Consider the following 57,671-nt stretch of genomic DNA (forward strand, 5'->3'; position numbering starts at 1 on the left):
CCGCTGGCGTCCCGGCCCTGGGCGGTGATTCTGAGCTTGGCCGCGGGCATGTTGGACTGGCTCAGTTGGCCGTAGCCGCCGCCCTGTTCCAGGGGCGGCGGCACGTCCATTACCTGGACGATGCGGCAGGCCTTGTTGTCGGCGAGATTGTTTTCAACGGTTTCACACAGATCCGCTTCCGGGGTCCAGGTGGCCGGCTCGTAATAATTCGGGGATGTGCCCTCACCGTAGAGTCCGGGATGGGCGGCCTCGGCATCGAGCACGCCGCTGACGTCCACATTCCAATCGTAATCGCGTACTTCGGATTCGCTTTGGGCCAGTTTGAGTTCGGCGTTCTGAAAGGCAAGTTTTTGATTGCGGTCATTGGCGGCCATCTTTTCCTCCAGTGTGGAGGTGCTCATGGCGGTGATGCCCAGCATGGTCATCACCAACAGGATCAGCAGGGCAAGGATGAGGGCCGAGCCGCGTTGTCTATTCATCATGTGCCGATGCCTTGGTTGCGGAGTTGAATGGTGGTGGTGAAGCTGCGGAACAGGCGCCGGTCACCGGCCGCGGCCGTTTGCAGGTCATCCATGAACCAGTATTGCTGCGGCTGGGGCTGTTGCGGTGCCAGGTTGTCTTCCGTGGTGGCGAGCAGCAGATGGATGCGTACGCTGATGATATCGCTCATGTCAGCCACAGGATTGGTGGGATCAACATTGTCGGCGTCTACGTAGCGGATATTGCTGCCGTCACCGTTGATATCCTGGCCGTATAGGATTTGGAAATCCTCCACCCCGGCCAGCAAGGCCTCGGTTCTGATGCCGGGGTTGTTATTCAGGTTGTTGACGTAGGAACGATAGAGATTGCGTACCCCGTCGGCGTCCGCGCGCAGGTAATACGCGGTGTAGTCGAGTTTGGCGATTTCCGCATTGTCGGAGTAGGTCTTGCTCAAGGTCGCGCCCTTGACGGGGAGGATGTTGCTGTTTGGCTCACGCGCGCCGGCAATGAACAGGTCGGCGGTCTCACAATCGCTGACGATGGCCGGATCGCCCTCATCAATGTCGGCGATGGGCGCGATGCTGCCGGCAGTGACCGCCGCCGTCGTGCTGGTGGCCGAAACGGCGTTGGCGCCGGCGGCGATCACCATTATGACGTCAGTGCCGTCGATCACATTGTTGAGGCTGCCATCGGCGGTCAGCTTGATGTCGTCGGTGCCCGCATAGTCATACCCGCGGATGCCGTGGCTGAAAGGGCCAAGGCTGCCGTTGCTGCTGTCGTTGACATGCACATTGCTGTTGCATCCCAACTGGCCGGCCATACGGATGTCGCTGCTGAGCAGGTCCAAGGCGAAACGGGCGTTCTCCTGCAGCCGCGCCAGTTCATTCTGCACCCGGCTGGTCTGTTTGCTGGAACTGAAGATCTGGATGATGCCCAGGCTGAGAATCAGGCTGAGGGTGATGGCGATCATCAGTTCCACCAGCGACATGCCGGATTGCGTACGCGGCAGCTTCATCATGGCAGGAACCTCATCTGAAAGCAGGCGAATTCGGGGTCCTGGTCGGCGATGCATTGGGTACGGGTCATGTCCGCGTCAAAGGCCGGTTCACGCCAGAGCAGGGTGACGACGTACCGGCCGTTGTCTGTTCCGATCATGCCGCGGCCGTCGGGCAGGGCGGGTTTGGTGGTTTCGGTGACGGTGGTACCGTTGGTGCCGAGGATGGGGATGCTCCACTGACGCATGTCGAAGTCGGCCAGCTGCTCGGCCGTGCAACCGGTGCCGATACAGCCGGGATCTGCCGGGACGTTGGTGCCCGTGTCGAAGCCGACGTATTCGGCCCGGGCACCGGGATTGGCGCGAATACGATCGGCCATATCCATGGCCAGATTGGCGGCCTGGGTCTTGGTATAGGCGGCGTGGTTGTTGCGCAGGCTGGAGGCCTGCATGCCGGCGATGCCGAGCAAGCCGATCGACAGAATGACGATCGTGACCAATATTTCGATCAATGTGAAACCCGCCTGGCGGGTCGAGACAGCCCCAATCATTGTCCGCGCATCCCTTCTCGCTTTTTTTGCACGCTAGCACAAAGGGCGGCGGAAATGATTGGGTTTTGGACGGCGGCGTGCCGAAAGGCGGCGGGTGGCCGATGAGCGGTTTATTAGGATTTTCTAATTTATTTCGGCCGTTTACGTCATCGGGATCGGCCTGGCGTCATGGCGATTTACCAGCAGTTGTCCACGGTGCCGCTGCCGGTTATACCTTTGGTCGCCAGCGAATTGTACGTCAGGTTTTCGCATAGCGCGTCGTCGAATTGCGGGTCGGCGGTGATAATCACGCAGGATGAAATGGAGCCGTTACACTCCGCCGCGGACAGTTTGTAGTGGTCTTCGGGCGAATCAACATTGGCATCGGCCTCAAAGCCGAGATCGGTGAGGGCCGTGGTGTAGCTGTTATTGTCGGTGTAAAAACGCTCCTGTTTCGCCATCATGTCCAATAAGGCGGCCTGGCCTTCGGCGCGCTTGCCTTTGCGTACTTGGTCCTGATACGCCGGGTAGGCGATGGCGGCGAGGATGCCGATGATGGCGACGACAATCATCAATTCAATCAGTGTGAAGCCGGTGGCTTGTCTATGTCTCATGATTCAGTTCTCTTGATTCAGTTCTGTGTGGCCAATGCGCTGGGTTTCGCTGAGCGGGCGGGTTGGGCGGATCGCTTATACGAAGTCTACACGTTCCGCTCTATTCGTCACCGCCCAGGGGGTAGTTGCCGGGCAGGATCCAGATATCGGTAAGGTTCTTGCTGCGGTTTTCCCGCCGATAACTATAGCCGACCTTCATGCCCTTGCGCAGCTCGCTGACCAGTCCGACTTGACGGCTTGGGCTGTGCACCGCTACGCCTGCGGGGAGTCGCATCAGGGTGTCGTATATCACGATTCTACTTTGGCGCGCGTCGATATCGTCGATGATGCCGACGTTATCGAAGTGGTCCGGGTAATGGCTTGGTAATTGAGCCGCCAACAAGCCGACTGGCAAGATGAGCGGCAAAAACAAGGCTGCTAAACTGAGACTGCGTTTCTTCATAATTGAATTCCGTCATTAAGAGTGTCAGATTAAAGTCGGTCCTATTGGGCGAAAAGTTCCTGCCAGGAAAGCCGCCCCGAATCGCCGCTGATACCGACGTCGACCCGGCGGGCGTCAATGTTGCCTTCGTCGTCGGGGGTATACATCATATCGCCGAGGAAGTTCGAGCCGGCCGGAATATCGGTCAGTTGGACGCCGGCGGCCTGGGCGTCGTCGCCGTCGACGTCGCCGTCGCCATCGGTGTCAAACAGGGCGGTGTCCGACATGGTGCCGTCGACCTGTTTGACCGCCATCAGCCAGCCGTAGCCATCCGGTTGACAGAGTTGGGTGCCTGGAATCAAGGTGTTGTAGAAGACGAATTCGCCGCGGATTTTTGGATTGACCACCACCCGTTCGCCGCTGGTAGGTAGATCATGGAACCAGCCGTGGTTGCTGTTGCTGTACGCCACTACGTTATCCGACGTGGTGCGCACGGACCCTGATGCAGTCAGGGTTTGCTGCGTCAGGTCTGAGCGGGTCAGCTCTTTCGTGCCGCTGTCCCATACGCCGTAGAAGCTCTGGGTGTCGCTGGTGGTTTTGTCGCCGTCGACGATAAATTGTCCGGTACCGAAGAATACCATCAGGCTAGGGTCCGGATTGCCGCTGACGGACGCCGTTTGCGTGGCGACAATGGGCTTGGTTGTGATTGCTTGCGCAGTGCCACCGCTGTTCGCCGCGATAAATAGAGGTTTTGGTGTATTGCCCTGTTTATAGGCAACCCCCCATTGACTGGGATTGCTGCCGCTGATATCGAAGGCCCATAGATTACCTTCCAAGTCACCGGCATAGACACGGTCGGCGCGACCATCGCCGTCGGCGTCGACCACGGCGGATGACGAGAGTCCGTTCTTGTCGGCCAGCGTGCCAACCCCGGTCTTGATCTCGATGTAATCGCCATTGGACCACTCGCCATCCATGCCGTCCTCCAGATACAAGATAAACAGGCTGGCCTGGCCGTCCCCGGTGCTGTTATAGCCGTTGCCGAAGATGGCTGCCCATTTGCCGTTTTCGAGCAGGGTGATGGTGGGTTGACTAAAGGTATAGCCGAGATCCGCATCATCACTGCTATCGAACTCCCACATCACGATGTCGCCGGCATTGGCATCCGCGAATGAGCTGGGGTCGGTAATGTCTAACGCGAAGATGCCGCGGCCGCCGGCGCGCAGGCCCCCGACCAGCACGGTTTTCCAGGCACCGTCGATGTACACGTCCTGAACGGTCGGGCTCAGGTCGACATAGTATCTATGCGAATAGGAAGGGTCAGTGAGGTAATGCAACCCTTCGCCTGCGGATGATGAAAACAAGGCGTTGGGGATGAAGGCCATGGCCTCGCTGCCGTCGTCTTCGTTGAAGCCGTGCAACATGCCGTCATTGGCGCCGACATAAATAATTCCTCCGCGGTCTTCGTTGGCGGCCACGAAATCTGAGTAAACGCCGTCGCCGAAGGTGGCGGTATTGGGATAGCCGGACTGGGGTTTGCCCACATACACGGGATTCGAATGGACGATGTCGCCCAGTACATTTGTCCTGTCACGGAAAAACAGGTCCTGGGATTCGTCGGAGGTGTCGCCACGCAGATAATCGATACGCGCCTGTCCTTCTCCGTCCGCGCCGGACGGTCCCATATTGAGGTCGTCCTGTTGGCTTGAGGCCAGGTTGGCAAGCGTCTTGAAGGCAATGCCGGTGGAATTGCCGGGCGTCCCGGTATCTCTCTTGTAGGTCAATATAACCCGGGATGCGTGTGATTGGGTGTTTAGCACATTGCCGGCATTCCAAGTGGGTGACTCGGCAATGCTGCCGTCGCCGGCAAGATCGCTAGAGATAAGCTCACCCTTCCAGTTTTCGGACGGGTTGAATTTGGCTTGATAAACCACCGAGCCGGTATCTAGGGTGGTGGTATTGAAGGCCACCGCCGCCGCCGTGCTGGTGCCCTTGGAGGCGGTGTTGACGGCGGCTTGGATGGCGGTGACCAGCGAATCGGGATTTTGGGCGCTGAAGAAATCGCCGCGGCCGTTATAGGCGGCGTGCCAAAGGTCGTCGATCTTTTCGTCATTGCCGTCGTCGGGATCGGGCCAACTAAAACCGCCTGCTGTCGGATCATCCGTTGCCGGATTCAGTGTACCGCTGACGCCGAATGCGACCGTGATTGTGTTCATGTGCTGATGGGATGCGCTATCGCTCGCGGACGTGGGGACCTCGTTGGAAAGCGCGGACAGATCATTTTCATAGTAGTGCATGGCGACGTCGGCGAGGGTGTTGGAATACGTATCGCTATAGGCGCCGCCATCAAATGCCGTGTCGCCGTCGCCGTCGGCATTGCCTATACTGGGGCTGGAGCCGGTATAGAAACCATCGGTCATCAATATGCTGACGTTCTTCTGGCACATACCGTATTCACCGGCCGGAAGAATGGGATTGGTGTAGTCGCCGGTGTCGCCAAAAAAGCTGTTGTTGACATAGTCGAAATATCTCCCCACATTTCTCAGGTTCTGTCGTAACGGCGTCCCGCCCGATGAGTTCGTGGAGTAGAGCTTGTCGAACAGCGCCTTTTTATTCCCGACGTCGGGCTCCAAGTTCAATGACGCGACCTCGATCTTGACGTTGTTATTGTTATTGATGCTGCCGTAGCCGACGCGTGCGCCGGTAAGGTCCACAATGGCCTTACTGAGGGCGTACTTGGCGACAAATTCGCGTTTGCGGTGATAGCCGAACCAGTTGGCGAAATTCTGTTTTACATCGGCGGCGGTTTTGCCTTCTCCCAGCCAGGTAACCGCTTGGGCGTCGGTAATGTCGCGGATCTTGTATTCAGTCTCTTCGCCGTTTTCAAAGATTCCGTCACCATCATCAGTCCAGGTATAGAAATAGAATCCATCCGGGTTGCCGTCGCCATCGCGATCGCTCGTAAGTCGGGCAAGCCCGGCACCCGCCCAGTTAGAGTTGTCTGTCAGGAGGTTAATGGTTTCCTGGGGATTGTAGGGATCGTCGGGGGCATTGGTAATATCAATATTGTCGAAGGGATTTCCATTGATGTCTTTGCCGTCCCAGGGTTCATAGGTCTTGGTTGGGTCGAAATAGAGCGGATTGAAGTCGCTGTTGCGGATGCGCCAGGCCTGGTCGTCCGCGGTATAGCAGTCGTTACCGTTATCACTGTAGGCGTTGCTGCCCCACTCCACGATATAGATATAGCCGTCAGAAGAGTAGCTGTCGGAGAAACTGCAATTGGCTGACCCATCGTCATTGCTGTCGCGGTGCTTGACGTCACCTGCGCCGACCGGATTGCTGCCGTCAGGCTGGCTGCCGGTAAAGCGGCCGCCATTGTCAGTGTCTGTAGTCATAACCTCCCAGTCCATACTGCCCGAGTCGTCGCTAAGCATGAAAATGTTAGACTCAACGGCGGGGCCTACATACAAGGGCTGATCGGATAGTGAGCCCGGCGCACCAAGCGCCCGGGATTGAAATAAGGTGGCGGAAATCACGCAAACTGTCACGGCCAAAACGTGTTGGTACGAGTGCTTACGATGTTTCATGATGTTTCTCCCGTCATCGGCCTGTGATGCTGATTAAAAACGTTTGGCGTAATAGCTTTGTAGTAAGGTGACCGTCGTGTCTGAACCGCCGGTTCCTCGCGCTGTGATAAGAAAGCTGTTGAGCGTGCCCTGGCCGGATGTCTCGCCATAGCCACCGATATTAACGTCGCTGGTGCCGGTGCCTATTTCTCCGACAAACTCGATAATGTACCGGGGTCTGGTTCCGATATTCTCGATGTCCGCCCCGTATTCCAAGGAGTTGTCCGCCGTCCAGGTGGCATCCGAGAATACGTTGACATCACTGCCTTCCGGGTAATGCCCGCCTGTCTCACCGTTAAATGCGGCGGCCGGTGAGACGATTCCTTCAATGGTGGCTTCGCCGGCACGTAGCGCTGCTTCAGCCGCCTGTAAAGACAGTGAAATATCGCGATCATTGCCGGCCATTTTCTCTTCTAGAATATTGGTTTGCATGGCGGTGACGCCGATGATTGTCATGACCAGCAGGAGCAGAAGACTGACAATGAGGGCGGCGCCGCCTTGACCGTTTTGAAGTGATGTGTCTTGTTTTCTCATCGCTGTAACCATAGGGATTAAGAAACCCGGTTTCGAATAGTGATGGTGGAGCTGAAGGTGCGGCGGATGCGGTTGTCGCCGCCGCCGGCGGTCAGGGAGACATTGTCGTCGAGCGTGCGCAGGGTCAGCGTGAGACGCACGCTGACGACATCGACCATGTTCGTGACGCTGGCTGCGGAGATATAGGTGTCCGCCGTTTGGTCGCCATTCGTATCCTCGCCGTATAGTATTTCCATGTCTTCCACGCCTTCGATAAGCTCTTCTGTGACCACATTGACGTTGCTGAGTCTCTTGCGGTAGAGCGAAGGCCCGCCCGAGGCGTTGATGCCGATGTAATAGACGAAGCTTTCCATCTTCATGACAGACGCGTCGGCGCCGTAGGCCTTTGACAGCTTGTTGTTTATGTTGACGGAATTGGAGTGGGCGATAGTGATCTTGCCGCTGCCTGATGAGACGTTGTTGGCGGCAAAGACGTCGGTGTCTTCGCAATCGGATATAACCAAAATGTCATCTGGCGCAAAGAGCCCGGCGGCGGTAACGGCGTCCAGCTGGATGTTGGCGTTATCCGCGGTCATGTTGCCGACCAGGCGTACGCCGGTGTCACTGCCTCGTTTTATAAGAATGACGTCGGTGCCGTCATAGACATCAGCTGCGGTGAGCTGGACTGTATCGGTGATGGCGACAGGCAGGCCGGCTTCTTCTCGCCCATCGATACCGGCAGTCGAAACGTCACCCGCTTGATCAGGTACTCCGTCCCCATCGACATCGGCAATGTTGGTGGCTACACCGATATCACCACAGCCGGCGAACCCCGCCATGCGTATATCCTTGGTCAACAGGTTCACGGCGAAGCGCCCGTTCTCCTGTAACCGTGACAGTGCTTCCTGTACCCGATAGGTCTGCTTGTTATTGGCGAAGATCTGAATAGTGCCGGTCATTAACAGGAGGCTGACGACGATTGCCACCATGAGTTCCACCATGGAGAAGCCGCGTTGCTGTGACACGTGATTTGTGCGGTCTGTCATAACTCCAACTCCACCTGGAAGCATTTAAGGTCGTCGGCATCATCGGGGTCGCAGTCGGTGCCGCTGGCGCCGCTGCGCTCGTGATCCCACATCACCGAGAGGGTGGAGATGCCGCCTGACGTCGTTACCGTTCCCTGTCCGGAGGGGAGCTTGTCCGCCAGCGCGGTGTTCCATTGATAAGTGTCGAACACCGCCATTTGTGCCGGCGTGCACGCGTTGGACTCGCAATCGGTGTAGGACTGCGGAATGCCTGAAATATTGTTGTAATTACCGGCGCTGACACCGGCCATATTGGCGCGCATGCGATCGCTCATGTCATAGGCTAATAAAGTGGCCTGGCTGCGCATATAGGCTTCGTGGTTGCTCTTTAGCCCGGTGGCCTGCATGCCGGCCAAGCCCAGCAGTCCCAGCGATAGAATAATGAGCGTGATCAGCACTTCTATCATGGTAAAACCGGCGTTGTGTTTTTTTCGATACATTCTTATTACGCCTCCTAGCTGTCGCAGGTATAGTTGCTGACGCTGGGTCGCCCGGTCAGAGAGATACTGATTGTCCGGCCGGTTTCGCCGCTGCGGTCGTCGCATAGTGTGAAGGTGATCGCGGAGCTGCCGCTCAAAAACCCGGTGCTCCTGTAGCTCAAGCTGCTGACGCTGGAGGCGGCAACGAGTGTGCTGCTGCCCTCGAAAGCCTGGTGGTTACGCAGGATATTGTTGCTGCTGTCTTTCACGACCCAGCCGTTGTGCCAGTTGGCTGAAGCATCGTTGCTGTCGACAGAGACATTGGCGCCGCGCCGAATGGCTTCGCTACGGGCATAATTGAGCGTAGCGATGAGATCGTTGGCCTGTGTGGTAAGGCGGTTGTTTTTGATGGTGCTGGTGAAACTCGGGACGGCCAGGCTCATCAGGATAGCGGCGACGGCCAAGGTGATCATCAGCTCCACCAAGGTAAAACCGCGTTGGGCGCTGTTGCTGTCGGCTTTTCGGGTTCCTGCTATCACGTAATTCACCATGGTTTTCAAAGTATCTGCACTTCCTTATCGGGCCGGCTGGGGTAATGTTGAGTCAGTAGTGCTCGGCAAAGGATCGAGTGGTGCGACTGACGCGATGAACGGTTCCGGCGGCCGTCGCGGCGCGTGAAAATGTGAAATAATTCACACCATGAAAAGCACTGTGATTATCGGCGCCGGGCTGACCGGCTTGTTGCTGGCGCGCGAGTTGGCATTGGCGGGCACCAAGGTCACCGTGGTGGAGCGCGGCAGGGCGGGCCGTGAGTCGTCCTGGGCCGGCGGCGGTATTCTCTCGCCCCTTTATCCCTGGCGTTATCCCGAGGCGGTGACGGCGTTGGCGGCGTGGAGTCAGCGTCATTACCCTGAGCTCGTGAGCCGGATTCAAGCCGAATCCGGACTGGATCCGGAATACCTGCAAAGCGGTTTATTGATTCTGGCGCCGGACGATCGCGGCGCGGCCTTGGCCTGGGGGCGGGAGCACCAGGTCGAACTGGAGGAAGTGTCTGCGGCGCAAGCCGCTGCGATCGAGCCGCGCCTGGGTGAGGCGAAGCCGGGGGTGTGGCTGCCGCATATCGCTCAACTGCGTAATCCGCGCATGATGCAGGCGCTGGCCAAGAGCTGTGCCGCACTGGGGGTGCACGTGCTCGAACAGTGTCCGGCCGAGCGGCTGTTGATCGAGCAGGGCCGGGTTCGGGGCGTCAGGACCGCCACCCGGGACTGTCATGCCGAGGCGGTGGTGGTTGCCGGCGGCGCCTGGAGCCGGCCGCTGCTGGAGGGCCTGGGGGTCGAGTTGCAGGTCGAGCCGGTCAAGGGACAGATGCTGCTCTACCGCGCCGCGCCGGATCTGGTTCGGCGTATCGTGCTAGCCGGCGGCCATTACGTGATCCCGCGCCGCGATGGCCATATCCTGGCCGGCAGCACTCTGGAGCATGTCGGTTTCGACAAGACGCCGACCGCGGACGCGCGCCGCGAGTTGCAGGCGGCAGCCGAGGCCCTCATCCCGGCCCTGCGCGATTATCCCCTGGTGAACCATTGGGCGGGACTCAGGCCCGGTTCACCGCAGGGCATCCCCTATATCGGCCCCCACCCCAAGGTGGCGAATCTTTACCTCAGCGCCGGTCATTTCCGCAACGGGGTGGCCATCGGGCCCGCCTCGGCGCGCCTGTTGGCGGATTTGATGCTGGCGCGAACGCCGATCCTGGCGCCCTCGGCTTATGTGCCGGGGCCTTGATGCCGATACTGAAGTTGACATAATTGTTTGATGTCGTAAGCTAATTACCTACCGGTTTAGACTGAGTCAAAAGGCCTATGATGGATAAATACCCGCGCTCACGCGCCGAAGTGATTGACCTGATGCGCCACAAGGGGGTCAATCCGACCCAGCAACGCGTTGAAATTGCACAGGTTTTGTTTGCCGAGCCGCAACATGTCTCGGCCGACCAGGTGCTTGTCATGGTGAATAAAAAGCGCTCCATCGTCTCCAAAGCGACTGTTTACAACACCCTGGGCCTATTCGCCAAGAAGGGGCTGGTGCGCGAGGTGATCGTCGATCCGAGCCGGGTGTTTTACGATCCCACCACCACGCCGCATCATCATTTCTACAATGTGGATACCGGCGAGTTGATGGACATGGCGCCGGATTCGCTGTCCTTGGGTGAGCTGCCGCCACTGCCGTCCGGGACCGAGGCGGAGGGGGTCGATGTCGTGATCCGGGTCCGGAATAGTGCCGTAAGCTGTTGAGTCAGCTTAAAAATATGAATTAAGAACAAAGCCCGCCGCGAGCGGGCTTTGTGTTTTACGCCGACCGTTCTGGGTGGGCGCGGCCGGGGCCTGCTTTGCAGCGGCGATTTTTCCGCTAGACTGGCATCTTTTACAGGTGCTACAAACAGTTACCATGACCATGATAGAGCGGGGATGGTTGCGGCAGGCGCGGCGACTGACATCGCCCAACTGCGACGCGCGGCCGGCTGGGGAGGCTATTTCGTTGCTGGTGGTGCACGGCATCAGTCTGCCGCCGCGCCAGTACGGCGGGTGTTATATCGAGGACTTGTTCTGTAATCGGCTCGATCCCGCTGCCCATCCCTATTTCGCCGAGATCGCCGAATTGCGGGTCTCCGCCCATGTGTTGATCCGGCGTGACGGTGAGTTGCTGCAGTTCGTGCCGTTTGCTAAACGCGCCTGGCACGCCGGCGTCTCCTGTTTTCAGGGACGTGAACGTTGCAATGATTTTTCCATCGGCGTCGAGTTGGAGGGCTGTGACGACGAGCCCTATGAGCCGATCCAGTACCGGCGCTTGGCGCAGGTAACGCGCGGATTGATGGCGGCCTATCCGGGTATCACGCCGGAGCGCATTGTGGGACATTGCGATATCGCGCCGGGGCGCAAGAGCGATCCCGGTGCCGCCTTTGATTGGGGGGAATTTCGGCGTTTGTTAGCGGGAGATCAGTCATGACTATGCGCATTGGTATTGACCTGGGGGGCACCAAGACGGAAGTGATCGCCTTGGCGGAAGACGACCGCGAGCTGTTCCGCCATCGCGTGCTCACGCCGCGCGGCAATTATCACGAGAGCATCGCCTTGATCACCTCCCTGGTGGAGGAGGCGGAACAATACGCCGGCCGTAAGGGCACAGTGGGCATCGGTACCCCGGGGGCGATCTCGCCTGCCAACGGGCATATAAAAAACGCCAATTCCACCTGGCTCAACGGCAAGCCCCTGGAACAGGATCTGGTCGCGGCCTTGGAACGGCCGGTGCGCCTGGCTAACGATGCCGATTGCTTCACACTCTCAGAGGCGATCGATGGCGCGGCCGAAGGCGCGGGCACGGTGTTCGGCGTGATCATCGGCACCGGCACCGGTGGGGGCATCGTGGTCAACGGGCGGGTATTAAAAGGGCCTAACGCCATCGCCGGCGAGTGGGGCCACAATCCCCTCCCCTGGCCGCGCTGGGACGAACGCCGCGGTCCGCCCTGTTACTGCGGCAAACGCGGCTGCATCGAGACCTATCTGAGCGGCGCCGGCCTGAGTCGCGACCACTACGACCTGACCCGCCAACGCCTCAGCGCCAATGAGATCGCCCTGCGCTGTCAAAAGGGGGATCACCTGGCCGAGCAGACCATGGCGCGTTACGAAGACCGCCTGGCGCGCGCCCTCGCCGGGGTGATCAATATCCTCGACCCGGAGGTGATTGTGGTGGGTGGCGGTGTGTCCAACATCTGCAGTCTTTATCACCGCGTCCCCAAGTTATGGGCGCAGTGGGTATTCTCCGATACCGTGGCCACCCACTTACTGCCGGCCAAACACGGCGATTCCAGCGGGGTGCGCGGCGCGGCCAGGCTGTGGCCGGTGGATTACGGCGCGTAAGCCTTCCATTGTTTGACGTGGCGGCGGCGGTAGCCATAGCCCGTCAGCAACAGCAAAACGCCGGTGAACGCCCAACCGGGATACATTACGGTATACACCAGGGGCGCCAGTACCAGGCGCGCCAGCCAGCGTAGGGTCTCGTCCTCGGCGATGCGCGCGGCGATCGGTGGCGAGTGTTCATAATAAAAATCCACGAACCAACGTCCCAGGCGGTTGCTGAGCAGGTAATCATCACGAAAGGCGCGCAGCTCGGTGACATACGGATGCAGGAATGAGCCGTAGGCGGCGGTGGCGATGAAACACTCATCGATGGTGATGGTGCGGTTCTCGCCGACCGTGTTATTACTGAAGTCGGGATCGTGCTCGTTGGCCTTGACGCGGGCGATATTGCGTATCTGGAGTTCGGTCTGCTGCGGTTCCAGCGAGATGGAGACATTGACGCTGTCGCCTACGTCCATAACGCCGATGTTGCAACGCAATAGCGGCGGCTCGGCGCTTGTTGCGGCGCTGCAGACTCCCTGGCTGGCGGCCGAATGCCGGTACAGCACGTTGGGCGGCAGCCAGTCAGTGAACTGCACGTCGTTGGCGGCGTCCGGGCCGTTGTTGGTGATGGTGATTTCGAAGGTCATGGGGATGTTGGCCTTGAGCGTCTCCGGGGTGCTGGTCATGGTGAGCGCCACATCGGCGCTGGCGGTGCCCAGCACCGGCGTGAGCAGGTAGCCGTGCGACGTGCCGTTGAGCAGCCCCGTGCCGACGATGCGGCCCATGTTGTCGATGGCGGTGGCGTCCTGCAGTTGCCATTCCGGCCGTTCGACTTGGGTGTCCAGCGCCACCATCTTGTTGGTCAGCGATTCCAGTCCATTGCTCATCAAGCTCCAGCTGGCGCCGTCATCGGTGGATTTATAGACCCCGTCGGTATCGACGCCGGCGAACAGCTCGGTGCTTGCGTCCGGATTGTAGGCCACTGAGTAGACGCTCAGGCCGTCGATACCGCTGTTGATGGCCGCCCAACTCCAGGCGCCGAAGGCGTCGCTGATGCGATGCACCCCGTTTTTGGCGGCGACCAAGAACGTGCCGGGCGTGCCGGGATGCTGCGCGATGTCAAAGATGTCGTTATCACTGACTGTGCTGTTAGTGTTCAGTGACGTCCAGCTCAGGCCCTGGTCGAGGCTGCGGTACAAACCTTCAGAGGCGCTGGCGGCGATGATCTGGTCATCGTTGTTCGGGTTGATGGCCAGGTCGACGATGTCGACATCGTCAGGCAGGCCGATACTCACCGGCACCCAATTGCGTCCTTGGTCGCTGCTGCGGTAGACGCCGTCGGCGGTGCCGGCATAGAGGATTTTGGGGGTGGCGGCGATGTCCAGCGCCAGGCTGTAGACCGACAGATTGGTCAGGCCGTTGTTCAGCGCCGCCCAGTTGCTGCCGGCATCGGTGCTGACATAGACCCCGCCCAGGGTGGCGGCGTAGACGATGGGGGGGAAGGTGGTGGTGTCCACCGCCAGGGCCTGGATATTGTAGTTGTCCAGGCCGGTGTTGCTCCTGATCCAGTTCTGGCCGTCGTCCACCGAGACGTAGAGGCCCTGGTCGGTGGAGCCCGCCCACAGGCGCGGTGGATCGTAGTTGTCGCCGTCGACGGCGATGCTGGTGATCTTGAAGCCCGAGGTGCCGCTGTCGGCGATGGACCAGAGCGCATCGGCCACCGCGTCGTTGGCGCGGGTGGAATAAATGCCGTTGGCGGTGCCGGCGAAGATGCGGCTCTGGGTCGGCGTGACCAGGTCGCGGATCACCTGGAAGGTGTAGACGTCACTGGAGCTGATGCCCGGGGTCACCGAGGCCCAGCTGGCGCCGCCGTTTTCAGAGCGAAAGATGCTGCCGGGGGTGGTGATATAAAGCGTCTTGGTGGCGCCGCCCTCGTCGGCCAAAGCGCTGGAGAAGGTGGCGCCGTCGCGCAGTTTTTCCCAGTCGCTGACCAGGTCGGTGCTGCGGCGGTAAAAGCCGTCGTTGGTGGCGGTGTAGAGAATACTGGGGTTGCTGTCGGTGTCGATGATCAAGTCGTTGATGACGACATTCAACAGGCCGTCGTTGATGGGTTCGAACTGAATATCCTGGGTGATCTGGGTGGCTTTGTAGATACCGCCGCCGCGTGTTCCCACATAGAGAACACCGGGCTCGTTTTCATCCAGCAACACCATGGTGAGAAAGCGGGTGAACAGGCGCGTTTCATCCTGTCCGTTGGCCTGGCTCCAGCTGGCACCACCGTTGATGGAGCGATACAGGCCGCTGGAGGTGGCGGCGTAAACCAGCTCGTTGTCCGGGTCGGGGTCGCTGGCAAATACGAAGGAGCCGAAGTTGGAGGTCTCCGGGGCCAGGTCCCAAGTATCGCCGTTGTCATGACTGTAGAAGATGCCGCGCGCCGTGCCCGCATACATGCGCCGTTCCTCGTCCTCGTCCTCGCGAACGGCGTTATCCACATGCAGTGCATAGGTGGTAAAGCCGCTGAGGTCTTGGTGCAGGCTGAACCAGTTGCTGCCACTGTTGTTGCTGACAAAAATACCGCCGTTGGTGGCGGCATAGATGCGGGCGCTAGTGTCGGGGTCGATGGAGAGGCCGTTGATGGTGCGGTTGACCAGTCCCAAATTGACATTGAGCCAGTCTTCACCGCTGTTGAAACTGCGCGCCACGCCGTTGCCGTTGCTGCTGCCGGTGTAGACCGTCCCGGTTCCTTGGGGGTCGGTGATGATCAACAGCGTGTCATTGGCCGAGGTGTCAAAACTAAAGGCGCGTTTGTCGCCGTTGAAGCGCACGGACTGGCCGACAATGAAGCCGTCGTTGTTAATGCCTCGGGCAATGCTGTCCACATCGTGATTGAGGGCGCCGAGATTGAAAATACCGCTGTTCACCGGCGCGTAAAAGGCGCGGCGGCCGCCGAACAGGACATTGCGGTTGTAGGCCAAGCCGACAACGTCATGGTTTTCGTTGATATCCAGGCCTTCGCTTTGGCGATAGCCGTCAAAAGTATCCAGGTTGATCAGGGTTTCAGTGTCGTAACGGAAGGCCAGCATGTTGTCGTCGACATCGGCGGAAGCGCCGGTGATGTGACCGCGATCATTGATGGCGTTGGCATGGGCGTTGCCGCCGCCCAGGGTGCCCAGGGTGGTGAGGGTGCCGCTGTAGATGTCGTAACTGAAACCGCGCTCGAAGCCGTCGGTGATCTGCCGGACGCCGATCACTTCGTCGAAACTGCTGATGTCGCGCGCCTCCAGCAGACTGCTGAACGGACTCAGTTCCGACGCTAGCTGGGTATCGCTCCAGAGCAGGGCGGTATTGTCCGGGCTGTTGTCCTGGTAGCCCACCACCAGTTGGTTTTCGTTGGCGGCGAGGGCATAGCTCTGGTTTTGCAGCGGGATCAAAATGCCGTCGCGATACAGCACCGCCGTGGGGGTGGCCGCGCTGCTGTCGACGCCGCTGATCAGGCCGCTCTCATTGAGGCCCAGGGGTTGGAAATTGGCCCCCAAATCGGTGATGTCATACACTTGGGCCGCCACTGCGGCGCTGCCGCTTAGCACCGCTGCCAGCGCCGGCCCGAGGAGTATAGCGCTCGTCGTTACGCGACGCCGTGTCATGTGCTCATCAACCTGTCTTTGCCAAATTCGGATCGACCGTTATACATTCGGGGTCTTTGTTAGACAAGCGGCAGCAAGGCGTGGTTCTGTAGCGGTTTTGCGGTCACAGTGTTGTGCCAAGCTGGCGCAGTGTGGGGACCTGCAGCCCGGCCGCGTCGGCCTGCGCCAAGGCACGCTTGAGACGGGCCGGCGCCGAGCGCCCCGTGCACTTATGCTCGGGATCGCCGTCGAAGGCCTCCAACATCCCTTCCAGTAGGCGGGCGTGCGGCAAGGGGTGATCCACCAGGGTGGCTTGAACCTGCATCACTTCGTCGGCTACGGCGCGCGCCAGCGCCTCATGGTCGCGCCACAATTCGTTGACGGTGCCGCCGCTTTCCAGGCCGGCGATGTTGGTAGTCAGGATATAGACATTCTTGCGCAGCAGCTCGTACTCCATCGCGGCGTCCGAATCGACCACGCGGCAGGGAATGTCGAGTTGGCCGAGGGCCTCTTGGATGGCCTGCGCATGAGGACCGTGGACCGGCGAAGGCAATAGTACCTTGGTGTCCTGGCCGCGCTTTTTTTCGAACCAAACGGAAATGACGGTGGGATCGGTGAAGGGGTAGTCGCGCCAGTCGCGCGGCAGCAGCTCGTTTTGCAGCAGCACCAGACGATCACGCCATGCCGGGGGGATGTTGGCCAGGGTGGCATGCAGATCCTGTTCCGCCACTGCCACCAGCACGAATTCGGGTTTGGGGACGGCCGCGGCCACGGTCATTGGGTCCATTGCGCGGGTAACAGGGTAGAGCGGATAGCCGCTGCGCAATATGCCGCGGGCGAATACCCCGCCCATTTCGCCCACGCCAATGATGACCACCGGTTTATACATAGCAATCCCTTATGCTTTTGCCTTGAATAAACAAATCATTATAACCGTTTAGGGCAAGCGATTCATGGTCGCGGGTGTGGCCGTGTGCCCGGCAGGCAAACCGATAATGATCTGGAAATTGATTAGCGTTAACAGGCCCTAGTTGTCCTCGGCCTTGGCGGGTCGCCACAATACCTCGCTGCCGCCGTTTTCGCGTGCCAGCAGGCGGGCCATGACGAACAACAGGTCGGAGAGGCGATTGAGATAGGACAGGGCCTGCTGGTTGACCGCCTCCTGGCGCAGCAGGCTGGCGACGCGGCGCTCGGCGCGCCGACAGACCGCGCGGGCGATGTGGCAGCTGGCGGCCGCGGCATTGCCGCCGGGCAGAATGAATTCCTTGAGCGGCGGCAGTTCGGCGTTGAATTCATCGAGCCATTGTTCCAGCTGTTGGATATGGGCGCTGCGCAGCACGCTGTATTCATCCCCCGGCATGGACAGCTCGCCGCCCAGGTCAAACAAGCGGTGCTGGATCTGGGTGAGGCAATCGCGTAGGGCGTCTGGGAGGGACTGGGCCAGGGTGGCGCCGAGATGACTGTTAAGTTCGTCGACGGCGCCCATGGCCTCGATGCGGGCGGAGTCTTTTTCCACCCGCGCGCCGTCGCTCAGTCCCGTCATGCCGCTGTCGCCGGTGCGGGTGTATATTTTGGAAAGGCGGTGGCCCATGGGGTCTGCTCTCTCAACATGGCAAAATTCAAGGCGGATATCTTACCTGCAATGGCCGTCGAGTGCAGGGGGGTGGGTGAGTGTCGACTAATTTTACACATGTGTTTCGGCGCTGGCATCGCCGCCGCCCGCTGCAAACCGTCGGCAGAAGGAAAGTTTCGCCAAATCAGATGTCTAGGGGAAATAGGTATGGTTCTTGCAAACTCACCCGGCAATCAGGCGTCGGATGCCATGGCTATGTCCGGAATATGGTATATTTCGCCAATATTTTTAATCAGTTGCCGGATGTCGCCGGTATTTCAGGAGTATGTGGATTATGAGTAACGACATGCAGAAGGGTCACAAAGTGTCGGATGCCCATGACAACAAGCGTGCCGAGCAGCCGGACAATGCCGGGCTGACGCGGCGCAAATTCACCAAGGCGGGCCTGCTCGGCGCGCCCCTGATTATGACCCTCAACAGTCGTCCGGTGCTGGGTGCGTACCAGTGTACGGTGTCCGGTATGATGTCGGGCAATCTGTCCAATATCGATCCCAACGTGGATCAGTGTTTCAGTAAGAGCGAGGGTGTTTGGAGCAGCCAGTCCGTACTCGGCCCGTCCAGCGGCGGAAGCCGCCGCCGCTCGCGCGACAGCGGCACCGCCACCTATCCCCATCATTACTGGCCCGCGCCGTTCACACCGGAGACCCGGTTTCATGATTATTTCGGCACCGGTGTCTATAACTACGGCGATGCCAGCTTCATCCAAGTGATGCGCGCCTCTGCCGAGCTCGACATCAGCGATGATCACAACGCCGGCTTCAAAGCGGCCGGCTCCCTGCTCAACGCCCAATTCTACGGCCAGACCTATTTCGGCTACGATGCCGACTGGGTCATCAATACCTGGAACGGTTGGACCGGTTCGGTGGCCGATCTGGCCGACTTTTTCAGTGCCCTGAATCACCGTTGGGACGCCGAGACCCCCCATCCCAAGCATGGCTAGTGCGCAGCTGGGTTGCGCGCCTAGCCTCGATTTTTCCTAAGCATGCCTGAGGGCAAGCGGTGGCGCCTGGCCCACGGCGTGGATTTGGTGTGGCGCGAATGGGCGTCAGACTCTGTGGGCTACGAGCGTTTTTCCGGCGACCTGCATCGCTTCGATGCGGCGACGGCCGCGCTGCTACAGTGTCTGAGTCAAACGCCCTTGGATGAGCAGGCGGTTATAGACGCCGTTGCCCGCCGTCTGGCCTTGGACGGCGATTCTCAACTCGGTCTGTTTATTAGACAATCACTGAGCCAGCTATTGAGCCTGGGCCTAGTGGAGCAGGCGTAGAGATTCCTGATAAGTACCGTGAACGATTTTGCCGCACAGCTGGAACAGACCGGCGTCTACCTCCAGACCGGGCCGTTTTCCATCCATTTGCGCTCAGGCCTGGCCTCGGTGGCCGAGGGTTTGGCGCGACTGTATTTCGAATACCCGCGCAGCGAGCGGTCCGAATTCGCTGATTTCCATCTAAATGTCGATGCGGTGGCCGGCCTGCGTCGTTGGGTTCGGCCCCAGGTGCAGTTCGCGTTTGACGGGCATATTCCCTTTAAGCCTTTGCCCTTGGTGCAGGCCTTTCCCATGTTCGAGTGGGGCCTGAACTGGTGTGTCGCCAACCACGCCCACGACTATCTCATCATTCATGCGGCGGTGGTGGAAAAGGGCGGCAAGGCGGCCATCCTGCCGGCCCCGCCGGGCTCGGGTAAGAGCACGCTTTGCGCCGCCTTAGTGAATTGTGGCTGGCGCCTGTTTTCCGACGAATTGGCCATGTTTTCCCTGCAAATGCGTAAACTGGTGCCGCTGCCGCGTCCGGTCAATCTCAAGAACAATTCCATCGATATCATGCAGGCGTATGCGCCGGATGCGGTGTTCGGGCCGCGCGTTGCAGACACCAACAAGGGGACGGTGTGCCACATGAAGGCGCCCGCCGACAGTATAGCCCGCGCCGCCGAAGCCGCGCTGCCGGCCTGGATTATCCTGCCGCGCTACGTGCCGGAGGCCGCGGCCAGCCTGACGCCCCGTGGCAAGGCCCAGACCTGTATGGACCTGGCCCACAACGCCTTCAACTTCAGCCTGCTGGCAGATGAAGGGTTTCAGGCGCTGACAGAATTATTGGACCAAAGCGACTGTTACGACTTCAGCTACAGTCGCCTGGATGATGCCGTGCACATCTTCGATAAGCTGGCGGCCGGGCAATGAGGCACGCCGCGCAGCGCCTGACCGAACTGATCCGGCATCCCGATACGGGTGTCGATGCGAGTCTGGGCGACTGGGATCTGCTCATCCGCCAAGCGCGCCACAGTTCATTGCTGTCGCGTCTGGGCTGGCTGATGCAAGGCAGCGGCCGCATGGATGCGCTGCCGCCCCAGGTCGCCATGCATTTGCGCTCGGCGCTGCGGGTGGCGGACAAGCAGGCCCGGGTGGTGCGCTTCGAGCTGAGTCGCATCGAGACTGCGTTGCGGCCCCTCGACGCCCCGGTGATGGTGCTGAAAGGGGCGGCCTATGTGGGCGCGCAACTGCCGCCCGCCGGGGGACGCATCTTTTCCGACATCGATATCCTGGTGCCCAAAGCGCATTTGGACGAGGCCGAGCGCTATATGATCCGCGCCGGTTGGATGACCACCCATCATGATGAATACGATCAACGCTACTACCGCAACTGGATGCACGAGCTGCCGCCCATGAAACACGGCCGCCGCGGCACCGTGGTGGACATGCACCACACCATCCTGCCCGAGACCGCGCGCCTGCACCCCGATCCGGAAAAACTGCTGGCGCGGCGCCAGCCCCTGCCCGGTTACCGCCATTTGTATACGCTGTCGAATGTAGACATGGTGCTGCACAGCGCCACCCACCTGTTCCATGACGGCGAGTTGGAAAACGGCCTGCGTGACCTGGTGGACCTGGATGCCCTGCTGCGCCATTTCGGTACAACCGATGGGTTTTGGGACGAACTGGTGGAGCGCGCCGCCGAGCTGGAGTTGGGCCGGCCGCTGCATTACGCCCTGCGCTACACGGCGAGGTTTCTTCAAACACCCGTGCCCGATGTGGCCAGGAAAGGCGCGGCGGCCTTGGGCCGGCCGGCGGCCCCTCAGTCACACCTCATGGACGCCCTGCTGCGCCGCGCCCTGATGCCCGATCATGTCAGTTGCGACGACGCCCTGACGCCGCTGGCGCGGTGGCTGCTCTACGTGCGCTCCCATTATCTGCGCATGCCGCTGCACTTGCTTATTCCCCATCTGGTGCGCAAGGCTGTGAAAACACGGCAAGGGCCGACGGCACCCCTGCAGGCCCCGGAAGTGGAAGGCGAAAAAGGATGAAGCCGATGGTGACCACGGTGGATCTGATGCGTCACGGCGAACCGGTGGGCGGCAGCAAGTATCGCGGCCAGGTCGACGATCCGCTCAGCGACAAGGGTTGGGCGCAGATGCGCGCGGCGGTGGCGGACCATTGTCCCTGGCAGGCCGTGGTCAGTTCACCGCTGAGGCGCTGCGCCGCCTTCGCCGCGGAACTGGCACAGCGCCACGCACTGCCCCTGAGCCTGGAGGAGCGCTTCAAGGAGATCGGCTTCGGCGTTTGGGAAGGGCGCACCAAGGCCGAGATCACAGCCCAGAACCCGGATGCCCTGGAACGCTTTTACGCCGACCCGGTGCGCCATCGACCGCCCCGGGCCGAGCCGCTGAGCGAATTCCAACAACGCATTGTCGCCGCCTGGTGGGATTTGTTACAGGCCCATGCCGGCGGCCAGGTGTTGCTGGTGGCCCATGCCGGCGTCATCCGCATGCTGCTCAGCCATGTGTTGGCGGCGCCGCCCGAGCGTATGTTCCGCATTCAGGTGCCCAATGCCGCGATCAGCCGCATCCGCGTCGACGGCGAGGGACGCGAGGCGGCCGCCCATTTATTATTCCATGCCGGGTGTCTCTAGCCCGGGCGGGGTGGGGAAACGCCCGGGCGCGATGGCGTCCACCACGTCCACCGCGTCGATGTGATAGCGCACCGCCGTCAGCGTGCTCACGTCTTCCAGGTGCAGGGCCTTGAGCAGGGTGTGACCCTCGATGACGCGCCATTGAAAAAAGAGTTTCTTGTCCAGTTTGTTATCGTTATTGAAATAGGCCGCGCGCATGAGGTGGCAGCGGCCGTCGGCGGCGCGTTTGAACGATAGACTGCGTTTCGGATAGGGCGCGTCGGCGCGCGTCGCATTCAGGGTGTAGTAGTCCATGCCGCCGAAACTGTTATGGCTGCTGATGGCTACTTCAAACGCGTCGAGCCGGCGCGGCTGCATGAAGGTCTCGCTGAGCAGCCACAGGGGCGTGTTGCTTTCGCCGGCGGCGGAAAACCGCCCGGTGTCCGTCGCGTAGCGCCAGGCCTGTGCGTTGGGTTTGTCCAACAACAGGGCCGGCCCCTGTCCGCCGTCGGGGTCAATGTAAATCCGCTGTGGGTCTTCCAGGCGCAGGTAATGATAGGCTTCCGGCGCCTTGTTCTTGTAAGTGACCTCAACGTCAATGCCAGCCTGGAGGCTGATGGCGACGGGGGCCGGCAGGCAGTGTTGCAATAGCTCGCGCGCCACCTCGTCGGCCCGCACCGGCAGCAGGGCACAGCAGCCAATCAATACTGCCGAGATGCGCTGATAAAACACGATGCGATACCTCACACATTATACAAGGAGCTAAGAATCATAATGGGGCGGCTCGGGCTTCACAATCAATTGACACTGGTTTGCGCGCGCGTATGGCTGTTGGCGGCGCTCTGGGCCGGGCTGCTGGGAACACCATCCGCGCCGGCCCAGGCCGGCGCGGTCACGGTCACCGACGACAGCGGGCGACAGGTCGCGCTGGCGCAGCCGGCCGGGCGTATCGTCAGCCTGGCGCCGCATCTCACCGAACTGTTGTTTGCCGCCGGCGCCGGGGCGCGGGTGGTGGGCGTGGATCAGCACAGCGATTATCCGCCGGCGGCGCGCCACATCACCCATCTGGGCTCCGCGCTGCAGCTGGATCTGGAGCGGCTGCTGGCGCTGCAGCCCGATCTGGTGGTGATCTGGCAAAGCGGTGGCGGCGCGGCGATGATCGACAAGCTTCAATCTCTGGGCCTATCTGTATACCGTTCCGATCCGCGCAGTCTGGGGGATATCGCCACCAGTCTGGAGCGTCTGGGCCGTCTGGCGGGCACCGAGGCGCAGGCCGCGCGCGCGGCACAGGCCTTTCGCCAGGCCTTGCACGAGCTGCGCCGCCAACATGCCGGCAAGCCCCGGCTGCGGGTGTTCTATCAGATCTGGCACCGGCCGCTGATGACGGTCAACGGCGAGCACCTGATCAGCGCCGTCATGGACCTGTGCGGCGGCGACAATATCTTCGCCGACCTGCCCACTCTGGCGCCCCAGGTCTCCACCGAGGCGGTGCTGGTGGCCGATCCGCAGGTCATCATCGCCAGCGGCAGGGCGGTGGAGCGCCCCGAGTGGTTGCAGGCCTGGCTGAAGTGGGAGGCCCTAGCGGCCGTTAAACAGGAGAGTCTGTACGTGATTCACCCGGATATCATCCAGCGCCACACGCCGAGAATCCTGCAGGGGGCGGAGCAGATGTGCGGCTATCTCGACCAGGTGCGTCGCAAGCTGGATAGCCGCGGGGCGGGGATGCCAAAGCGCTAACCCGCATTTCTCACACCGGGTGGCCAAGGGCTGTGGTGTGGATGACTGAAACCGATGGAGGATTATCAAGCATGTCGATCGACCGGGCAATGATATACGGTTCCCGTCCGTGGCCTATCACGGTGAGAAATGCGGGCTAGCAGGGGAGCGACACATGTCGGCTAACAATAGCGAACCGGATAAGTGGAAGACCAAATACCTTGAGGCCTTGGAGCAGCTCGAGGATAAGGAGCATGCCTGGCGCCGCACCGACGCCAGCCTGCGTCACGGCCTGAGCCGTCTGGCCCTGGTCTCCACCGGGCTCAATCCGGGCCTGGATGTGCAGCTCAAAAAACTGCGCCGGGCGCTGCAGGACCAGGTCAAGGGCGATGATTTCGACGATCTGGTCGCCAAGATTTCCGAATATCTGAAGACCTTGGATGAGAGTGGCGGGGTGGAACCTGTGGCCGACCCGGATCAGGCCGGGCTGGAGGTGTTGCGCAAGATCGTCACTGGCGTCGAATTTCCCCCCGCCTACCAATCCAAACTCAAACGCCTGCGCCGCGGGCTCAATGCGCGCGCTGCCGAGCAACGCCTGGAGGCGCTGGTGGAGGAGTTTACCGGCCTGGTGGTGGCGGCCTTCTACGAAGATAAGCAAGGCGGCGCTCAACAGGGCGGTTGGTGGCGGAAGATCTTCGCCGGCGGCGATAAATCCGCTTCTGTCGTGGCCGCCGAATCCCGCGCAGAGATGGGGGAGAGCGATGCGGCCGGCACCGCCCCGGTTGCGCCGGCCGCCTCCCAGGCTGCAGCGCGCCACGGCATCGAGACCCTATGGCTGGATTTTCTCGGGAGCCTGGCGGTCCCGGCCGGTTTCGCGCCGCGGGTGCAGGCATTAAGGAAGCAGCTTGAGGCCGGCCTTTCGGCGCAGGCGGTCGGTGACCTGGTCAAGCGCATGGTGGGGCTGGTGAATGATGTGCAGCAACAGTTGGAGCGTGAAAAGGAAGCGCTGGAATTGTTTCTCGATCAGCTCAGCCAGCGCCTGCAGGCCTTGGATGCCATGGTCGACGGCGCCGAAAGCCGGCGTCAGGCCTCATTGGCCAGCGGCCGTGAACTGGATGAAATCGTCCAGGCCGAAGTCAACGACATCGAGCAGAGCGTCCACAGCGCCGCCGACATCGGTCAGATGAAGGGCGTGATCCGCGGCAGTCTGGAAAACATCCGCCGCCACCTGGCCGACAAGCGCCAGCAGGAAGAGCGACGCCAGACCGAGTTGGAACAACAACTCAAGACGCTGAATTATCGTCTGGTGGAAATGGAAGGCGAGAGTGAACGCCTGCGCGCCCGCCTGGCCCAGGAACGCATCCAGGCCATGACCGATCCGCTCACCTGCGTCGCCAATCGGCTCGGCTATGAGCGGCGCATGGAACAAGAATTCGCCCGCTGGCAGCGCTACGGCAATCCCTTGAGCATGTTGGTATGTGATGTCGATCACTTCAAACGCATCAATGACAGCTACGGCCATAAGGCCGGCGATCGCGCCCTGATGGCGATCGCCAAAAGCATCAACCAGCATGTGCGGCAGACCGATTTCGTCGCCCGCGTCGGGGGTGAGGAGTTCGTCGTGTTGTTGCCGGAAACCGCGCTTGAGGCCGCCAAGGTGGTGGCGGAAAAATTATGTCAGGGCGTGGCGGGTTGTGAATTTGTCTATGAGGGCACGCCAGTGCCCATTACCATGTCGCTGGGCGTGGCGGGCTTCGGACCGGAGGATGAGATCGACGATGTCTATCGTCGCGCCGACAAGGCCTTGTACCAAGCCAAGGAACAGGGGCGTAACCGTATTGTGAGCGCAACTTGATGCATACAGCCCCGCAGCTCGCTGCGGGTTAAGCCTCTCGGAGTTTCTTTTCCAGCAGAAAGATCTGTTTGCTCATCTGGGTCGAAATCTTGGCCATCTCCTGGCGCAGGAACATATTCTCCAAATGCATTTGAATGTTGAAGGCCAGCTTCTGCAGGATGTCTAAATCTTCCGGTTTGAATTCCACCGAGGCCTTTTTATTGACCGCCTGGATCGCACCGGTGATCTTGTCGGAGGTCACGGCGCGCACCGGTACGCACAGGGTGTTGTAAGTGACGTAGCCGGTTTTCAGCGCCACGGTATCGTGCGGCCCCATCTGACGCTGCATGTCTTTTTCAAACACCGGTTCGCCGGTTTCGATGGCGCGGCCCACCACGGACCCTTTTTGGGGCACTTCGATCTGGCGTTCCTTGACGCCGGTGCCGCACTGTACCCACAGGTTGGCGTCGACCGGGTCATGGATAAAAATGCTGATGCGCTCACAGTTCAGCACCTTGGGAATAATCTCGACGAAGAACTGCAGCAGGGGCCGATTGCCGGCCTTTTGCCAGGTCTTTTCAATCACGGCGTGCTTTTTCTTCAGCTCGTCCAGTTTTTGTTCCAGCTCAGCTCTGTCCATGTTGACTCCTGTGCCTGTAAACCTTGTATGTGCTATTCCGCCCGCAGTGCTTCGACCGGGGCGAGCCCGGCCGCCCGCCGCGCGGGTACGACACCGGCAAACAAACCGATGGAACCGGCCACCAGTTCCGCCAGCAGGATATAGTTGAGAGAGAGCTGGATCGGCAGGGCCGGTATCACCCAATTAACTATTACGGCAGCACCGGCCCCAAGGATTAGGCCGGCGATTCCGCCCAACAGGCTCAACGCCAGCGCCGCGTTCAGCAACAGCCGCGATATTTGCCGCCGCGTCGAACCCAATGCCTACAGCATCGGCACTGTAAGCCGCCCACAACGGCGGGCGCTTGCGCCTCGCATTGCGCGATACCGGTCTGTTGGACAACTGCAGCACTGTGAAAACGGCGAGCAGAATAACAATAATGAAAACGATGATGCGTTTATGGCTTCGACTCAGCGGGCTGGGCTTTGACCGCTTGCACAATGACAACGGTCGTCTACATTATGGAGAGACGGTCATGAAGAATCGAATTTTGGGCGGTTATGGATTAAAATCTCGCCCGCGGTCCGAAAATAACAATGGGTATATTTATGAAATGTGCGGTGTATCGCAGTAACAAAAAGGACATGACCTACCTCTATCTACCCGAAGAGGACGACATGACGCGCGTGCCCGAGGCCTTGATGAATATGATCTCGCCGGTTGAGCGCGTGCTGGAATTCGAGCTCACCCCCGAGCGCCGACTGGCTCAGGAGGATGCCGGCGAAGTGCTGAAACATATCGAGGAACAGGGCTGGTTTTTGCAGATGCCGCGGCAGGACCAGCCGGAGTTTTTGTGTTAACAGGCCGTAGAAGATTTTTTTATATCAGCTGCTGGTCAGGCGATAAATGACGGGCAGGGTCAGTTCCAGGCTGTGTCCTTGCAGCCATGCCGCGGCGCCGCCGACCTGGCCGATGCGCTGTAGCGTCTCCAGCGCTGAATGATCGAGCACGGCATGGCCCGAACTCTGGGCGATGACGACGCGCTCGATGTCGCCGTTGGCCAGGATATGGATTCCGAGTAGCACCTCCCCTTCCCAGCCCAGTTTTCGCGCCATGGGCGGATAGCTGAAATGACGCGCGATGTCATCGCGCACCCGCGCCAGCACTTTGGCCTTGGCGGTCTCCCACGACGCCCCCGCCGCTTTGGCGTGTGATTGTGTCGTTTCAGGTTCGGGGGCGGGCTGAGCAGGAGGACGCGCTGTGGTGGGTTCCGGGCGAACCTTGGACGATTCAGCCGGCGCTTGCGCTGGACGGGGTTCGGCTGCCGCGGCGGCCGTCTGCGTTGCAGGCGCGCTGCGCGCGCGCGGCGTGGGCGCGATGTCATGCTGCGCTGCAGGTGCCGCCTGCGCCGCTGCATCGATTGGCGGTTCGGCATGGGGTTCCGGCGCATTGAGCCGCACCGTGACCACCGGCCCGGTTTGCAGTGCAATATTGGGTGTGCCTTGCCACATGGCGATTAGCACGAGATGCAAGGCAATGGACAAACCCAGCAGGATGCTGAGCCGGCGTCCCGACCCCGCTTTGAAACCATGGCTTGTCGCCAGCGTCGCCACCGCTTACAGCGTGTCGTAGCTGACACCGATGAACACCATGCGACCGCCCGTGCTATAGCTGTCCACCAGTTCATAGCTGTTGTCGCCGACATTCTCGATACTGCCCTTCAGGCGCCAGTGCTTGTTCAGCGCCATTGCCGCGCGCACATTGACAATGCCGTAACCCGCCACGTCGGTGGTGTTGGCGGCGTCGTCGTAACGGCTGCTCTGGGCGATCAGACTGACGCCCACTTCAGCGCGGCCGAGGCTGCGGTCCACATTGAGGCGCAGACTTTTCTCGGCCCGTCGCGGCAGGGTATTACCGGTTTGTGGATTTTGGGCATCCAGCAGCGTTAGCTCGGCGCCGATGTGCCAATCCGCCAGTGCGCTATCCACGCCGATTTCGATGCCGTCGATTTCCGCCTGGTCCAGATTGTTCACCGTGCTGGGGCTGACTGTGCCGTCAAATACGATCAGGTCCTCGATCTCGGTTTGAAAGACGTTGATATTCCAGCCGCCCCAGTCGTGTTGCCCCGCGAGACCGATCTCGGCGGTGGCGGAGCTTTCAGGTTTCAGATTGGGATTGCCGGTATAAAAGGCGCTGCCGGGCCAATATAAATCATTGAAGGTGGGCGCCTTGTAGGCGGTGCCGTAGCTGGCGGTCACGCGCAAGGGTTGGTTGATGTCATAGCCCCAGGCCAGGTTGCCGGTGGTCTCGCTGTCAAAGGCGTCATGATTGTCATGGCGCAGGCTGAGCAGATAATCGTGCTCGTCCTTTGCCCCTTGGTACTGCACATAGGTGCCGGTGTTGTCGCGTTCGGTGATTGTGAAGGCGGTATTGCTTTCCACTTCGTCGCGTTGAAAATCGATGCCCAGGGTGAGTGTGTCGCTGCTACTCAGAAACACGTTGTTTTGCCATTGGGCATGGCGCCGCTGGGTGTGAAAACTGGATGCTGGGGTGCCATTGCTAAAGCTGTCATATTCATCGCGGGTCTGGCCCAGGGTCAGGCTGCTGTACCACAGGGCGTTCACGGGATAGGCCGCGGTGACGGCGGTGACCTGTTGCACGAAATCGGCGCTGTTGTCGAAGCTGCTGTCGAATTCGTTTTCGCCCTGGGCGCGCATAATGCGGCCGTCGAGTTCGAGGCCGCTGTCGAAACGGTGTTCCAGGCCCAGTGAGACGGCGCGGTTGGTATAGCCGTCGTCGTCAGGTTGGTCGACCCCGAACGGGCCGGGCGTGGGGCGGCGCGCGTCGAAGCCGTCGGATTCCAAGTTGGAAAGGGTGAAACTGTAACGGCTGTTACCGTGGCTGCCGCGGGTTGCCAGCTTGTCGCGGCGTAGATTATGACTGCCGACGCCGGTTTCAAACTGGGTGCGGTAGTCGTCACCGCCCTGACGGGTGAAGATTTGAATGACCCCGCCGATGGCCTCGGAGCCGTAGAGGCTGGAGCGCGGTCCGCGTACGATTTCAATACGCTCGATTTGGTTCAGGGGTATGAAATTCAGCGCCGTGGTGCCGTTGGTGGCCGAGCCGAGTCGCAGGCCGTCCACCAGCACCAGCACATGGTCGGAATTGGTGCCGCGCATGAACAGACTGGTTTGGCTGCCGGGGCCGCCGGCGCGCACCATGTCGATGCCGGCCCGGGCCGCGAGCAGTTCTTCCACGCTTTGCGCCTGGCTGCGCTCGATGGCGCGGCGGTCGATGACGCTGACCGAGGCCAGGCTCTGGTCGGCGGTTTCCGCCGTGCGTGTGGCCGTGACTAAGACAGGGTTGATATCGCTGGCCTGGGCGGCGCCGGCGGCGGTCAATGCGGTGCTGCAGATAAAGCTGATAAGGCGTTGTTGCATAGTGATCCTTCCGGTTTTGCCGCACACACCCGGGCGGCGTCAATGACGAATATTGCGGAAGGACTTGACAAGGAACAGGGGGGGAGACCTGCCTGCCGGTGCCGCCCGCCGCAACACACTGCATTCACTCAAGGCCGGTCTCCGGGCTTGTGAGTCATGCTTGGCGGGATGGCCTTCCCACGTCAAAAACGCAGTGGCATGGATATCCGGCCTTACTCACTTACCGTTGCGGGGGCAGCGTCGGACTTGCATGCTGAATGGATGCGCACCGACTTCCCGTTTCATCCCTCGGGCGGACGCCCTTGGAACACCTTGAAGTGTATGAGGCCGCAATTCTACGGCGCGAAAGGGAGGCTGTAAAGGCGCCTCGTCCGCATTTATCACCGGACTAGTCGGTGGCGGGTGCCTGGTCGAGATTTTGTTCGATCTGGTCGATGGCGGCGGCGCCGGCGGCCGGATGCTTGTCCTGCAGGGCAGCGTAAAGGGCGTGGACGCTGGTGCAGATGTCCTCGGGGGCCATCTCCGCCAGGCGGCCTTCGCGCGAGGCGGTGACCAGCCATTCCATGTCGATTTTCTTCAATTCCAGTTGCTCGAGGATGGGGGCGTAGCGCCACAGATAACCGCCTTCGCCTTCGAAGTCGCGTACATGGGCGCGGATATCCTCGCGGATGGGAAACTCGCGCCGGTTGCTGGTGATCAGGTAGGCGAACATGCCCACCACCGAGGCGGGGATCATGAAGATCCATGAGATTTTGTTTAGGAAATTGGCGTCGATCATGCCTTGGTTGTAACTGTAGAGGGCCAGGCCGAAGCCGGTGAGATAGACGGCGGCGGCCAGGATCAGCCCGGTGATCTTGGCCACGTCCCTGCCCGGCTTGATGCGCCGCTTGTAGTCGAGCCGATCCAGATCGAAACGTTGCTGAAAGGCGCGCAATATATATTTGCGGCTGCCGCGCTTGGAGGCTTGTTTGCTGCTCATGTAAGACCTTGTGTGATGTGCTGCTGCGCCATTATCCGCGAAAGCGGAAGTGATGACCAAATTACGCTGACTGAATGCCGAGCCAGCGGCTCCAGGCCACGAACAGTTCCAGGTCCAGCGATGCCACGGCCGAACGCGCTTGCAGGCTGGCCTGAAATACCGGGTCGCCCTGCAGGGTACAGGAGTAGCCGCCCGCCTCGGCGAGGATGAGATGACCGGCACCGTAGTCCCACAGTTTCTGTTTGCCGTGCAAGTAGACGTGGCAGCGGCCGGCGGCGATCCAGCACCAGTCCAGCGCCACCGAGCCCAGGCTGCGCTGCGAGCTGTAGGGCATGTCGCGGACCAGGCGCGTGGCCAGCTCGGGCGCCAGGCGTTTGAAGTCGACCAGGCCGATGCCCTTTTTCAGCGGGCCCTCGGGCCGGTGTCGGCCCAGGGCTTCACCGTTGAGCTGTGCACCGCCATGCTTCGCGGCGCTGAAGCATTCGTCGCGGATCGGGTCGTAGACCAGGCCCAGCACGGTTTCGCCTCGATACAGCAAGGCCAACGAGACAGAGAATACGGGCAGGCCGGCGGCGAAGTTGCTGGTGCCGTCGAGCGGGTCCAGCACCCACAGGGGCCGCGTCGGGTCGGCCATCAGACGGGCTTGCTCGGCGGCCTCCATCTCTTCGCCGAGAAAACCGATGTGTGGCCACTGTTGTTGCAGCGCAGTTTGGAGGCGGCCCTGCATGGCCAGGTCGGCCGCGGTGATGACGCTGCCGTCGGTCTTGTGACTGCGTTCCACCCGGGTAAAGCGCGGCAGCAGCTCCTCGCGTGCGGCGGTGATGACGATGTGTTGCAGGATATGCAGGTCGGGGAGTGTTTGCATCGTGAGTTAAAACCTGTAGGAAAGACCAAAAAACAGACCGGTTTCGAAGGAGGAGGGCTGGCGCTCGTGCAGATCTACTTCGATTTTGCGAAAGCCGAGATTGAGTTCGGCCTGGTCCGGCAGCGGATAGTTGACCTGGATCCTGAAACCCCAGGTCCATTCAAAGTCCATTCGCCACTCGTTGCCGCTCTCCTTGTGGCTGCCCAAATGGGGGGCGAGGAAGAGCTCGACCAGCCACTCGTGGTGACGTTCGGCGCTGGGCGGCTGGCGCAAAATGGCGCCGGCGAGCAGGGCGCCGTAGTCCTGGTCGTGCGAGTTGCCGTATATCAGCCCGGCCTTGGGGCTCAGGGTGCGCGTACCCAGCACCTGACGCTGATAGTCGAGCAGTTCGGCGTCGGCCTGCAGCAGCAGGTTGCGCGGATCCTGTTCCTTGGCCACGATCAGACTCAGCTGCTGGCGCGAATTGCGCAGCAGCGTGTCGTTGATGTCGCTCAGATAATAGAGTTGGGCGCTGTCCTGGCTCAGGATCAAGCCCCGGCTGGCGGCCAGTGCCGAGGCGGAGGAAAGCACTCCGGCCAGCGCCAAGGCAAGTCTGCATACATTCAACATGGTCACTGCAATCGTTATGTTTGAAACTCGATTATATGGTCTTCCAAGGCATCGGGGTGAATCTGTTCTTCGGAGATGCAGCGCCCGCGCACCGAAATGCCGGCGCGGTGAACACTGCCGGGATCGCCGCTGAGTAAGGGGTGCCAGTCGGGCAGGGACTTGCCTTCATAAAGGCGGCGGTAGGCGCAGGTGTCGGGCAGGTACTTGAAATACTCCGGGTGATCCATGTCCAGCACCAGGCAGTCGGGCACATGGCGGACGCGTTGGCGATAGTGGCGGCAGCGGCAGCTGTCCGAGTCCAGCAATTTGCAGGCGACATCGGTGTAGAAGATGGCGCCGCTGTCGTCATCCTCCAGCTTGTTGAGACAACAACGGCCGCAGCCGTCGCACAGCGATTCCCATTCCCTGCGGCTCATCTGGTCGAGGGTCTTGTGTTGCCAGAAATGCGTCTTTGGTTTTGCCATAAGCAGTCAAAAAGTTTTCGCTGCGGGCCATGATAACAGCTCCCTGGCGGTTGCCGGTGCCGACACGCCGTTGATTGGGTAATAAAACCAGGTTTCTGCCCGGATGCGATCGGTAGTATAATTCGCGCACAAGAATAAGGAATTGCAATGCGGGTGAGGGATAGGGACGTCTCATGATGACTGCGCCCAAACGGGCCTATTGCGGGTAGTTGGAATGTATGAATCGTTTTACCGGCTAAACGCCAACCCCTTCCGGTTGGTGCCAGACGCGCGGCTTTTTTATGCCAGTAGCGGCCATAAACGCGGGCTGGCCTATTTGCGCTATGGCCTGCACCAGGGGCAGGGCTTCGTGGTGGTTACGGGGAAACCCGGCACCGGCAAGAGCACCCTGGTCCAGACCTTATTCACCGATCTGGCCGGTGAATCCCTGGTGGTGGCCGGGCTGACCAGCACCAATCTCGGTGCCGACGACATCCTGCAAGCCGTCGGTCACTGTTTCGATGTCTACAGTGACGGCAAGAGCAAGGCCTCTTTGCTGATCGGCATCGAAAACTTTCTCAAGGCCCGGGCGCGTCAGGGCAAGCGCGTGGTGCTGATCGTGGATGAGGCGCAAAACCTGCCGCTGAAGTCCCTGGAAGAGCTGCGCATGCTGTCCAATTTTCAGATTGCCGAACAGCCGCTGTTGCAGATTCTGTTGCTCGGTCAACAGGAGCTGCAGGAGATGCTGGCGCGACCGGAGTTGGAACAGCTGGCCCAACGTGTCATCGCCTCCTGTCACTTGAAGTCGCTCAGCGCCGACGAGACCCGCGGCTACATCGCCCATCGTCTGCACTGCGCCGGCTGGCGCGGCGATCCCTGTATCAGCGGCGATGCGCTGGCGTTGACCTATGGCGTCAGCCACGGGATTCCGCGCTTGATCAATATATTCTGCGATCGCCTGTTGTTGGCGGCGTCTCTGGACGAGCGCCACGACATCGACCAAGCCCTGGCGCAGGCAGTGCTGACCGAATTGAAAGAAGAATCCACCGGCTCGTTTGCCCTGTGCAGTATCCCGCTGTCGCGGGAACTGCCGGCGATGGCGCCCCTGACCCAAGCCGATGCCTCTCTGGACGCCGCCAATGACGCCGAGGCGGACAGCGAACCCCGGGCCGAGCGCAAAGCCGTGGGCGCAGACGCCGGTGCCGCGGTGCAGCGCGCGCGTACGCAGGGTGAAAATGACGGCGCCGCCTTCGAACCCGCCTTTGACGGCCGTGATGGAACACCTGACAGGGATAACATGCCCGAGCCGCCGGCGACGGCGCCGAGCGCTGCGGCGGATGAAGACAGCCTTGCGCAGCCACTGCCGCCCGAGCTTGCCGGGCGAGCGCTCAGCCAGCCTTCCATCGCAATGGAGCACGTCGAGACGCCTTATCCCGCCGCCGACCCGCGCGAGCACCGTGGTGGCGGCGGTCAAAAATGGATTGTGTTGATGTTCGCCTTGGTGGCCGTCGCCGCTGCCGCATGGTTCGGCATCCGGCACGCGGACGATGTGTGGTCTCGAGCCGCTGCCTTGATCCCGAGCGCCGCGCCGCCGCTGAGCGCCCCGGCGCAATCCCAATCCCAGCCGGAGCAATCCCAGCCGCCCGCGACGCGGCAGCCGGTGATGCACGCGGGAGACCCGCATGAATCCGAGTTTCTGGCCGAACTCGACGGTTACGCCATCCATGGCCTGACGGCGCCTGAGGCAGACGCCGGTTTTGATGACGCGGACATGACGCCGGTCATCGGTGCGCCGGTGGCGGCCGGGGATGGGACCGACGCGTTCACAGAGCGCGGGGCCGACATCACGGCGCAGATAACTGAGGCGGCAATGCCGGACAGTCAGCCGCCAGCGGCAGCCGCCGCCAATGAACACGCCCATGCGGGCACGGCGCCCGCGCCCGCGGACAAGACCGGCTCAGCGTCTGTTGTTTCCGCGCCCGCCGCGCTCGAAACCCAGTCAGTCGAGAAACACGCCGAGCCTAAACCCGCACCCCAAGCGGAGACGCCGCCCGCCTCGGCCAAGTCAGGCGCAGTGCCGTCGAAACCCATGGTTGTGACGCAGAAAGCGCCGGTAACGGCGGCAGTCGAGCAACAGCCAGCCACCCAGCCACCGGCACCGGTTGCGGCAGCAACGGCGTCGATAGAACCGCAACACACTGCGCCGGCCAAGACTCCTGAGCCTGAGGTCGTCGCTAAGTTGCCCGATACCCGCGTGGTCGATGAACCGCCGCCGGCGTTCGAGTCGCCCCAGGCGCCGGGCGCAATGTTTAGTGAATTCGAACTCACCGAACTGCTCTACAATCTGATTTTCTACTATGAGTCCGGCAACCTGGAAAGGCTGGTGGGGCTGTTTGCAGCCGATGCCGAAGCGGATGGGGCCCGGGGGGTGGGCAGCATTAGAAAGGATTATCTGGCCTTGTTCAATAGCACCGAAATGCGCTACATGCGCATCGACGACATGTGGTGGAAACAGCGCGACAAGGAGGCATACGGGCGCGGCAATTTCACCGTGACGGTATGGCGCAACAACGGTGATGAGGGTTTGTCGCAACAGGGCGAGCTAGCGTTGGAAGTCGTCAGGCAGGGGGATAGATTGGTGATTCAGAATATGGTCCATCAGGTGCAATAAGTGTCTGGAACACTTGTCGCATAGCGGCACATCTTCGCAGGAGGCGATTTGAGCAAAGGGACTCGCCCGCATTTCTCACCGGGCGGCTAATGGCTGTGGTGTAGTTGATTGAAACTGATGGAGGGGTATCAAGAATGCCGATCGACCAAGCAGTGACATACTGCTCCCGCGAACCCGGTGAGAAATGCGGGCTAGGAGGTTGAAGCGCGGCAGGGGTGTATTGGGCGTTTGGCTGTTATGCCTGGTCAGTGGTCCGGTCTCGGCCGCCGCCATCGGCATGCCCGAGCGCAGCGACCGTATCGGGCTGGGGCTGGGGTATGCCCGGCTCACCGTCGAGGACCCCGCCGGCGCCAGTGCCGCCGAATGGGTGGTGCGGCCGCTCAACGTGGTCTATACCCAGCCGGCCAGCGGACCCTATCGCTATTGGGCCGAGGCCTTTTATCAGGATGCGGTGTTGCCGGCGTCCACCACCGACATCGGTCAGCGCGTACGCCAGCTGGGGCTCAGGGCCTCGTTCCAGCGCCGCCTCGGTGTCCCAACCGTTGGAAGCTCCTGGCTGGGCGCGGGCGTGCAGTTGGCCCGCGAGCGCTTTGAGAACCGTCACCGCCTCGATGGCGCAGGCTTCCTGGCCCAGAGCTACCCGCAGCGTTCTGAATTTATCCCGGCCTTGTTGTTGAACTACATTGTCGAAGCGGGGCTGAATGGCTGGGACATGGCCGTCAAGCTGGAGCAGAGTCTGCCGGCGGGTGATGGCAGTCGCGAGTTTTCTTTGTCGGTCATTGTGCTGTTCGGTCTTTAATAAGGAAATTACCTATGGATCGTGCCACCCGCAGTACCCTCATCACGGCATTGTGTCTGTCTTTAGCGGGGCTGGCGGCCTGTAACGGGATCCCCGGCAGCGAATCAGGCGACGTGCCGCCGCAACGGCCGCTGAATACCGTCTCCGGTTACGTGGTGGATGACGCCGTCGGCGGCGCCTTGCTCAATGTCTATGGCTTTGATGACGGCGTCAAAGGCGAGCTGCTGGCCAGCACCACCACCGCCCAGGACGGTGGCTACAGCCTCCAGGTCGACGGCGTCGAGCGTCGTTTGCTGCTGCTCGAGGCGCGCGGTGGTGAATACATCGAGCTGGCCACCGGACAGCGCGTCGAGCTGGAGCAAGACCAGGTGTTAAAGGCGCTGGCCGTCAACCGGCCGGGCCAGTCGATGAGCGTGATGGTGACGCCCCTGACGCATCTGACGGCGGCCCTGGTGCGCTATTACCTGGACTCGGGCATGGCGGTGGAGGCGGCCATCGATACCGCCACGGCGGAGCTCAATGAGCTGTTCGGCATCGACGTGGCGGCGGTGCGGCCGCGCAGCATCGCCGAGCAGGGCACGAGCGAGCTGACGCCCGATTACCTCTACGGCTTTTTTCTCTCGGCCCTGTCCAGCTGGACCAAGCGCGTGAATGAGCAAAACGGCCTGGCGCCCCATGCGGTCTATACCTCCATCGCTTTGAGCCAGGTGCTGTACGACGAAGTCGCCGCCGACGGCCTGCTCGACGGCAAGGCCGGCAACGCGCTGGCGCTGGGCACGGTCGGCCTGGGGCCGAATGCCTACCGGCTGTCACTGGCGCAGCACATGCTGGCCATGGCGGCGGGCAAGGCCAATCTCAGCGGTGTCAGTGTCGAGCAGCTGCTGCCCCTGGCCTTCCGTCTGGTCAACAGTGAGCACCGCCTGTTTGCCGGTGTGGCACCCGACCTCAGCGGCGGGCAGGTGGCTGTATCGGGGGATGAAAACCTGGGTAGCTATCGCAGCGGCGTATTTGAGTATGCGGTGACATTGGACAGCCCCGAACTGATCAGCAGTGTACGTTTCAGTGTGGATGATTTCGATCTGCCCGTGGCGGCGGTGCCGGGCGAGATGCGCGTCCCCATCGATACCCGCCAGTTCGCTGACGGCCAGCACACGGTCGCCATGCGTGCCCTGGACTGGCTCGGTAATCCGGTGGCGAACCATGCCATCGTGTTTCAGTTCGACAACACGCTGCCCTATGTCAACGTCAGCTCACGCCTGTACACCAATCAAGAGAATTATCTGCTCAGCGGCACAGTGGGTGACAACGGCTCGGGGATACTGCAGTTTGAGATCGATGCTGAGGCGGTGAGCATAAACCCCGATAACAGCTGGTCGCTGGCGCGCGCCCTGCAGCCGGGTAACAACCCGGTCGCCATGCGCCTGGAGGATTGGGCGGGCAACAGCTTCGCCGAGCAGGTGACTGTCGTCCTGGACCAGACGCCGCCGCAGATCGACAGCGGCGCCGGCCACAGTCAGGCACGTTTTATCCAGGCCTCGGAGTTGGTCAACGGCATGCTGGCCGACAGCAATACCGACGCACCGGTGTATATCGAAACGCACCAGGCCGATCTCGATGGCACCGCGATTACGCGTGCCGCCCTGGACGGCGCCGGCATTCCCTATTTCGCCTTTGCGGCGATCGATGCATTGGACACCGGCGTCGCGACCGGCGCCGCTGAATTGCAGGTGCGCATGCGTTATGAAAAGAACGGCATCACCCTGGCCGACTGGCGCCCGCTGACGCCGCTGGCCGGCGAGTATCTGGTGCCACTGGCCGGCGAGACCTTGCACAGCAGTTGGCATCAGTCCTTGCCGACGGATGAACACGGCGTGCGCGTCGAAGTGCGCGACAAGGCCGGCAATCGCGTCGAAAAACTGTTTGCATTCCGCGCCGCTTTCGCCGTGGCCGGCATTGAGATGGAACACATTCGTGAGCCGAGTGCGGCATTGTTTGAGTCCACTGCATTCGCCGACCGCGCCGCTCTGTATGACCGGGACATTACCGCGCTGGCCTATACCTTTACCAACACGAGTGGCAAGGCCTTCTATATTCAGCCCGATGACGCCGGCGGGCATGTGGCGCGGCGCGACGTGGAACAGTTGCTGCGCGAGCATAAGGTGCGTCAAGTGACGACCCCTATGTGGCGGGTGGGCGTGATCGAAAATGCGTCCGATTTGTGTATCGGTAGTTTGGTCAACCGGCGTTTCGAGATGGTTAACGAGATGTATCAATTTGACGGCAATGGCTGGGTGAAGGCGATGACGCCCCCGGCGACTATCGGTGAGCCTATCAACGTATTTTCCGATGCGCCGGAACCACCTGAGGATTCGCAACGTGTAGATGTCGATCTGGCCGCCGTATTCGATGAGCTCTTCGCCAGTAATGAAATATCGTCCGCCAATCAGTCTTTCAGTGCCACGACTACCTATGACTACGATTATCTCCTGAATGTCACCAGTCAGCAGGGGCTGTCTCAGCCGGTTTTAATAAGTAACTGGCAGCGCTTGGTGGATTACGTGGATACCAGTGTCGATGATGAATTGACGACATGTATTGTGGTGCCTTATTTCAAGCAGTTCGAGCGTTACACTTATCAAAGCGAACCGGGTTACCCCCTAGACAGTCACGCCTTCCTGGAAGAACAACAGCATTTCGCAACCGCGGGCTTCACGGTCCATGACGACACAAGCTCCGAAAACATCGCCGCAGTCAGCGGCTGGTACCGCATCCCCGCCGGTCACACGGTAAGCATTACCAAGCATGTACACACGCCGGCACTGACGGTCGATAACGATGTGGCGGTGGCTGAGCCCGATACCGTCGCCGACTATACGCCCCTGTTGTACGACAAGGCCATCAGCTGGTCGATCGACCGCGCCCTCAACATCACCGCGGTGCACGATGCCGGGGCCGGGAATATCTTTGCCATGACCCCGACACAGACCCGTGCCGGTGAAGGCGCTGTGCAATATTCCATCCGCCGGCCCTAGCGTGCATTTCTCACCACCCGCCTGCTCGTCACGAACAGGGGTGAGAAAGGCGGGCTAGTAAACCCCGATATCCAGATAGGTGCGCGAGATCTTGTCGATGGCGATGACGTATCCGGCGGTGCGCAGGTCGTGAATCTTGTCGTGGCGATGAAGGATTTCGCTCAACTGCTGATAGCCGAGGCGCATGGTGTCGTCCAGACCGGAGTTGACCAGATCCTCCTCGGCGGCGCCGCGGATGACCCGCTTGCGGATCTCGTCGCTGATGATCTGGCCGGTGAGGTCCTCCAATAACTGAGCGAACTCGTGGCTGCGCATCTCTTCATGACGCCGTTGCATACGGCCGAAACGGATATGGGAGAGATTGCGTATCCACTCGAAATAGGAGACGGTGACACCGCCGGCGTTGGCATAGATGTCCGGGATGATGGTGATGCCCTTGTCGCTCAACACCTTGTCCGCCTCATAGGTGAGCGGGCCATTGGCCGCTTCGACGATCAGCTTGGCCTGGATGCGGTCGGCGTTGTCGCAGGTGATCTGGCTCTCCAGCGCCGCCGGGATCAGAATATCGCATTCCATCTCCAGCGCCTTGACGCCGTCCTCGTGAAAACGGGCGTGGGGGAAGCCCTTCATAGTCTTGTGTTCGATGAGGTGATCGTGCAGCGCCTGGATGTCCAGGCCGTTTTCATCCACCAGCACACCCTCGCTCTTGATGACGGCGATGATCTTGGCGTCGTCTTCGCTTGAGAGCAGCCGGGCGGCATGAAAACCCACATTACCGAAACCCTGCACCACGATACGCTTGCCCGCCAGCCCCGGCGTCAGGCGTGCCTGTTTGACATCGGCGGGGTGGCGGAAGAATTCCTGAATCGCATATTGCACGCCGCGCCCGGTGGCCTCGGTGCGGCCGCGGATGCCGCCGTGCTGCACCGGCTTGCCGGTGACGCAGGCCTGGTAGTTGATGTCTTCTGGGAACAGGTGTTTGTAGGTGTCGGCCATCCAGGCCATTTCGCGCTGACCGGTGCCCACGTCGGGGGCGGGCACGTTGGTGGAGGGGCTCAGGAATCCCTTGCGCACCAGTTCCACGGTGAAGCGGCGGGTGATCATCTGCATCTCATCGCGGGTGTATTTGCCCGGGTCGATGAGCAGGGCGCCCTTGGAGCCGCCGAAGGGGATGTCCATCAGGGCGCATTTGTAACTCATCAGGGCGGCCAGGGCCTCGACCTCGTCCTGATTGACGTAGGGGGCATAGCGAATACCGCCCTTGGCCGGCAGGCGGTGGGTGCTGTGCACCGAACGCCAGCCGGTGAACATCTCGATCTTGTTGCGGATCTTGACCGGGAAGGTGACCTTGATGGTAGAGGCGCAGGCCTTGATGGCCGCGGCGGTATCCTCTTCGAGATCCATAGCGGCGATGGCTCGGTCGACCAGATAATTGACGTTTTGACTGAAAGACAGTTCGTTGCTGATGGGGTCTGACATGTGATGCCTCACTGACCTGTTATTGCTTGTTGTGGGGTAAGCCTTGCTTGTGCCGGTTCTGAGTGTACACAGCATATCAGCGGCAGCCGATAGAATTTATTGATAGTCGACGGCGATGGGCAGGCCGCTTTTTTTGAGTCTTTCCAGGTCTTCCGGGCGATCCACATCCCAGCTGGTGGCCAGTGCCTGCCAACGCCAGTCCAGGGCGGCGAGACGTGCCCGTGTTGTGGACATGACATGGCAACCGCCCCAAGGCAGGTCGGCGAAGAGCGCGGCGTCGAAGCGCGACAGCCCGATCAGCACATAGCCGCCATCCTCGGCGGGCTTGAGCACACACGCGTTACCCTGACGCAGACTGTGCAGTGCGGCGTCAAGGTCGGCCGCGGTGAGGGCCGGGCAGTCACAGCCGATCAGCAGCACGTGTTTGGCCTCGGTCAGGGTGACTTGAAAGGCGTGGGCCATGCGTTGGCCCAGATCGTCGCCCTGTTGTTGTTTCAAGCGGATGGGGAACCTGTCCAGGCAGTGCCGGAAAAACGCATGCCCGGTTTGTTGCGCACACCACAATTCCACCGGCGCGAGTTGGGCCGCGGTGGCGGTCGCGAGGGTGCGGTGTACCAGTTCTGCATGCAGCCGCGCCGCGCCGCGAGGGCCGAGCGCGGGGATCAGGCGGCGCTTGCTGTACCCCGCCAGCGGTGGCTTGGCGAACACCAGGATGCGGGCGTCGGCCTGGCGCATCAATGATAGTGTCGGCTCAGGCGTTCGGGCCGGACACCGAAAAAATAGGCCAGCCGCAGGCGCCACATCAGCAGCACGGTTTTGAGGATGCCGCGTTCCTCCCAGCGGCGACTGGAGGTGACCACCGTTGCCCTAAGGCAGGCGGGACGACCCTGGCGTTTGAGGCGGCGGCTGAGTTCGATATCTTCCATCAAATCGATTTGCGCGAAACCGCCAAGGTCTTCGAACACGCCGCGGCGCATGAACAGGGCCTGATCGCCGGTGGCGATGCCGCTCAGTCGCGAGCGCAGGTTGATCATGAATTCGATGACCCTGAGCGGCCAGCGTCGACCGCTCAGCCTGACATCGAAACGGCCCCAGGCATGAGTGTGCAAGGCGCTTGAGATGAGCGTGGCGGCGGCGTCGGGCAGGTGGGTGTCGGCATGCAGAAACAGCAGATAATTGCCGCAGGCATGGCGCGCCCCTTCGTTCATCTGCCGGGCGCGCCCCGGGGCGGCGTGGCACAGACAATCGCACAGCGCCTCGGCCAGGCGGGTTGTGGCATCGCGACTGCCGCCGTCGACGACGATGATCTCATGGCCTTGCCGACGCAGGCCCTGTAAGCGCCATAAGTTCGCTTCGATGTGCTCGGCCTCGTTGAGCGTGGGGATGATGATGGAGAGTTGTTTGCTCACCGGCCCGTGTGCCTTGTCGCGATGGGGATGGGGCGGTAACGGAGTATCATTGCCCGCTTATGCCCACGGTCGATTGTTTTTTGCCGATTTCAGTTGCCTGCATCACAGCCCTTGGCCGTCCGGTGGGAGACACGGATCAGAGCGCCCCGCCGCAACTGCTGCCCTGTCCGGCGGTGCAACCGTAGCAGTGATCCTTGACCACGATCGGCGTGCCCTCGATAGCGCTGCCGATCAGGTCGCGGATATGGGGCTTGGCGGTGTTGCCGAGTGGCGCCGGCAGGCCCAGCATCTGATTGAAGTCGCAGTCGTAGACATAGCCCTGCCAGTCGACGCTGATCAGGCTGCGGCACATGACGCCGTCCAGGTTTTCCTGTTTGAAGTGATCGCGCAGCAGTTGCATGTAGTCTGCAAATTGGCCTTTCGAGACCAGCATGGAGCCGAAACGCTGGATAGGCATGTTGGTCAGGGTATAAAGACGGGAAAAGACGATGCCATAGTCTTGTTGCAGGTGTGTGCGGTAGGCCTGTTCCAGCCCCGCCTGCGCAGGCGGCAGTGACGGCCCTTGCGGGTTGTACATCAGATTCAGCAGCAGCCCCGTGCCGGGTTTGCCGTAGCCACGTTGGTTAAGCGTTCTCAGCGCCGCCAAGCTGGTATCGAATACCCCCTTACCGCGTTGAGTATCTACATTCTCTTTCAGGTAACAGGGCAGGGAGGCGACTATTTCCACCTGATGCGCGGCCAGGAATTCGGCCAGGTCTTCCTGGCCCGCCTCGAACAGGATGGTGAGGTTGCAGCGGTCGACCACGTGCACGTCCAGCTTGCGCGCCTCGGCGACCAGGTAACGAAAGTGGGGATTGAGCTCTGGCGCGCCGCCGGTGAGATCCAAGCGCTTTATACCGGCGGCCTTGATGACGGCGATCAGTTCCTCGACGGTGTCGCGCTCCATGTTTTCCTTGCGTCGTGGTCCGGCGTTGACGTGGCAGTGCAGGCATTGCTGATTGCAGCGATAACCGAGATTGACCTGCAGCGTCTCCAGCGTGCCGCGTTTGATGGCGGGGAAGTCGGTCTGCTCCAGCAAGGGTAGGGTGGCATGCATGGGTTTGTCCTTCGTCCTTAAGAGTGTGCTGGGGTGCGAAATGTTTTCATCACCATCGGCCACAGGCGAGAACCGGGGTATTCACTGCCTGTTCCGGGGACTGGCGGTTCAATAGGTTCGTCCCGGCAATATGGTTTCGAGTTCACGGCTGTCTGGGTGATTTCCATAATGGGCCTCCTGCTATGCTACTTGATTCGCCGCGCCTTAAACACCGATGTTTCCGGATGAAATGCCGTGCGCGACTTCGCGCTGAACGTTAAGGGGGCGGCCAGTGGGGCGCCCGTCAGCGCGGCCTGTATCGAACGCGACTTTGGCATGGCATACTGCAACGCGTGTGTCTTTGCCACAGTAGTCGCGGCAAGGCGCCAATCCTTACACTCAAATCGTCTGACTGAGGTAAAAAACGCTGCGGGTTTGTGTCCGGCCCGTATCGTCCAGTGTATGCCAGCTTCCGTGGTCGGCGCTGCACAGCTCAAGCGTGTCCGCTATCCGTTTCGTGTTGCCTCCTCAAGCGATACGCCGAGGTGTTTTTGCGTTAGTGCCAAACGCCGGTTTTCGCCCGCCGGTGATTCATTGATGTTTATCAATGTGAAGCCGGCCGCTTCGACATAGCATATCCGTACGCCTGATGAGCGATATTTTAAGGAGGACCACGTGGCGCATATATACAGCGAAAAAATGGAAATGGGACACCTGTACGGCGCCGATGCCATCAAGGCGCACTGGTATTGGTATGTGGCCTCGGGCGTGCTGCTGGTGCTGTTGGGGCTGGCCTCCATCGTATTTCCATTTGCCGCCTCCATCGCCGGCAACTATGCCATCGGCGCCATTCTGGTGGTGGCCGGGGTGATACAGATGGTGCACGGCGTGCAAACCCGAAAATGGAAATTCGCCGGCTTGAGCTTGGTGGGCGGCATACTTGCTATAGTGGCGGGGGCGCTGCTGCTTGGCTTTCCTTTGGTGGGGGTTGTGACCTTGACCTCGGTCATTACGGCCTTCCTGTTGGTCAGCGGTGTGTTTAAAATTATTTATGCCTTTAAACTGAAACCGGAGCCCGGCTATAAGTGGCTGGCCGTGTCCGGTGTGTTGGCAGTATTGCTGGCGCTGTTGGTGTTGAGTGAATGGCCGCAGGCGGCTGTCTGGTTGCTGGGCCTGCTGATCGGTTTCGATCTTCTGTTTACCGGCGCCTGGTTGATCACCTTGGCCTTGAATGCGCGTCGGGCGGATAGGGCCTAAAATATTGGGGCGGCACGCGCCGATCATTTAAGTGACCAACACGTAACTAAGTAAGGAGAGACATTCATGAGTTCGCAACCGTTTTTGACTGATGTGAAGACCCTGCGTGAACGCGCCCGCAAACACATCGAACAGGGCGCCATCACCGACAGTTACCAGGGTGACCGCGATACGGTGGTGAATCTGCTGAATGAGGCACTGGCGACTGAGATCGTTTGTATCTTGCGTTATAAGCGTCATTATTACACTGCCTCGGGCATCAATGCCCAACAGGTGGCGGCGGAGTTTCTTGAGCACGCCAACGAGGAACAGCTGCATGCCGACATGCTCGCCGCGCGTATCGTGCAATTGGGCGGTGATCCCAATTTCTCGCCAGACGGATTGTTGAGCCGTAGTCATGCCGAGTACGACGACAGTCCCGAACTGCACGATATGATTAAGGAAGATTTGATCGCCGAGCGCATCGCCATTGACAGCTACCGTGAAATGATCGCCTATCTCGACAAGAACGACCCCACCACGCGGCGTATGCTGGAGGAGATCCTGGCCCAGGAAGAGGAGCACGCCGACGATCTGGCCGGGCTGCTGGAGGGGATGCGTCCCTGAGCGCTGACGTTGGCGAACGGCACACGATTTAAACGCTATGCCGCTGTTCCGCGAGGGCGATAACTGCTGGCGCGTCGCCCGTGCCGATCGGGTCGCCTGTCTGGTGGACGGTGAGCACTATTTCGCCGTCTTGCGCCAGGCCATTTTACAGGCCGAGCATTCCATTTTTATATTGGGCTGGGACATCAACAGCCGTTTCGCCCTGGTGCGTGAGGCGGTGGATGACGGCATGCCGGTGGAGCTGCGCGATCTGCTAAACGCGGCCGCGGCCGCCAAGCCCGATCTGAATATCTATATCGTCGCGTGGGACTTCGCCGCCTTGCTGGCCCTGGATCGCGAGTGGTTGCCGGAATACCGCTTCAGCTGGCGCACTCACACGCGCGTCAAGTTTCGATTGCAGGAGGCGGTCACCGGTGCCAGTCATCATCAGAAGGTCGTCGTGATCGACGATGGGTTGGCCTTTTCCGGCGGCCTGGACCTGACCTTCGGCCGTTGGGACACGTCTGCCCACGATATTCACGACAGCCGTCGCCGCGACACCGATAGCGGTCCCGTGCCGCGCCCCTATCATGACGTGCAGATGATGGCCAGCGGCCCCTGCGCGGCCGCCCTGGGCGAGCTGGCGCGACAACGCTGGCGCGACGCCACCGGCGAACAGCTGCCCGAACCGGCGCAAGGCAAACGCCTGTGGCTGGATGATGTCGAGGCCGAATTCCATGACGTCGACGTCGCCATCAGCCTCACCTTTGCCGCCAAGGGACATGAACAGGAACAGGTGCGCCAGGTGGAGCGGCTTTATCTTGACATGATCGAGGCGGCCGAGGACTACATCTATATCGAAAACCAATATCTCACCGCCGACAGAATCGGCGAGGCACTGGTTAAGTCGCTGCAGCAGGAGCAGGGTCCGGAGATTGTGGTGATCACGCCGTTCAATACCAATGGCTGGTTGTCCCAGTACACCATGGACGTGCTGCGCTCGCGCATGGCGCGGCGCTTGCGTGAGTGTGATAAATACCATCGCTTGCGCATCTGGTATCCCCATCTGCCCGATGCCGATGCGGAGATGGCGCTCAATGTCCACGCCAAGGTGATGGTGGTGGACGACCGCCTGCTGCGCATCGGCTCATCCAATCTCAACAATCGTTCCATGGGCCTGGACAGTGAGTGTGATGTGAGTTTCGCGGTCGAGGACGCGGCGGGCCGCCGCGCGGTGCAGGCGTTCCGTAATCGCCTGTTGGCCGAGCACCTGGATGTGGAGCCGGCCGAGGTGGCGCGCCACTGCCGCGCGCGGGGCTCGCTGATCGCCGCCGTCGAGCAGTTGCAGGGACGGCCGCGCAGCCTCAAGAACCTGCAACCACAGGTGTCGAAAGAAGTGGAGCAGAATCTGCCGGACAAGGCCTTGATCGATCCCGAAGTGCCGGTGGACGGTGAACGCCTGCGTGATCTGTTGGTACCGAAACCGGCGCGTCGCTCCACCGCCAGTCGCGTCATGCTGGTTCTGCTGGCGCTGGTGATCATCCTGGCCATGGCCGCCATTTGGCGCTGGAGCCCCGTGGCCGAGATGATTGACGCCCAGGCCTTGTCGAACAAGATCCGCGAATTCCAAGACAACGTGTTCGCGCCCCTGGCCGCCGTCGGCATTGTTATGGTGGGCAGCTTGGTGTCCATTCCCGTGACCCTGTTGATCGTCGCATCGATGCTGGTGTTCGGCGGTCTGGCCGGCGCTGTCTACGGCTTGAGCGGGGCCTTATTGAGTGCCGCCGTGGCGTATATCGCCGGCCAGCACCTGGGGCGGGATACCCTGCGCCGGCTGGCGGGGCCGCGGCTGAATCAGATCAGTAAAAAACTGGCCAATCGCGGCATTCTCACCGTGGTCGTCATCCGCCTGATCCCGATCGCGCCCTTCGTGGTGGTCAATCTGGTGGCCGGCGTCAGCCATATTCACTTGCGCGATTTTTTGATCGGTTCCGCCATCGGCATGTTGCCTGGCATCGTGGCGCTGGCGCTGATCACTGAAGGGGTGATGCGCGCGGCGCAACAACCCAGTGTCTACCATCTGTCGTTGGTGGCGCTGGTACTGCTGGTATTGGCGGGCGGCGGGTTGGCGCTGCGTCACTGGTTATTGAATCAAAAACAGCGACAGTCATGAGCCGCGCCTTCAGGCTCGTCACCTACAATATTCACAGCTTCATCGGTCGCGACGGTGAATACGCGCCGGCGCGCACCCTGATGCAGATCGAACAGCTGCAGGCCGAGGTGGTGGCCCTGCAGGAGGTGCGTGGCGATGATCGTCAGGGCATGGAGATGCTCACCGCCATGGCGCAGGCCAATGATTATGAGCTGGTGCTCGGGCCGACCGTGGTCGAACAGCCCGGCCACCATTACGGCAATGCGCTGCTGGTCAGGGGCAAGCAAGTGGAGACCAGGCGTCACAATCTCAGTCGCCCCGGCCACGAGCCGCGCGGGGCCATCGAAGTGCGTGTCAGCCTGGCGGGCGAGCCCTGGCGTATCTTCGCCACCCACCTGGGGCTGAGTCCGCGGGAGCGGCGCTGGCAGGTGCAGAGCCTGTTGCGCGAGATCCGCCGCGACGAGGCCGTCAATACCGTGCTCATGGGTGATCTCAACGAATGGTTTATGTGGGGTCGGCCGCTGCGCTGGTTGAAGCGCTACTTTCGCCTCAGTGAACAACCGGCCACCTTCCCCAGCCGCTGGCCCCTGCTGGCACTGGATCGTATCTGGGTCCATCCCTGCGCGCGGCTGCACAGCGTCAGCGCCGTCAAGACACCTTTAAGCCGCAACGTATCGGATCATCTGCCCTTGTTGGCAGAGATTTACTGATATTATCTGACCACTTAAGTCATTTGCTCGCAGTGAGGAAAGCATGGATGAACATGTCGTAATCGCCTTGGTGTTGATCGCCGCGCTTGGTATCGGCGCCCAGTGGTTGGCCTGGCGCGTCAAACTGCCGGCCATCATCCTGTTGATCGTGGCGGGCGTGCTGGCCGGGCCGGTGGCCGGCTGGATCAACCCCTCCGAAGACTTGGGTGATCTGTTGCATCCGTTTATCGCCGTGTCGGTGGCCATCATCCTGTTCGAGGGCGGCCTCAATCTGCGCCTGCATGAATATCGCGAGACCGGTGTGGACGTCAAACGGCTGGTCACTGTCGGGCTGGTATTGACCTGGGGACTGGGCAGCATCAGTGCCCATTATATCGCCGGCTTATCCTGGGCGGTGGCCCTGACCCTGGGCGCGATTATCGTTGTCACCGGTCCGACCGTGATTATGCCGCTGTTGAAACAGGCCAAGCTGAAACGCCGCCCGGCGGCGCTGCTGAAGTGGGAAGGCATCATCAACGACCCGGTGGGCGCGTTGCTGGCGGTGTTGGTATTCGAGTATTTCGTCAGCGCCGGCAACGAGCCCTTCGCCGTGGATGTGATCCTCACGCTGGCGCTGGTGCTGGTGGCGGCCACGGCCTTCGGCGCCGGTACCGGCTTCGGCCTGGGCTGGTTGTTCCGTCACGGCCATGTGCCGGAGTTTCTCAAGTCACCGGTGATGCTGGCGGCGGTACTGGCGCTGTATGCCGTGGTCAACCACTTCCAAAGCGAGGCCGGCTTGATGGCGGTGACCGTGGCCGGCATCGTGCTGGCCAATCAGAAGCTGCGCAGTATCGAGGAGCTGCGGCGCTTCAAGGAATACATCACCATCTTTCTGGTGTCCTGTGTGTTCATTATCCTTACCGCTAACATGGAACTGGCCAGCCTGCAGGAGCTGGACTGGCGCGGCGCCGCCTGGCTGGCCCTGGTGATCTTCGTCATCCGGCCGCTGGCGGTCTACCTGGCCACCGTGGGTACCGGCATCGATTGGCGCGAGCGGCTGCTCATCAGCTGGATCGCGCCGCGCGGCATCGTCGCCGCCGCCGTCGCGGGCCTGTTTGCGCCGCGGCTGATCGACAATGGCTATGCCGACGCCGCCGAACTGTTGCCCCTGGTATTCACTCTGATCACCGCCACCGTGGTGCTGCACGGCCTGAGCATCGGTTTCATCTCGCGCCGTCTGGACCTGGCCGCGGGCAAGACCGACGGCCTGTTGATCGTCGGTGCCTCGCCCTGGTCTGTCGGCCTGGCCCAGGTGCTGCAGGATTTGGAGATTCCCACTATCGTCAGCGACGCCGGCTGGAACCACCTGCGTGCCGCGCGCATGTCCGGGTTGCGCACTCACCACGGCCACATCTTGTCGGAGCGGGCCGAACAGACACTGGAAATACACGAGATCAGCCACCTGCTGGCCGCCACCAACAACGAGGCCTACAACGCCCTGGTGTGCACCCGTTTTGCCCCAGAGCTGGGTAGCGACAAGGTGTTTCAGTTGCCGTATGAAGAGGATGACGAAGAGGCGGGCGAAATGGCGCGTACGGTGCGCGGCAAGATCGTGCTGGAGGACAAACATACCTACGATGATCTGATGCAGCGCCACTACGCCGGTTGGGGGTTTCACCAGACGCATTTGACGGAGGATTTCGGCTACCAGGACTTTATCGCCCATGCCGGCCCGCAGGCAATCCCGGTGGCGCTGGTCACCGACAAAAAGCGACTGGGTCTGTTTCCTTTGCAAGAGACTGAGGATATCGGCCCCGGCGATGTGGTGATCAGCTATCAAAAACAGGAAGACACAGACAACACGCGCGATGCCCGGCGGGGCTGAGCCACGGCCACAGGCTCAGTCTTCGGCCAGGGTCTCCAGCTGTTCCATATCGCAGCGGTAGCGGTTGTCGTCGGCCAGTGGCTTGAGCACTTGCTGGCGTTTCATTTCCGCCAACAGGCGGCTGACACTCTCGGGGGTGGTGCCGAGGATCTCGGCCATTTCCTCACAGGTCAGCAATTTGATCTGGTCCGAGTCCAGCTCCATTTCTATCTCGCCGAGAAAATTCAGCAGCCGCGCCAGACGCGATTTCAAACTGCCGGTGGAAAATTCGGCGATCCATTTGTCGGCACGGCGCAGATAATCGTACCAGCACTCCATCAGCAGGCAATACACCTCCGGCAGTTCGTCGCGCAGGCGCTTCAAGCGCGTGGCCTCGATGCGGTACAGTTCGATGTCTTCGACGGCGACGGCGGTGTGTTCGCAGGGTTCGTCGAGTACCCGACCCAGGCCGAACCAGGCGCCGGCGTTATGTAGACGCACGATACGCGACTGACCGTTGGGTAGATAACTGACCAGTTTCACCAAACCGCGTTTGAGGCAGTAGACGCAGTCCGGCTCGGCGCCGGCATGATAAATCACCTGTTTGGCTTCATAGCGCATCAGGTTGGCATCGAAGTGCTCAATGATTCTGGGGTCCAGTGCTTGAGAGGGGTCTGAGAATGCCCGCAGTAATTGGGTGTCTGAAGTGTCCGTCACGGATCAATTTCCCCTCGCTGTTGCGTGTTCCCGCCTAAGTGCATGAATAGTCCTTTTTTTTATTTGGAGCAAGCCAAATTACCACAGTGGCGCGCGCGCTGCACCTTGGCCGCCCGCGTGGTTACAATTGTTTTTGAGTGGAAATGTAGCGCGTTTGAGGCGTCGTTACGGCCGGCATGACCCGTTTCGGTGTGCCGCAGATCATACTTTCTTTTAAAGAGAGCCCCGCTCGGGCCGACAATTATCGGGTCAGAATATTAAGCACGGCTGCGTGGCATCGGTCTCGTGCCGACGAATATAACGGGGTGTGGTGTGTGGCGCCGGCGCCGTAAGACTGGGGGCAACTGCGTGGAGTGGATTTAGACAGCATGTCTATTCGAGGAAAACTGATCGGCCTCATCCTGTGTATTGCATTCCTGCCGGTGTTGGTGATCGGCTATATCTACTTCTCCAACTTCAAAAAGGTCAGCGAGCGGCACACCCTCAACAACCTGGAAATCTTCGCCGAGTACAAGCAGGAAAAGCTCAAGCTGTATTTGGCGGAGCTGCAGACCCGCGCGCTTGATTTTGCCTCCGACGGTTTTCTGCGTGACAGTCTGGAACGCTTCCAGCGCGTGGAGAACCGCGCCACCATTATCGCCAGCGCGCGCAACCACCTCGTGGCGAACAAACAAAATATCGATGACCGCGTGCTGAGTATCGATCTCATCAACCGCGATGGAGAGGTGGTTGTTTCCACCGATAACACCCGTGTCGGCCAGCGCACCGCAGCCATCTCGCGGCTGGTAAATAAACAGGCCGGAATTTACACCACCGATGTGAACCCGAGCGGGACACCCGGCCAAGGGATTATCGAGATGTACTCTGTCGTCAATTCCCGTACCGACAATGATAAAAGGATCGGTTATCTGGCCATCCGCTTCGATGCCGACATGCTCGATCTGCTCACGACCAGCCAATGGCTGATGCCCATGTTGCGGGGCGAACGCGGCGGCGGCTTAGGCGAGTCGGAGGAGATCTATCTGGTCAACGGTGCGGGAATGATGATCAATCACGCACGCCATGGCGACAAGGCCACGCGCGCCATCCCGATGACCACGGACCCCGTCGCCCGCTGTCTGAGTGAGGGCGAAAGCATGACCGGCCGTTGGCGCAATTATCGCGGCGTCGAGGTCATCGGCGCCGCCCGCTGCATGCAAATGGCGGGCTTTCGCTGGGTCCTGCTGGCGGAGATCTCACAAGCCGAAGCCTTCGCCCTGATCAGCGATTATCGCCGATTTTTCAGCCTAGTGCTGTTGACCACGCTGTTACTGATCCTTGTCGTGACCATATTTGTCACGCGGGTGATTTCGCGCCCGATCAGCGCGCTGAACCAAGGGGTGAAAAAGGTCGCCTTGGGCGATTTGAATTATGGCGTGGGCACCGACAAGCGCGACGAAATCGGCGAATTGTCGCGTGCCTTTGATCGCATGGTGAGCGCCTTCAGGTGCTCGCGCGGCGAAATCGAAGGCGCCAACCAAAATCTGCGCCGCGCCAATGATGAATTAAATTTCATGCGCACGGCCATGGATCAGCACGCCATTATCGTCGAGACCGATGTCAGTGGTGTGATCACTCGGGTCAATGCCAAGTTCTGCCAGATCAGCCAGTATTCGCAACGGGAGTTGATCGGTCGTACCCACCGGATGGTCAACTCGGGGCGTCACGACAAGACGTTTTTTTGTCGACTGTGGTCCACCATCAGCGGCGGCCGGGTATGGCACGGCGATATCTGTAACCGCCGCAAGGACGGCAGCCTGTACTGGGTTAGGACCACCGTCGTTCCCCATTTAGACGTCAACGGCACGGTCGACCGCTATATCGCCCTGCGCACTGATATTACCCATCAGAAACAAGTGGAAGAGAAATTGCTGCGCTCTAACCGCGCCTTGTTGGCCTCGACCCAGATTCAAAAGGCCTTGACCAAGGCCATGGACGAGCGACAGCTGTTGGATAAGGTGTGCCGCCTGTTGATCGATCAGGGCGGCTATCGCTTCGCCTGGGTCGGGTATGCCCGCCACGACGCCGGCAAATCCGTACAACCCATGGCACAGGCGGGCCATGCCGCCGGCTATTTGGACAATGTCTCGGTGAGTTGGGCCGAGGATACAACAGGGGGGCGCGGACCGGCGGGCAAAGCGATCCGCCTGGGACGCGAAGTGATCGTGCGCGATGTGGGTAGCGACGCCGGCTTTGTGCCCTGGCGTGATGCCGCGCTCCAGCGCGGCTACCAATCGGTCATCGCCCTGCCTCTGGCTCAGGGCGCACGCACACTCGGGGTGCTGGTGATCTATGCCGCCGGGCGCGATGCCTTTGTCGGCGACGAGGTGGATTTGCTCAAACTGTTGGCCGATGATATTGCCTACGGCATCACCGGCCTGCGCATTCGCAGCGAGCGCGACTCGACCCAGGCGGCGTTGAGAGAGAGCGAGATCAATCTCAAGCGGGCGCAGCAAATAGCGCGACTGGGCAGCTGGGAATGGGATTTGGGCAGCGATAAGATGGGCTGGTCGGACGAGTTATTTCGTTTGTTGGGCTATGAACCGGGCGCCGTCACGCCGTCGCTGAAAATCCTGCTCGCGACCATATGCCGGGAACAGCGCGAGATGGTGGAGCAGCAGATCCGGGGTTGCACCCGAGACGGTCAGCCGTGCAGCCTCAGTTTCAGTATCTGCCTGCCCGACGGCGAATTGCGCCACGTCAGTGCCCAGTGGGTGGTCTACAGCGGCGGCGAGGACGGCGCCACGCGTATCGCCGGGACATTAATGGATATCACCGAGCAGAAGCATTCGGAGCGCGAGCGTGAGTCCTTGCAGAATCAATTGCAACACGCGCAGAAATTGCACTCCATCGGTCAACTCACCGGCGGGGTGGCGCATGACTTCAACAATATCCTGTCGTCCATCATGGGCTATACCGCACTGGCCATCGAAGAGTGCCCGGTGAGTGATGCCGAATACCTGAGCTATCTGGACGAGGTGAGCAAGGCCGGGGCGCGGGCCAAAGAATTGATTGCCCAACTCACCACCTTCAGCCGCCGCGATAATCATGAACTCGAAGTGGTGGATATCGAAACCCTGGTGCACGATGTGTATCGCATGATTCGCACCGCCCTGCCGGCGGCCATCGAATTCAAGCTGGAGCTCGAAGCCGAGTTGCCCCCGGTGCACGCCAACCAGGTCAAGCTGCATCAGGTGATCACCAATCTGGTGATTAACGCCCGTGACGCCATCGAGGGGTTTGGCGAGGTGGTCCTGCTGGCGCGCAGGCGTGAACTGCGGGGCTGTTTATGTACCTCGTGTCAGCAACGCTTTTCCGGCGACTACATCGAATTACGTGTCAGTGACAGCGGCAAAGGCATTGCCGACACGCATTTGGTCACCATCTTCGAACCCTTTTTCACCACCAAAGCAATCGGTAAGGGCACCGGCATGGGCCTGTCGATGGTGCACGGCCTGGTGCACAGTCATCATGGCCATGTCCAGGTTGAATCGGCGCTGAGCGGAGGCAGCCGTTTTGCCGTCTATCTGCCGGTGTACCGGGCATCCGGTGTCCCCGGAGAGAACGATGCGGCGCCGCCGCAGCCGGCACCCGCCGCCCGGCCTGCCAACGCTGGCGGCACCCTCCTATTGGTGGATGACGAACGGGCCATTACGCAAATGCTGGCCGAGCTGCTGGGCAGTTATGGTTATCGTTGCGTCCAGGTCCACAGTGCGGCGCAAGCCTTACAACATCTCCTGGCCGACGCCGATGGCGTTGACCTGGTGATCACCGATCACATGATGCCCAAAATGACAGGCTTGGAGTTGGCGCGTCGCCTCTCGGCCACGCAGCCGCAATTGCCGGTGGTGCTTTGCACCGGGTTCAGCGGTGAGCTCGACGGCCAAGCGCTACGCGAGGCCGGTATCCGCGATATCCTGGAAAAGCCCATTGATGTGAAAAGGCTGCTGGCTGTCATCGGCGATAATCTGCAGCCGCCCGACCACCGCACCCCCGCTTAGCGATCCGAGGCGCGGCGGCGCGGCGGTTGGGGCTGTTCATCCGGCCGCTCGGGATCCTCGGCGGCGGAATATGACACCTTCACACTAGGCCCCTGCAGGGCTCTTTTTCCTTTGCGACTTTCCAACCGCACCATATTCAGACGACCGCATTTGGGGCAGGTGGACTTGTTATAAATGAGGATATGGTAGCTGGTCCAGGCCAGGGGGATCAGCATCAGCGGGAAGATAGATGAGAACATGGACAGGCTGAAAAATATCAGCCACATCAGGGCGTCGACAGCGAAACTGCCCATCCCCTGGGTAGTGGGTTGGCCGACGTAGTAGCAGTGCGTGCAGATCCGGTCTTTCATCGCGTTACCTGTATTGGCGTGACAGTCAGGGGCGGGAAGGCATTCATCCCATTGGGTCGTGCATCCCACACTGTAACGAAAGCGTCGCGATTTTTCAGTGCTCTTTGACGTGCATTAAGTTGGTGCATACCTGCTGTCGGCCAGCCGAGTATCCATCGGTGCGACGCGGTGTGCAGCGCCGACGCGGCCTGTGCGTGTACTCTCAAGGAGGCCATCGCGCTGGGCGGCGTGGATCAGGTCATACCGCTGACCAAGGTGCCGGCCGAGATTATGCGCTACGCCTATCTGCGTCAGCGCTGAGTTTCCCCTTGATGTCGGGGTGGCACGCCCTTGGCCTAAGTGGTCCCGACCATCGCCTCCGGGGGGCTGACTGCTGCTATGACAGGGCGAGCGTGTATGCTTAGCTCAGTCTCAAGGAGTCGCAACTGCTCTCGGCCATCCCGTCGACGCCATAAGTCGACTCGCAGGTGCGGTGTCGGCCCTGAGATTTGGCGCGGTAGAGCGCCTGATCGGCGGTCTTGATCAGTCCTTCCCATTCCAGGTCGTGATCCGGCAGGCAGACGGCGAGTCCGATGCTGACGCTCAGGTACCGGGTGGCGCTGACGGCAGCGGCGCTGATGCGCAGTTTGTCCACCCCTTGGGCGATTTGCTCGGCAATCTTACCAGCACCGCGGGTGTCGGTCGGCAGAACAATGATGAACTCTTCGCCACCGTAGCGGGCCGCCAGGTCACCAGGCCGGTGGAGCTGTTCGCGCAGCACGTCGGCGATGGCGCACAAGGCGTGGTCGCCCGCCTGATGACCGAATTGATCATTGAATTGCTTAAAGTAATCTACGTCGATCATGATGACCGCCAGCTTCTTGCGGTCGCGCAGGCAGCGTTTCCACTCGCGCGCCATGGTCTCGGTAAAAGTCCGTCGATTGGCCAAACTGGTGAGTGGGTCGGTGGTGGCCAGTTGGTGCAGCTGGGCCTGTTTATGTAGAAGAGAGCGCTGCATCTCGTTGAAGGACTCGGTCAAGGCGGCCAGTTCGTCGTCGCCGCGCACCGGCAACGGCACCAGGCGTTGTTCCTGCGCCAGTTTGCGGGTGGCGGCCACCAGATTTTCAATCGGCGTCACGATCCTGTTGGCGCGGTAGCGGGCGGAGAACCAGGCCGCCAGCAGCATGGCGAACAGAAACACGATCGATAGGCTGAAATTGAGTTCGCTGAGGGAAAACACGGTGGCTCTGGATTGTGTAATACGGGCCGAATTATGCCGCAACATTTCGTTAATCAGATCGTCGGCGGCCTCGGTCAGGGGGTTGACCTCGGTCACCATAAGGTATTGGGCGATGTTCCATTGTTCCGAGTTGCGTGCGGCGACCGCTTCGTCGCTATAGCGCACGTAGAGTCGGAATTCCCGTTTCAGCCATGTCAGCAAATCAAGTTGTGCGGCCGACAAGTCGGATGCGTTGATCAGCGCATTGATATAGGAGACGCAGAGCTCATGTTGTTTTTGCATAGTGCTCGCAACTGCCGGTGAGGCCTCGCTGACAAAGCGGTGCAGTGATGCGGCGGAGCGGATGAACGAGGCACGTAAGTCCGACAGCCGCTTGGTGCTCGCCGCAGTCACCACATCCTGGGATTCAGCAATGGCGAGATCGACCAGGGTGGTCAGTCCCCTGTCGATTCGGTCCTCAATGTCCTGGACGTGATTATGGACAACGGCCTGGGCCGGATAATTGCCCGGGCCGTCGCGTACCTCCAGTATCTGCCATTGACGCATTTCCAGCTGTGCCAGCAGCGCCTTGAGGTTGGCGAGCAAATCGGCCTGGTAGGCGCCATTGAGTGGGTTTTGTTGCTCCAGTTTCGCCAGGGCCGGCCAGACGCTGGTTTCCCAATTTGTCCACCAGCGGTGTCGGTATTGTGTCTCGGGCATGGCGATATACCGGAATACCAAGGCGCTGGATGTTTCCAAGGCATCATGAATCTGTTGCAATTCGATCCGCCGACTGGGATCGGCGGCGGTGGCCAGCTGCTTCGAATACTTGGCCAACCACATGCTGAATAGCAGGGCGGCGACTAGAATACCGAAACCGAACAGGGCGACTGCGAGGTGGGATTGGAACAATTTATGACGCAGGCTGGAATGGGGGCTATGGCCGTTGTCGCGGGTTGCGTTCATTAGCCGCGCTCCGTTTGCCGCCAGCCGGGCCGACGGGCGATCAGTTCATCGAGTCGTATCAACGTTTGGTGTAGCCGCCGGGCGCGTTGATGGACATCGGAGGGAAACTTGCGTCCGGGAAAATAGCTGGCGGCGGGTTGGCTCAGCCCCGGCACTGCGGCATAGATGTAATTGAGTTCCGATACCAGCAGCGTGGCGATGTCATACACTTCGCCCGGTCGATAGGGGCTGCTTTTGGGCGTGGCCGACAATGCCAACACATCGATGCCTGATCGCTGGGCGATGTCGCGCACCACTGCATGACAATCGAGCAAGACCTGATAGACATCGCCCGGCTTCTTGCCTGGAGTCCACTCGGGTTCCTGGGTGACGCGCCGTTCGCCGGGAAAGCGATCAAACAGCGCCAGAGTGATATTCAGGGCTTTGGTGACCTGCTGATAGACATCGCTGGGAGAGAATTGCCTTTCCAGTAATTGATTGATGCGCTGACCGGTGTTCAGCAGGGCTTCGTAGACATCAGAAACACTGGCCGTGGGTGCTTCATCGGGCGCGGGCGGGAGGTCGATCCCCAGGTCTGCCGCGACCGCGTCGACACGCTGCAAGGCTTGCTCGACCACGGCGTAAACCGCATCCATGCCGATGTCTTCGCTGCGGTCGCGGTATTCCAGCTCACGCGTGCTGCGGATGATCTCCAAGGCCAGTCGGTCGGCCTTGCGGTAAAGGTTGACGGCCTGGTAATAGGTTTCGTGCGCTGCGGCGTTTTCAACATCCAGCCGTGCGATTTCCATTTGTGCTTTGCCCATATAGATTCGAATGGCCTCCAGGTGCGTGCCCATTACCTGGATCAAGGCCAAGGTCTGTGATGTTGTGTGGGCAGGGGTTGTCGGTGTTGACAGCGCCGGTGGCGTGATCAGGGCAAACAGGCAGAATGTAAGCGCAATAGTATGCGTATGAAACCTGCCCGTGGCATTGGCCATCCGTTTCGCCCCCGTCACGTGGTGAGTTTTGTCGTCGCTAAAAAACATCCGGTGGAAACACAACTATAGCCGGTGGCGCCCAGATTTCTAGCAAACGGCAAGGGGTTTGGCTTAAGCCTCAGTATGAATACGTAGATCTACCCGGGTGGATTGTCGGCCTTGGGCTTGCGGTTGCGTTTCTTGGCGACCGGTTT

At 60.7% G+C, this 57,671-nt stretch carries 51 protein-coding genes and 1 pseudogene (1 of these 52 running past the window's edge); 22 read left to right on the forward strand and 30 right to left on the reverse strand.

Annotation, left to right across the window (positions count from 1 at the left end; translation table 11 throughout):
- The 10 genes and pseudogenes from Tel_00840 to Tel_00885 form a co-directional block, all read right to left on the reverse strand.
- Window positions 1–482 carry the 5' portion of a hypothetical protein gene (locus tag Tel_00840; protein ALP51799.1) on the reverse strand. 52 nt of this gene lie to the left of the window's left edge, so 482 of the gene's 534 nt are visible here — the first part of the coding sequence; it begins with the start codon at window positions 480–482; its stop codon lies off the left edge, out of view.
- A complete protein-coding gene (locus Tel_00845; GenBank protein ID ALP51800.1) occupies window positions 479–1,498 on the reverse strand; it encodes a hypothetical protein in 1,020 nt (339 codons plus the stop codon). The genes Tel_00840 and Tel_00845 overlap by 4 nt, the downstream gene beginning before the upstream one ends.
- The gene (locus tag Tel_00850) at window positions 1,495–2,025 is read right to left on the reverse strand and encodes a hypothetical protein (GenBank protein ALP51801.1); all 531 of its coding nucleotides are present in this window, start codon (window positions 2,023–2,025) and stop codon (window positions 1,495–1,497) included. Before Tel_00850 ends, Tel_00845 begins: the two co-directional genes overlap by 4 nt.
- A gap of 176 nt (window positions 2,026–2,201) precedes the next feature.
- On the reverse strand, window positions 2,202–2,618 hold the full coding sequence (locus Tel_00855) for a hypothetical protein (protein ID ALP51802.1): 417 nt from the start codon (window positions 2,616–2,618) through the stop codon (window positions 2,202–2,204).
- A gap of 100 nt (window positions 2,619–2,718) precedes the next feature.
- On the reverse strand, window positions 2,719–3,060 hold the full coding sequence (locus tag Tel_00860; protein ID ALP51803.1) for a hypothetical protein: 342 nt from the start codon (window positions 3,058–3,060) through the stop codon (window positions 2,719–2,721).
- Window positions 3,061–3,101: 41 nt separating this feature from the next.
- Window positions 3,102–6,473 carry a hypothetical protein gene (locus Tel_00865; GenBank protein ALP51804.1) on the reverse strand — a complete coding sequence of 1,124 codons (3,372 nt, stop codon included), beginning with the start codon at window positions 6,471–6,473 and terminating at the stop codon, window positions 3,102–3,104.
- Between the two features lie 186 nt (window positions 6,474–6,659).
- Window positions 6,660–7,199, reverse strand: a complete 540-nt coding sequence (locus tag Tel_00870; protein ID ALP51805.1) for a hypothetical protein — start codon at window positions 7,197–7,199, stop codon at window positions 6,660–6,662.
- 17 nt (window positions 7,200–7,216) lie between these two features.
- The gene (locus Tel_00875) at window positions 7,217–8,224 is read right to left on the reverse strand and encodes a hypothetical protein (GenBank protein ID ALP51806.1); all 1,008 of its coding nucleotides are present in this window, start codon (window positions 8,222–8,224) and stop codon (window positions 7,217–7,219) included.
- 68 nt (window positions 8,225–8,292) lie between these two features.
- Window positions 8,293–8,703, reverse strand: a pseudogene (locus Tel_00880) (hypothetical protein).
- A gap of 14 nt (window positions 8,704–8,717) precedes the next feature.
- Window positions 8,718–9,233, reverse strand: a complete 516-nt coding sequence (locus Tel_00885) for a hypothetical protein (protein ID ALP51807.1) — start codon at window positions 9,231–9,233, stop codon at window positions 8,718–8,720.
- A gap of 148 nt (window positions 9,234–9,381) precedes the next feature.
- Here Tel_00885 and Tel_00890 point away from each other — a divergent pair, with 148 nt between their 5' ends.
- From Tel_00890 to Tel_00905, 4 genes are all read left to right on the forward strand, one after another.
- Window positions 9,382–10,461, forward strand: a complete 1,080-nt coding sequence (locus tag Tel_00890; protein ID ALP51808.1) for a D-amino acid oxidase — start codon at window positions 9,382–9,384, stop codon at window positions 10,459–10,461.
- An 80-nt stretch (window positions 10,462–10,541) separates the two neighbouring features.
- A complete protein-coding gene (locus tag Tel_00895) occupies window positions 10,542–10,970 on the forward strand; it encodes a Fur family transcriptional regulator (protein ALP54683.1) in 429 nt (142 codons plus the stop codon).
- Between the two features lie 154 nt (window positions 10,971–11,124).
- On the forward strand, window positions 11,125–11,682 hold the full coding sequence (locus tag Tel_00900; GenBank protein ID ALP51809.1) for an N-acetyl-anhydromuranmyl-L-alanine amidase: 558 nt from the start codon (window positions 11,125–11,127) through the stop codon (window positions 11,680–11,682).
- Window positions 11,683–11,684: 2 nt separating this feature from the next.
- Window positions 11,685–12,593, forward strand: coding sequence for a hypothetical protein (locus tag Tel_00905; GenBank protein ALP51810.1), 909 nt, complete (start codon window positions 11,685–11,687; stop codon window positions 12,591–12,593).
- On the opposite strand, the gene Tel_00910 is transcribed toward Tel_00905, so the two are convergent.
- The 3 genes from Tel_00910 to Tel_00920 all read right to left on the reverse strand — a co-directional run bounded on the left by Tel_00910 (window position 12,581) and on the right by Tel_00920 (window position 17,789).
- Complete coding sequence (locus Tel_00910) at window positions 12,581–16,162, reverse strand: hypothetical protein (protein ID ALP51811.1); 3,582 nt, start codon at window positions 16,160–16,162, stop codon at window positions 12,581–12,583. The genes Tel_00905 and Tel_00910 overlap by 13 nt on opposite strands.
- Before the next feature lie 160 nt (window positions 16,163–16,322).
- Window positions 16,323–17,087 carry a hypothetical protein gene (locus Tel_00915; GenBank protein ALP51812.1) on the reverse strand — a complete coding sequence of 255 codons (765 nt, stop codon included), beginning with the start codon at window positions 17,085–17,087 and terminating at the stop codon, window positions 16,323–16,325.
- A gap of 138 nt (window positions 17,088–17,225) precedes the next feature.
- Window positions 17,226–17,789, reverse strand: coding sequence for a cobalamin adenosyltransferase (locus tag Tel_00920; GenBank protein ID ALP51813.1), 564 nt, complete (start codon window positions 17,787–17,789; stop codon window positions 17,226–17,228).
- Between the two features lie 18 nt (window positions 17,790–17,807).
- Here Tel_00920 and Tel_00925 point away from each other — a divergent pair, with 18 nt between their 5' ends.
- Genes Tel_00925 through Tel_00950 form a run of 6 tightly spaced genes read left to right on the forward strand, consistent with a single transcriptional unit; the run spans window position 17,808 to window position 21,733 of the window.
- Window positions 17,808–18,113 carry a hypothetical protein gene (locus Tel_00925; protein ALP51814.1) on the forward strand — a complete coding sequence of 102 codons (306 nt, stop codon included), beginning with the start codon at window positions 17,808–17,810 and terminating at the stop codon, window positions 18,111–18,113.
- Window positions 18,106–18,771, forward strand: a complete 666-nt coding sequence (locus tag Tel_00930) for a hypothetical protein (GenBank protein ID ALP51815.1) — start codon at window positions 18,106–18,108, stop codon at window positions 18,769–18,771. Before Tel_00925 ends, Tel_00930 begins: the two co-directional genes overlap by 8 nt.
- Before the next feature lie 42 nt (window positions 18,772–18,813).
- Window positions 18,814–19,098 carry a hypothetical protein gene (locus Tel_00935; GenBank protein ALP51816.1) on the forward strand — a complete coding sequence of 95 codons (285 nt, stop codon included), beginning with the start codon at window positions 18,814–18,816 and terminating at the stop codon, window positions 19,096–19,098.
- Window positions 19,099–19,104: 6 nt separating this feature from the next.
- Complete coding sequence (locus Tel_00940) at window positions 19,105–20,007, forward strand: aldolase (GenBank protein ALP51817.1); 903 nt, start codon at window positions 19,105–19,107, stop codon at window positions 20,005–20,007.
- Window positions 20,004–21,128, forward strand: coding sequence for a hypothetical protein (locus Tel_00945; protein ID ALP51818.1), 1,125 nt, complete (start codon window positions 20,004–20,006; stop codon window positions 21,126–21,128). Before Tel_00940 ends, Tel_00945 begins: the two co-directional genes overlap by 4 nt.
- 5 nt (window positions 21,129–21,133) lie before the next feature.
- Window positions 21,134–21,733, forward strand: coding sequence for a phosphoglycerate kinase (locus Tel_00950; protein ALP54684.1), 600 nt, complete (start codon window positions 21,134–21,136; stop codon window positions 21,731–21,733).
- Here the strand turns inward: Tel_00950 and Tel_00955 are convergent.
- Window positions 21,710–22,459 (reverse strand): hypothetical protein, encoded by a 750-nt coding sequence (locus Tel_00955; protein ID ALP51819.1) that lies wholly within the window; start codon window positions 22,457–22,459, stop codon window positions 21,710–21,712. The genes Tel_00950 and Tel_00955 overlap by 24 nt on opposite strands.
- An 84-nt stretch (window positions 22,460–22,543) precedes the next feature.
- Between Tel_00955 and Tel_00960 the strand changes: the two genes are divergently transcribed.
- Together Tel_00960 and Tel_00965 are read left to right on the forward strand one after the other, a co-directional pair.
- Window positions 22,544–23,449 (forward strand): ABC transporter substrate-binding protein, encoded by a 906-nt coding sequence (locus tag Tel_00960; GenBank protein ID ALP54685.1) that lies wholly within the window; start codon window positions 22,544–22,546, stop codon window positions 23,447–23,449.
- Window positions 23,450–23,603: 154 nt separating this feature from the next.
- The gene (locus tag Tel_00965) at window positions 23,604–25,283 is read left to right on the forward strand and encodes a hypothetical protein (GenBank protein ID ALP51820.1); all 1,680 of its coding nucleotides are present in this window, start codon (window positions 23,604–23,606) and stop codon (window positions 25,281–25,283) included.
- A gap of 28 nt (window positions 25,284–25,311) precedes the next feature.
- Here Tel_00965 and Tel_00970 read toward each other — a convergent pair whose 3' ends face one another.
- Entirely contained in the window at window positions 25,312–25,902 is a 591-nt protein-coding gene (locus tag Tel_00970) for a hypothetical protein (GenBank protein ID ALP51821.1), read from the reverse strand.
- A gap of 32 nt (window positions 25,903–25,934) precedes the next feature.
- Window positions 25,935–26,168 (reverse strand): hypothetical protein, encoded by a 234-nt coding sequence (locus Tel_00975; protein ID ALP51822.1) that lies wholly within the window; start codon window positions 26,166–26,168, stop codon window positions 25,935–25,937.
- Between the two features lie 321 nt (window positions 26,169–26,489).
- On the opposite strand from Tel_00975, the gene Tel_00980 reads away from it, so the two are divergent.
- Window positions 26,490–26,741 (forward strand): hypothetical protein, encoded by a 252-nt coding sequence (locus Tel_00980; protein ALP51823.1) that lies wholly within the window; start codon window positions 26,490–26,492, stop codon window positions 26,739–26,741.
- A gap of 24 nt (window positions 26,742–26,765) precedes the next feature.
- Here the strand turns inward: Tel_00980 and Tel_00985 are convergent, their stop codons facing one another.
- The 6 genes from Tel_00985 to Tel_01010 all read right to left on the reverse strand — a co-directional run bounded on the left by Tel_00985 (window position 26,766) and on the right by Tel_01010 (window position 32,238).
- Window positions 26,766–27,425, reverse strand: coding sequence for a hypothetical protein (locus Tel_00985; protein ID ALP51824.1), 660 nt, complete (start codon window positions 27,423–27,425; stop codon window positions 26,766–26,768).
- 72 nt (window positions 27,426–27,497) lie between these two features.
- Window positions 27,498–29,321 (reverse strand): hypothetical protein, encoded by a 1,824-nt coding sequence (locus tag Tel_00990; protein ALP51825.1) that lies wholly within the window; start codon window positions 29,319–29,321, stop codon window positions 27,498–27,500.
- 388 nt (window positions 29,322–29,709) lie between these two features.
- On the reverse strand, window positions 29,710–30,300 hold the full coding sequence (locus tag Tel_00995) for a hypothetical protein (GenBank protein ALP51826.1): 591 nt from the start codon (window positions 30,298–30,300) through the stop codon (window positions 29,710–29,712).
- A gap of 61 nt (window positions 30,301–30,361) precedes the next feature.
- Window positions 30,362–31,165 carry an inositol monophosphatase gene (locus Tel_01000; protein ID ALP51827.1) on the reverse strand — a complete coding sequence of 268 codons (804 nt, stop codon included), beginning with the start codon at window positions 31,163–31,165 and terminating at the stop codon, window positions 30,362–30,364.
- 6 nt (window positions 31,166–31,171) lie between these two features.
- Window positions 31,172–31,750 (reverse strand): hypothetical protein, encoded by a 579-nt coding sequence (locus tag Tel_01005; protein ALP51828.1) that lies wholly within the window; start codon window positions 31,748–31,750, stop codon window positions 31,172–31,174.
- 38 nt (window positions 31,751–31,788) lie between these two features.
- A complete protein-coding gene (locus Tel_01010; GenBank protein ID ALP51829.1) occupies window positions 31,789–32,238 on the reverse strand; it encodes a hypothetical protein in 450 nt (149 codons plus the stop codon).
- A 214-nt stretch (window positions 32,239–32,452) separates the two neighbouring features.
- On the opposite strand from Tel_01010, the gene Tel_01015 reads away from it, so the two are divergent.
- The 3 genes from Tel_01015 (at window position 32,453) to Tel_01025 (ending at window position 38,719) form a co-directional block, all read left to right on the forward strand.
- Complete coding sequence (locus tag Tel_01015) at window positions 32,453–34,888, forward strand: hypothetical protein (protein ALP51830.1); 2,436 nt, start codon at window positions 32,453–32,455, stop codon at window positions 34,886–34,888.
- 220 nt (window positions 34,889–35,108) lie between these two features.
- Entirely contained in the window at window positions 35,109–35,687 is a 579-nt protein-coding gene (locus Tel_01020) for a hypothetical protein (protein ALP51831.1), read from the forward strand.
- Between the two features lie 14 nt (window positions 35,688–35,701).
- Window positions 35,702–38,719 (forward strand): hypothetical protein, encoded by a 3,018-nt coding sequence (locus Tel_01025; GenBank protein ID ALP51832.1) that lies wholly within the window; start codon window positions 35,702–35,704, stop codon window positions 38,717–38,719.
- A 54-nt stretch (window positions 38,720–38,773) separates the two neighbouring features.
- Here Tel_01025 and Tel_01030 read toward each other — a convergent pair whose 3' ends face one another.
- The 4 genes from Tel_01030 to Tel_01045 all read right to left on the reverse strand — a co-directional run bounded on the left by Tel_01030 (window position 38,774) and on the right by Tel_01045 (window position 42,703).
- Window positions 38,774–40,198, reverse strand: coding sequence for a glutamate dehydrogenase (locus tag Tel_01030; protein ID ALP51833.1), 1,425 nt, complete (start codon window positions 40,196–40,198; stop codon window positions 38,774–38,776).
- A 96-nt stretch (window positions 40,199–40,294) separates the two neighbouring features.
- Window positions 40,295–40,933, reverse strand: coding sequence for a hypothetical protein (locus tag Tel_01035; GenBank protein ID ALP51834.1), 639 nt, complete (start codon window positions 40,931–40,933; stop codon window positions 40,295–40,297).
- On the reverse strand, window positions 40,933–41,607 hold the full coding sequence (locus tag Tel_01040) for a glycosyl transferase (GenBank protein ALP51835.1): 675 nt from the start codon (window positions 41,605–41,607) through the stop codon (window positions 40,933–40,935). Before Tel_01040 ends, Tel_01035 begins: the two co-directional genes overlap by 1 nt.
- Window positions 41,608–41,743: 136 nt before the next feature.
- Complete coding sequence (locus Tel_01045; GenBank protein ALP51836.1) at window positions 41,744–42,703, reverse strand: radical SAM protein; 960 nt, start codon at window positions 42,701–42,703, stop codon at window positions 41,744–41,746.
- A 654-nt stretch (window positions 42,704–43,357) separates the two neighbouring features.
- On the opposite strand from Tel_01045, the gene Tel_01050 reads away from it, so the two are divergent.
- The 5 genes from Tel_01050 to Tel_01070 all read left to right on the forward strand — a co-directional run bounded on the left by Tel_01050 (window position 43,358) and on the right by Tel_01070 (window position 49,250).
- Complete coding sequence (locus tag Tel_01050) at window positions 43,358–43,939, forward strand: hypothetical protein (GenBank protein ALP51837.1); 582 nt, start codon at window positions 43,358–43,360, stop codon at window positions 43,937–43,939.
- Between the two features lie 66 nt (window positions 43,940–44,005).
- Window positions 44,006–44,545: a bacterioferritin gene (locus Tel_01055; GenBank protein ALP51838.1), complete on the forward strand. Its 540-nt coding sequence runs from the start codon at window positions 44,006–44,008 to the stop codon at window positions 44,543–44,545.
- 37 nt (window positions 44,546–44,582) lie between these two features.
- Entirely contained in the window at window positions 44,583–46,697 is a 2,115-nt protein-coding gene (locus Tel_01060; protein ALP51839.1) for a hypothetical protein, read from the forward strand.
- A complete protein-coding gene (locus tag Tel_01065; GenBank protein ALP51840.1) occupies window positions 46,694–47,386 on the forward strand; it encodes a hypothetical protein in 693 nt (230 codons plus the stop codon). The genes Tel_01060 and Tel_01065 overlap by 4 nt, the downstream gene beginning before the upstream one ends.
- A gap of 43 nt (window positions 47,387–47,429) precedes the next feature.
- Window positions 47,430–49,250, forward strand: coding sequence for a sodium:proton exchanger (locus Tel_01070; protein ALP51841.1), 1,821 nt, complete (start codon window positions 47,430–47,432; stop codon window positions 49,248–49,250).
- Between the two features lie 15 nt (window positions 49,251–49,265).
- Here Tel_01070 and Tel_01075 read toward each other — a convergent pair whose 3' ends face one another.
- On the reverse strand, window positions 49,266–49,850 hold the full coding sequence (locus tag Tel_01075) for a hypothetical protein (GenBank protein ALP51842.1): 585 nt from the start codon (window positions 49,848–49,850) through the stop codon (window positions 49,266–49,268).
- A 464-nt stretch (window positions 49,851–50,314) separates the two neighbouring features.
- Between Tel_01075 and Tel_01080 the strand changes: the two genes are divergently transcribed.
- Entirely contained in the window at window positions 50,315–53,986 is a 3,672-nt protein-coding gene (locus Tel_01080; GenBank protein ALP51843.1) for a hypothetical protein, read from the forward strand.
- Here Tel_01080 and Tel_01085 read toward each other — a convergent pair.
- From Tel_01085 to Tel_01095, 3 genes are all read right to left on the reverse strand, one after another.
- Window positions 53,983–54,336 (reverse strand): hypothetical protein, encoded by a 354-nt coding sequence (locus Tel_01085; protein ID ALP51844.1) that lies wholly within the window; start codon window positions 54,334–54,336, stop codon window positions 53,983–53,985. The genes Tel_01080 and Tel_01085 overlap by 4 nt on opposite strands.
- Before the next feature lie 400 nt (window positions 54,337–54,736).
- Window positions 54,737–56,500, reverse strand: a complete 1,764-nt coding sequence (locus Tel_01090) for a hypothetical protein (GenBank protein ID ALP51845.1) — start codon at window positions 56,498–56,500, stop codon at window positions 54,737–54,739.
- Complete coding sequence (locus tag Tel_01095; protein ID ALP51846.1) at window positions 56,500–57,336, reverse strand: hypothetical protein; 837 nt, start codon at window positions 57,334–57,336, stop codon at window positions 56,500–56,502. The genes Tel_01090 and Tel_01095 overlap by 1 nt, the downstream gene beginning before the upstream one ends.
- Window positions 57,337–57,671 lie beyond the last annotated feature (335 nt).

This window comes from Candidatus Tenderia electrophaga (genome assembly GCA_001447805.1).
In the GTDB taxonomy this organism is placed as follows: domain Bacteria; phylum Pseudomonadota; class Gammaproteobacteria; order Tenderiales; family Tenderiaceae; genus Tenderia; species Tenderia electrophaga.

Coding starts and splice junctions, on each gene's coding strand:
- Tel_01080 (ALP51843.1), top strand. CDS start 50,315: ATGTCTATTCGAGGAAAACTGATCGGCCTCATCCTGTGTATTGCATTC.
- Tel_01035 (ALP51834.1), bottom strand. CDS start 40,933: ATGCGCCAGGCCGACGCCCGCATCCTGGTGTTCGCCAAGCCACCGCTG.
- Tel_01085 (ALP51844.1), bottom strand. CDS start 54,336: ATGAAAGACCGGATCTGCACGCACTGCTACTACGTCGGCCAACCCACT.
- Tel_01015 (ALP51830.1), top strand. CDS start 32,453: ATGTATGAATCGTTTTACCGGCTAAACGCCAACCCCTTCCGGTTGGTG.
- Tel_00950 (ALP54684.1), top strand. CDS start 21,134: ATGGTGACCACGGTGGATCTGATGCGTCACGGCGAACCGGTGGGCGGC.
- Tel_00920 (ALP51813.1), bottom strand. CDS start 17,789: ATGGGCCACCGCCTTTCCAAAATATACACCCGCACCGGCGACAGCGGC.
- Tel_00935 (ALP51816.1), top strand. CDS start 18,814: ATGCCTGAGGGCAAGCGGTGGCGCCTGGCCCACGGCGTGGATTTGGTG.
- Tel_00850 (ALP51801.1), bottom strand. CDS start 2,025: ATGATTGGGGCTGTCTCGACCCGCCAGGCGGGTTTCACATTGATCGAA.
- Tel_00890 (ALP51808.1), top strand. CDS start 9,382: ATGAAAAGCACTGTGATTATCGGCGCCGGGCTGACCGGCTTGTTGCTG.
- Tel_00895 (ALP54683.1), top strand. CDS start 10,542: ATGGATAAATACCCGCGCTCACGCGCCGAAGTGATTGACCTGATGCGC.
- Tel_00980 (ALP51823.1), top strand. CDS start 26,490: ATGAAATGTGCGGTGTATCGCAGTAACAAAAAGGACATGACCTACCTC.
- Tel_01065 (ALP51840.1), top strand. CDS start 46,694: ATGAGCCGCGCCTTCAGGCTCGTCACCTACAATATTCACAGCTTCATC.
- Tel_00930 (ALP51815.1), top strand. CDS start 18,106: ATGAGTAACGACATGCAGAAGGGTCACAAAGTGTCGGATGCCCATGAC.
- Tel_00865 (ALP51804.1), bottom strand. CDS start 6,473: ATGCTTAGCGACGACTCGGGCAGTATGGACTGGGAGGTTATGACTACA.
- Tel_01090 (ALP51845.1), bottom strand. CDS start 56,500: ATGAACGCAACCCGCGACAACGGCCATAGCCCCCATTCCAGCCTGCGT.
- Tel_01095 (ALP51846.1), bottom strand. CDS start 57,336: ATGGGCACGCACCTGGAGGCCATTCGAATCTATATGGGCAAAGCACAA.
- Tel_01045 (ALP51836.1), bottom strand. CDS start 42,703: ATGCATGCCACCCTACCCTTGCTGGAGCAGACCGACTTCCCCGCCATC.
- Tel_00945 (ALP51818.1), top strand. CDS start 20,004: ATGAGGCACGCCGCGCAGCGCCTGACCGAACTGATCCGGCATCCCGAT.
- Tel_00990 (ALP51825.1), bottom strand. CDS start 29,321: ATGCAACAACGCCTTATCAGCTTTATCTGCAGCACCGCATTGACCGCC.
- Tel_01030 (ALP51833.1), bottom strand. CDS start 40,198: ATGTCAGACCCCATCAGCAACGAACTGTCTTTCAGTCAAAACGTCAAT.
- Tel_00875 (ALP51806.1), bottom strand. CDS start 8,224: ATGACAGACCGCACAAATCACGTGTCACAGCAACGCGGCTTCTCCATG.
- Tel_01025 (ALP51832.1), top strand. CDS start 35,702: ATGGATCGTGCCACCCGCAGTACCCTCATCACGGCATTGTGTCTGTCT.
- Tel_00870 (ALP51805.1), bottom strand. CDS start 7,199: ATGAGAAAACAAGACACATCACTTCAAAACGGTCAAGGCGGCGCCGCC.
- Tel_00845 (ALP51800.1), bottom strand. CDS start 1,498: ATGATGAAGCTGCCGCGTACGCAATCCGGCATGTCGCTGGTGGAACTG.
- Tel_01060 (ALP51839.1), top strand. CDS start 44,583: ATGCCGCTGTTCCGCGAGGGCGATAACTGCTGGCGCGTCGCCCGTGCC.
- Tel_00855 (ALP51802.1), bottom strand. CDS start 2,618: ATGAGACATAGACAAGCCACCGGCTTCACACTGATTGAATTGATGATT.
- Tel_00915 (ALP51812.1), bottom strand. CDS start 17,087: ATGTATAAACCGGTGGTCATCATTGGCGTGGGCGAAATGGGCGGGGTA.
- Tel_00970 (ALP51821.1), bottom strand. CDS start 25,902: ATGGACAGAGCTGAGCTGGAACAAAAACTGGACGAGCTGAAGAAAAAG.
- Tel_00995 (ALP51826.1), bottom strand. CDS start 30,300: ATGAGCAGCAAACAAGCCTCCAAGCGCGGCAGCCGCAAATATATATTG.
- Tel_01075 (ALP51842.1), bottom strand. CDS start 49,850: ATGCGCTATGAAGCCAAACAGGTGATTTATCATGCCGGCGCCGAGCCG.
- Tel_00965 (ALP51820.1), top strand. CDS start 23,604: ATGTCGGCTAACAATAGCGAACCGGATAAGTGGAAGACCAAATACCTT.
- Tel_01070 (ALP51841.1), top strand. CDS start 47,430: ATGGATGAACATGTCGTAATCGCCTTGGTGTTGATCGCCGCGCTTGGT.
- Tel_01000 (ALP51827.1), bottom strand. CDS start 31,165: ATGCAAACACTCCCCGACCTGCATATCCTGCAACACATCGTCATCACC.
- Tel_00900 (ALP51809.1), top strand. CDS start 11,125: ATGACCATGATAGAGCGGGGATGGTTGCGGCAGGCGCGGCGACTGACA.
- Tel_00885 (ALP51807.1), bottom strand. CDS start 9,233: ATGGTGAATTACGTGATAGCAGGAACCCGAAAAGCCGACAGCAACAGC.
- Tel_01055 (ALP51838.1), top strand. CDS start 44,006: ATGAGTTCGCAACCGTTTTTGACTGATGTGAAGACCCTGCGTGAACGC.
- Tel_00925 (ALP51814.1), top strand. CDS start 17,808: ATGGCAAAATTCAAGGCGGATATCTTACCTGCAATGGCCGTCGAGTGC.
- Tel_00860 (ALP51803.1), bottom strand. CDS start 3,060: ATGAAGAAACGCAGTCTCAGTTTAGCAGCCTTGTTTTTGCCGCTCATC.
- Tel_01010 (ALP51829.1), bottom strand. CDS start 32,238: ATGGCAAAACCAAAGACGCATTTCTGGCAACACAAGACCCTCGACCAG.
- Tel_00905 (ALP51810.1), top strand. CDS start 11,685: ATGCGCATTGGTATTGACCTGGGGGGCACCAAGACGGAAGTGATCGCC.